Annotated in this window: 52 protein-coding genes and 1 pseudogene (1 of these 53 running past the window's edge); 24 read left to right on the forward strand and 29 right to left on the reverse strand. The window is 59.2% G+C overall.

The window, feature by feature from the left end; translation table 11 throughout:
* Nucleotides 1-695 precede the first annotated feature (695 nt).
* From ACZYSM_RS17620 to ACZYSM_RS17630, 3 genes are all read right to left on the reverse strand, one after another.
* Nucleotides 696-1,292: a superoxide dismutase gene (locus ACZYSM_RS17620; protein ID WP_489072958.1), complete on the reverse strand. Its 597-nt coding sequence runs from the start codon at nt 1,290-1,292 to the stop codon at nt 696-698.
* 228 nt (nt 1,293-1,520) lie between these two features.
* Nucleotides 1,521-2,123, reverse strand: a complete 603-nt coding sequence (locus ACZYSM_RS17625) for a LysE/ArgO family amino acid transporter (RefSeq protein ID WP_489072960.1) — start codon at nt 2,121-2,123, stop codon at nt 1,521-1,523.
* A 5-nt stretch (nt 2,124-2,128) separates the two neighbouring features.
* Entirely contained in the window at nt 2,129-2,530 is a 402-nt protein-coding gene (locus tag ACZYSM_RS17630) for an ACT domain-containing protein (RefSeq protein ID WP_489072962.1), read from the reverse strand.
* Between the two features lie 96 nt (nt 2,531-2,626).
* Between ACZYSM_RS17630 and ACZYSM_RS17635 the strand changes: the two genes are divergently transcribed.
* From ACZYSM_RS17635 to ACZYSM_RS17645, 3 genes are all read left to right on the forward strand, one after another.
* Nucleotides 2,627-3,520 (forward strand): LysR family transcriptional regulator ArgP, encoded by an 894-nt coding sequence (locus ACZYSM_RS17635; RefSeq protein WP_489072964.1) that lies wholly within the window; start codon nt 2,627-2,629, stop codon nt 3,518-3,520.
* A gap of 71 nt (nt 3,521-3,591) precedes the next feature.
* Nucleotides 3,592-4,584, forward strand: a complete 993-nt coding sequence (locus ACZYSM_RS17640; protein WP_489072966.1) for an NAD-dependent epimerase/dehydratase family protein — start codon at nt 3,592-3,594, stop codon at nt 4,582-4,584.
* Between the two features lie 111 nt (nt 4,585-4,695).
* Nucleotides 4,696-5,535: an ATPase gene (locus ACZYSM_RS17645; protein WP_489073115.1), complete on the forward strand. Its 840-nt coding sequence runs from the start codon at nt 4,696-4,698 to the stop codon at nt 5,533-5,535.
* Nucleotides 5,536-5,716: 181 nt separating this feature from the next.
* Here the strand turns inward: ACZYSM_RS17645 and ACZYSM_RS17650 are convergent, their stop codons facing one another.
* Nucleotides 5,717-7,228: an MDR family MFS transporter gene (locus ACZYSM_RS17650; protein ID WP_489072968.1), complete on the reverse strand. Its 1,512-nt coding sequence runs from the start codon at nt 7,226-7,228 to the stop codon at nt 5,717-5,719.
* 76 nt (nt 7,229-7,304) lie between these two features.
* Complete coding sequence (pobA, locus tag ACZYSM_RS17655) at nt 7,305-8,489, reverse strand: 4-hydroxybenzoate 3-monooxygenase (RefSeq protein WP_489073117.1); 1,185 nt, start codon at nt 8,487-8,489, stop codon at nt 7,305-7,307.
* A 178-nt stretch (nt 8,490-8,667) separates the two neighbouring features.
* Between pobA and ACZYSM_RS17660 the strand changes: the two genes are divergently transcribed.
* Nucleotides 8,668-9,564 carry a helix-turn-helix domain-containing protein gene (locus tag ACZYSM_RS17660; protein ID WP_489072970.1) on the forward strand — a complete coding sequence of 299 codons (897 nt, stop codon included), beginning with the start codon at nt 8,668-8,670 and terminating at the stop codon, nt 9,562-9,564.
* 8 nt (nt 9,565-9,572) lie between these two features.
* Here ACZYSM_RS17660 and ACZYSM_RS17665 read toward each other — a convergent pair whose 3' ends face one another.
* Nucleotides 9,573-9,752, reverse strand: coding sequence for a hypothetical protein (locus ACZYSM_RS17665; protein WP_489072972.1), 180 nt, complete (start codon nt 9,750-9,752; stop codon nt 9,573-9,575).
* Nucleotides 9,753-9,883: 131 nt separating this feature from the next.
* Nucleotides 9,884-10,789, reverse strand: a complete 906-nt coding sequence (locus ACZYSM_RS17670) for a LysR family transcriptional regulator (protein ID WP_489072974.1) — start codon at nt 10,787-10,789, stop codon at nt 9,884-9,886.
* 114 nt (nt 10,790-10,903) lie between these two features.
* On the opposite strand from ACZYSM_RS17670, the gene ACZYSM_RS17675 reads away from it, so the two are divergent.
* Together ACZYSM_RS17675 and ACZYSM_RS17680 are read left to right on the forward strand one after the other, a co-directional pair.
* Nucleotides 10,904-11,788, forward strand: a complete 885-nt coding sequence (locus tag ACZYSM_RS17675) for an MBL fold metallo-hydrolase (RefSeq protein ID WP_489072976.1) — start codon at nt 10,904-10,906, stop codon at nt 11,786-11,788.
* A 68-nt stretch (nt 11,789-11,856) separates the two neighbouring features.
* A complete protein-coding gene (locus ACZYSM_RS17680) occupies nt 11,857-12,471 on the forward strand; it encodes an NAD(P)-dependent oxidoreductase (RefSeq protein ID WP_489072978.1) in 615 nt (204 codons plus the stop codon).
* A gap of 242 nt (nt 12,472-12,713) precedes the next feature.
* Here ACZYSM_RS17680 and ACZYSM_RS17685 read toward each other — a convergent pair whose 3' ends face one another.
* Nucleotides 12,714-13,592 (reverse strand): LysR substrate-binding domain-containing protein, encoded by an 879-nt coding sequence (locus ACZYSM_RS17685; RefSeq protein ID WP_489072980.1) that lies wholly within the window; start codon nt 13,590-13,592, stop codon nt 12,714-12,716.
* Nucleotides 13,593-13,749: 157 nt separating this feature from the next.
* Between ACZYSM_RS17685 and ACZYSM_RS17690 the strand changes: the two genes are divergently transcribed.
* The 6 genes from ACZYSM_RS17690 to ACZYSM_RS17715 all read left to right on the forward strand — a co-directional run bounded on the left by ACZYSM_RS17690 (nt 13,750) and on the right by ACZYSM_RS17715 (nt 21,181).
* Complete coding sequence (locus ACZYSM_RS17690) at nt 13,750-15,387, forward strand: 5-guanidino-2-oxopentanoate decarboxylase (protein WP_489073119.1); 1,638 nt, start codon at nt 13,750-13,752, stop codon at nt 15,385-15,387.
* On the forward strand, nt 15,384-16,832 hold the full coding sequence (locus tag ACZYSM_RS17695) for an aldehyde dehydrogenase family protein (protein ID WP_489072982.1): 1,449 nt from the start codon (nt 15,384-15,386) through the stop codon (nt 16,830-16,832). Before ACZYSM_RS17690 ends, ACZYSM_RS17695 begins: the two co-directional genes overlap by 4 nt.
* 227 nt (nt 16,833-17,059) lie before the next feature.
* The gene (locus ACZYSM_RS17700; protein WP_489072984.1) at nt 17,060-18,163 is read left to right on the forward strand and encodes an ABC transporter substrate-binding protein; all 1,104 of its coding nucleotides are present in this window, start codon (nt 17,060-17,062) and stop codon (nt 18,161-18,163) included.
* A gap of 195 nt (nt 18,164-18,358) precedes the next feature.
* Complete coding sequence (locus ACZYSM_RS17705) at nt 18,359-19,267, forward strand: ABC transporter permease (RefSeq protein WP_489072986.1); 909 nt, start codon at nt 18,359-18,361, stop codon at nt 19,265-19,267.
* Nucleotides 19,264-20,112 (forward strand): ABC transporter permease, encoded by an 849-nt coding sequence (locus ACZYSM_RS17710; RefSeq protein WP_489072988.1) that lies wholly within the window; start codon nt 19,264-19,266, stop codon nt 20,110-20,112. Before ACZYSM_RS17705 ends, ACZYSM_RS17710 begins: the two co-directional genes overlap by 4 nt.
* Before the next feature lie 13 nt (nt 20,113-20,125).
* Complete coding sequence (locus ACZYSM_RS17715) at nt 20,126-21,181, forward strand: ABC transporter ATP-binding protein (protein WP_489072990.1); 1,056 nt, start codon at nt 20,126-20,128, stop codon at nt 21,179-21,181.
* A 154-nt stretch (nt 21,182-21,335) separates the two neighbouring features.
* On the opposite strand, the gene ACZYSM_RS17720 is transcribed toward ACZYSM_RS17715, so the two are convergent.
* Nucleotides 21,336-22,265 (reverse strand): AraC family transcriptional regulator, encoded by a 930-nt coding sequence (locus ACZYSM_RS17720; protein WP_489072992.1) that lies wholly within the window; start codon nt 22,263-22,265, stop codon nt 21,336-21,338.
* 337 nt (nt 22,266-22,602) lie between these two features.
* On the opposite strand from ACZYSM_RS17720, the gene ACZYSM_RS17725 reads away from it, so the two are divergent.
* Both ACZYSM_RS17725 and ACZYSM_RS17730 read left to right on the forward strand, forming a co-directional pair.
* Nucleotides 22,603-22,968 (forward strand): putative quinol monooxygenase, encoded by a 366-nt coding sequence (locus ACZYSM_RS17725; RefSeq protein WP_489072994.1) that lies wholly within the window; start codon nt 22,603-22,605, stop codon nt 22,966-22,968.
* Nucleotides 22,969-22,977: 9 nt separating this feature from the next.
* Nucleotides 22,978-23,250: a hypothetical protein gene (locus ACZYSM_RS17730; RefSeq protein WP_489072996.1), complete on the forward strand. Its 273-nt coding sequence runs from the start codon at nt 22,978-22,980 to the stop codon at nt 23,248-23,250.
* Here the strand turns inward: ACZYSM_RS17730 and ACZYSM_RS17735 are convergent.
* Both ACZYSM_RS17735 and ACZYSM_RS17740 read right to left on the reverse strand, forming a co-directional pair.
* Nucleotides 23,243-23,872: a flavin reductase family protein gene (locus ACZYSM_RS17735; protein ID WP_489072998.1), complete on the reverse strand. Its 630-nt coding sequence runs from the start codon at nt 23,870-23,872 to the stop codon at nt 23,243-23,245. The genes ACZYSM_RS17730 and ACZYSM_RS17735 overlap by 8 nt on opposite strands.
* A gap of 281 nt (nt 23,873-24,153) precedes the next feature.
* Complete coding sequence (locus ACZYSM_RS17740) at nt 24,154-24,489, reverse strand: heme utilization protein (protein WP_489073000.1); 336 nt, start codon at nt 24,487-24,489, stop codon at nt 24,154-24,156.
* A 376-nt stretch (nt 24,490-24,865) separates the two neighbouring features.
* On the opposite strand from ACZYSM_RS17740, the gene ACZYSM_RS17745 reads away from it, so the two are divergent.
* Nucleotides 24,866-25,621, forward strand: coding sequence for a COG4705 family protein (locus ACZYSM_RS17745; protein WP_489073002.1), 756 nt, complete (start codon nt 24,866-24,868; stop codon nt 25,619-25,621).
* 137 nt (nt 25,622-25,758) lie between these two features.
* Here the strand turns inward: ACZYSM_RS17745 and ACZYSM_RS17750 are convergent, their stop codons facing one another.
* The 4 genes from ACZYSM_RS17750 to ACZYSM_RS17765 form a co-directional block, all read right to left on the reverse strand.
* Nucleotides 25,759-27,078, reverse strand: coding sequence for an MFS transporter (locus ACZYSM_RS17750; RefSeq protein WP_489073004.1), 1,320 nt, complete (start codon nt 27,076-27,078; stop codon nt 25,759-25,761).
* A gap of 312 nt (nt 27,079-27,390) precedes the next feature.
* On the reverse strand, nt 27,391-28,725 hold the full coding sequence (locus ACZYSM_RS17755; RefSeq protein WP_489073006.1) for a sigma-54-dependent transcriptional regulator: 1,335 nt from the start codon (nt 28,723-28,725) through the stop codon (nt 27,391-27,393).
* Between the two features lie 4 nt (nt 28,726-28,729).
* Nucleotides 28,730-30,484 (reverse strand): sensor histidine kinase, encoded by a 1,755-nt coding sequence (locus ACZYSM_RS17760; RefSeq protein ID WP_489073008.1) that lies wholly within the window; start codon nt 30,482-30,484, stop codon nt 28,730-28,732.
* A gap of 311 nt (nt 30,485-30,795) precedes the next feature.
* Nucleotides 30,796-32,319: a fumarate hydratase gene (locus ACZYSM_RS17765; RefSeq protein ID WP_489073010.1), complete on the reverse strand. Its 1,524-nt coding sequence runs from the start codon at nt 32,317-32,319 to the stop codon at nt 30,796-30,798.
* A 386-nt stretch (nt 32,320-32,705) separates the two neighbouring features.
* Between ACZYSM_RS17765 and ACZYSM_RS17770 the strand changes: the two genes are divergently transcribed.
* Nucleotides 32,706-33,812: a GGDEF domain-containing protein gene (locus ACZYSM_RS17770; protein ID WP_489073012.1), complete on the forward strand. Its 1,107-nt coding sequence runs from the start codon at nt 32,706-32,708 to the stop codon at nt 33,810-33,812.
* On the forward strand, nt 33,805-34,743 hold the full coding sequence (locus ACZYSM_RS17775) for an iron-sulfur-binding ferredoxin reductase (RefSeq protein WP_489073014.1): 939 nt from the start codon (nt 33,805-33,807) through the stop codon (nt 34,741-34,743). The genes ACZYSM_RS17770 and ACZYSM_RS17775 overlap by 8 nt, the downstream gene beginning before the upstream one ends.
* 253 nt (nt 34,744-34,996) lie before the next feature.
* On the opposite strand, the gene pyk is transcribed toward ACZYSM_RS17775, so the two are convergent.
* Nucleotides 34,997-36,448, reverse strand: a complete 1,452-nt coding sequence (gene pyk, locus ACZYSM_RS17780) for a pyruvate kinase (RefSeq protein WP_489073016.1) — start codon at nt 36,446-36,448, stop codon at nt 34,997-34,999.
* A gap of 165 nt (nt 36,449-36,613) precedes the next feature.
* Between pyk and ACZYSM_RS17785 the strand changes: the two genes are divergently transcribed.
* The gene (locus ACZYSM_RS17785) at nt 36,614-36,988 is read left to right on the forward strand and encodes a tetratricopeptide repeat protein (protein ID WP_489073018.1); all 375 of its coding nucleotides are present in this window, start codon (nt 36,614-36,616) and stop codon (nt 36,986-36,988) included.
* A 240-nt stretch (nt 36,989-37,228) separates the two neighbouring features.
* On the forward strand, nt 37,229-37,588 hold the full coding sequence (locus ACZYSM_RS17790) for a PilZ domain-containing protein (RefSeq protein WP_489073020.1): 360 nt from the start codon (nt 37,229-37,231) through the stop codon (nt 37,586-37,588).
* An 86-nt stretch (nt 37,589-37,674) separates the two neighbouring features.
* Here ACZYSM_RS17790 and ACZYSM_RS17795 read toward each other — a convergent pair whose 3' ends face one another.
* The 6 genes from ACZYSM_RS17795 to ACZYSM_RS17820 form a co-directional block, all read right to left on the reverse strand.
* Nucleotides 37,675-39,006, reverse strand: a complete 1,332-nt coding sequence (locus ACZYSM_RS17795; RefSeq protein WP_489073022.1) for a DUF58 domain-containing protein — start codon at nt 39,004-39,006, stop codon at nt 37,675-37,677.
* Nucleotides 39,007-39,166: 160 nt separating this feature from the next.
* Nucleotides 39,167-40,189 (reverse strand): AAA family ATPase, encoded by a 1,023-nt coding sequence (locus ACZYSM_RS17800; protein WP_489073024.1) that lies wholly within the window; start codon nt 40,187-40,189, stop codon nt 39,167-39,169.
* Complete coding sequence (locus ACZYSM_RS17805; RefSeq protein WP_489073026.1) at nt 40,186-41,349, reverse strand: DUF4350 domain-containing protein; 1,164 nt, start codon at nt 41,347-41,349, stop codon at nt 40,186-40,188. The genes ACZYSM_RS17800 and ACZYSM_RS17805 overlap by 4 nt, the downstream gene beginning before the upstream one ends.
* Complete coding sequence (locus tag ACZYSM_RS17810) at nt 41,346-42,884, reverse strand: DUF4129 domain-containing protein (protein ID WP_489073028.1); 1,539 nt, start codon at nt 42,882-42,884, stop codon at nt 41,346-41,348. The genes ACZYSM_RS17805 and ACZYSM_RS17810 overlap by 4 nt, the downstream gene beginning before the upstream one ends.
* Nucleotides 42,871-43,851: a stage II sporulation protein M gene (locus tag ACZYSM_RS17815; protein WP_489073030.1), complete on the reverse strand. Its 981-nt coding sequence runs from the start codon at nt 43,849-43,851 to the stop codon at nt 42,871-42,873. The genes ACZYSM_RS17810 and ACZYSM_RS17815 overlap by 14 nt, the downstream gene beginning before the upstream one ends.
* Entirely contained in the window at nt 43,848-44,573 is a 726-nt protein-coding gene (locus ACZYSM_RS17820) for an RDD family protein (protein ID WP_489073032.1), read from the reverse strand. Before ACZYSM_RS17820 ends, ACZYSM_RS17815 begins: the two co-directional genes overlap by 4 nt.
* A gap of 180 nt (nt 44,574-44,753) precedes the next feature.
* Between ACZYSM_RS17820 and sbcB the strand changes: the two genes are divergently transcribed.
* A complete protein-coding gene (gene sbcB / locus ACZYSM_RS17825) occupies nt 44,754-46,181 on the forward strand; it encodes an exodeoxyribonuclease I (RefSeq protein WP_489073034.1) in 1,428 nt (475 codons plus the stop codon).
* 97 nt (nt 46,182-46,278) lie between these two features.
* Here the strand turns inward: sbcB and mvaT are convergent, their stop codons facing one another.
* Entirely contained in the window at nt 46,279-46,656 is a 378-nt protein-coding gene (gene mvaT, locus ACZYSM_RS17830; RefSeq protein WP_150805129.1) for a histone-like nucleoid-structuring protein MvaT, read from the reverse strand.
* Between the two features lie 348 nt (nt 46,657-47,004).
* On the opposite strand from mvaT, the gene purU reads away from it, so the two are divergent.
* Together purU and ACZYSM_RS17840 are read left to right on the forward strand one after the other, a co-directional pair.
* Entirely contained in the window at nt 47,005-47,853 is an 849-nt protein-coding gene (gene purU / locus ACZYSM_RS17835; RefSeq protein WP_489073036.1) for a formyltetrahydrofolate deformylase, read from the forward strand.
* Between the two features lie 83 nt (nt 47,854-47,936).
* Entirely contained in the window at nt 47,937-48,119 is a 183-nt protein-coding gene (locus tag ACZYSM_RS17840) for a hypothetical protein (protein WP_489073038.1), read from the forward strand.
* On the opposite strand, the gene gpgF is transcribed toward ACZYSM_RS17840, so the two are convergent.
* The 5 genes and pseudogenes from gpgF to ACZYSM_RS17865 form a co-directional block, all read right to left on the reverse strand.
* Complete coding sequence (gene gpgF / locus ACZYSM_RS17845) at nt 48,106-49,101, reverse strand: glucosaminyl phosphatidylglycerol flippase (RefSeq protein WP_489073040.1); 996 nt, start codon at nt 49,099-49,101, stop codon at nt 48,106-48,108. The two genes, ACZYSM_RS17840 and gpgF, sit on opposite strands and share 14 nt — an antisense overlap.
* Nucleotides 49,098-49,874 (reverse strand): N-acetylglucosaminyl phosphatidylglycerol deacetylase, encoded by a 777-nt coding sequence (gpgD, locus tag ACZYSM_RS17850; RefSeq protein ID WP_489073042.1) that lies wholly within the window; start codon nt 49,872-49,874, stop codon nt 49,098-49,100. The genes gpgF and gpgD overlap by 4 nt, the downstream gene beginning before the upstream one ends.
* Nucleotides 49,867-50,988, reverse strand: a complete 1,122-nt coding sequence (gpgS, locus tag ACZYSM_RS17855) for an N-acetylglucosaminyl phosphatidylglycerol synthase (protein WP_489073044.1) — start codon at nt 50,986-50,988, stop codon at nt 49,867-49,869. The genes gpgD and gpgS overlap by 8 nt, the downstream gene beginning before the upstream one ends.
* Before the next feature lie 134 nt (nt 50,989-51,122).
* Nucleotides 51,123-51,887 (reverse strand): methyl-accepting chemotaxis protein, encoded by a 765-nt coding sequence (locus ACZYSM_RS17860; RefSeq protein WP_489073121.1) that lies wholly within the window; start codon nt 51,885-51,887, stop codon nt 51,123-51,125.
* A 93-nt stretch (nt 51,888-51,980) separates the two neighbouring features.
* Nucleotides 51,981-53,012: pseudogene (locus ACZYSM_RS17865) on the reverse strand (HAMP domain-containing protein); the annotation flags it as partial.
* Nucleotides 53,013-53,206: 194 nt separating this feature from the next.
* Between ACZYSM_RS17865 and ACZYSM_RS17870 the strand changes: the two are divergent.
* On the forward strand, nt 53,207-54,694 hold the full coding sequence (locus ACZYSM_RS17870; RefSeq protein WP_489073123.1) for a helicase HerA-like domain-containing protein: 1,488 nt from the start codon (nt 53,207-53,209) through the stop codon (nt 54,692-54,694).
* Between the two features lie 105 nt (nt 54,695-54,799).
* Here the strand turns inward: ACZYSM_RS17870 and ACZYSM_RS17875 are convergent, their stop codons facing one another.
* A complete protein-coding gene (locus ACZYSM_RS17875) occupies nt 54,800-55,258 on the reverse strand; it encodes a DUF721 domain-containing protein (protein ID WP_489073046.1) in 459 nt (152 codons plus the stop codon).
* Nucleotides 55,259-55,566: 308 nt separating this feature from the next.
* Between ACZYSM_RS17875 and secA the strand changes: the two genes are divergently transcribed.
* Nucleotides 55,567-56,123, forward strand: the start of a protein-coding gene (secA, locus tag ACZYSM_RS17880; RefSeq protein ID WP_489073048.1) for a preprotein translocase subunit SecA. The gene runs 2,185 nt beyond the window's last position; 557 of the gene's 2,742 nt are visible here — the first part of the coding sequence; it begins with the start codon at nt 55,567-55,569; its stop codon lies beyond the right edge, outside the window.

The following is a 56,123-nucleotide window of genomic DNA, read 5'->3' on the forward strand; positions in this document are numbered from 1 at the left end:
TCGGTTGAAGACAGGGACTGTTTAACCGTCGTATTCTTTTTCATGGATTCGCCCTCGCTGTCGGTGGCTTCTTAGACTGCCCCCGTGGCGCATTGACGCCTCGGCGCGGGCGAGTCCATCCAATTACGGCAGGTCACTTTGGCAAACGCCCCAAAGTAACCAAAGGTCTTCGCCCCGAGCGTACGGCACGTCGCTAAGGCTCCGTGTTCCCTCGCGTTGGAGTCCATCAGGGGGCATCGCCCTCCGGTCTGCTTCGCTACGACCTCCATGCGATGTCCTCGGCTGCGCCGAGGGCGCTACGCGCAATCCCCTGATGAACGCCACCACTCGGCCTGCCGAAGGGGCGGGTAGATCAAAATCAAAATCAAAAGCCAAAGCCTGAGAAATGCACAGTACCTCGACGTAAATCAGAGACTTTCGGCACGTGCCAGATGGTCAAAATCGCAGCCTGCGGCAGCTCCTGCCCCGACTCCATACCCCCGTAAACTATCAGGTGTCCGCAAAATCTGTAGGAGCTGCCGCAGGTTCGGGCCGCGTTCGGACGATCTTTTGATCTTGGCTTTTGGTCGGTGTACACATCCGTTTCTGCGGTAATGGATATGTACTCCGACAAAGAAGCCAGTCGCCGCCATCCAGCATTCCAAAAACCCATAAAAAAACCCGGCAATGCCGGGTTTTTTGTACTGCAAACGGACTTAAGCGACGAATTTCTTGCCTTCGAATTGCTCAGCCACGAATTTCCAGTTGACCAGGTTCCAGAACGCTTCGACATACTTCGGACGAAGGTTGCGGTAGTCGATGTAGTAAGCGTGTTCCCAGACATCGCAGGTCAGCAGCGGGAGATCGCCGCTGGTCAGCGGGTTGCCGGCGCCGATGGTGCTGGCCAGACCCAGGGAACCGTCAGCCTTTTTCACCAGCCAGCCCCAGCCGGAACCGAAGGTGCCGATAGAGGTTTTGCTGAATTCTTCTTTGAACTTGTCGAACGAACCGAAAGCCGCGTTGATGGCTTCAGCCAGTGCGCCGGTTGGTTGACCGCCGGCGTTTGGCGCCAGGCAGTTCCAGTAGAACGTGTGGTTCCAGACCTGAGCGGCGTTGTTGAAGATACCGCCCGAGGAAGTCTTGACGATTTCTTCCAGGGTCTTGCCTTCGAACTCGGTGCCTGGCACCAGGTTGTTCAGGTTCACGACATAGGTGTTGTGGTGCTTGTCGTGGTGGTATTCCAGCGTTTCCTTGGAAATGTGCGGCTGCAGGGCATCGTGTGCGTAAGGCAGCGGCGGCAATTCGAAAGCCATGATGATTCTCCTAATCAGGTCAGTTGCGGTGAGCGCAAGGCCGATCACGGGCGGCCAGACAAGCGCCGGGGAGTTTGTACTCTTTGCGGCGCAGGTGTCGGATCATAGCACCGGGGGTGCGGCATAACCACGCAACAACTGTGTGGAATAGAGGTTTGAAGGGGGGAGCCCTCACTAAATGACGGATTGTCATTTAGTGAGGGCTCCCCCATAAGCCTTTTGGAAAAATCAGGCCGCCATGATTAATTGAATGGCAACAGTGAACATCATTATGGCCACCAGCAGGTCGAGGATTCGCCAGGTGCTGGGGCGTGCCAGCCACGGTGCGAGCCATGCGGCGCCCAGGGCCAGAGTGAAGAACCACAGCAATGAGGCACTGGCCGCGCCGACCACGTAGGCGCCGGGTACGGTCTGTTGAGCCCCGAGTGAGCCGATCAGCAGCACGGTGTCCAGATACACATGGGGGTTGAGCAGGGTCACTGCCAGCGCGCTGAGCATCACCGCCCGGAGTGAGCGCACGGTCTGGTTTTCGGCCTGCTGCAGACTTTGCCGGGAACACGCCCGGCGCAACGCCAGGCTGCCGTACCACAGCAGGAAGGCCGCGCCGCCCCAACGGGCGATCGCCAGCAGCAACGGATTCTGCGCCAGAAGGGTCGCCAGCCCGAAGACTCCGGCGGCGACCAACAAGGCATCGCAGGTCACGCACAATGCGGCCACTGGCAGGTGATGCTCGCGTCGCAGGCTTTGCGCCAGCACGAAAGCGTTTTGCGTGCCGATCGCCATGATCAGTCCCGCGGCGACCAACAGGCCGTTCACATAGCTTTGCCACATAGGGTTTACTCCGCGCCCGCCGCCAATTGCCGCAGCACCGTCATGGCGCGTTCGGCATCGGCCTGGCCGACAAACAAATGATCGTGGTAGTAACCGGCAATCACGTTGCAGCTGATCCCGGCCTGGCCCAAGGCGCTGGCGAACGCAGCGGTGAGGCCGACGGCTTCCAGTGCCGAGTGCACGTTCAAGGTGATCCAGGCCGCCACATAATCGAAACTGAAACCGGCCGTTTCGGCTTGCCCGCGCTCAAGAATGACCGTCAAACCTTCCTGCTCGCGGAAGCTGCCGATGACCTCACAGTCCTTGGGCAGATGGCCGTCGCGGAGTGTGCAGAACACGTACTCGCCGTCATTCAGTTGCGGGCTCATGCTGCGCAGCAGGGTTGCCAGAGTGGTTTCACCAGCCATGAAAAATGTCCTTGATCGAAGAAGCGTGCTGTTCATTCTCCAGTCAGAAGCTGTATAAGAAAAACCAATATTGCTGATCGCCCATTAGGAAAACTGATGTTCGACTATAAATTGCTGTCAGCGCTCGCCGCGGTGGTTGAGCAGGCCGGCTTCGAACGTGCCGCTCAGGTACTGGGCTTATCGCAATCGGCCATCTCACAGCGGATCAAACTGCTGGAGGCGCGGGTCGGCCAACCGGTGCTGGTGCGGGTCACGCCGCCTGCGCCAACTGAGATTGGCCGGCGTCTGCTTAACCATGTGCAACAAGTGCGTTTGCTTGAGCGTGATCTGCAAACGCTGGTGCCAGCGCTGGATGAAGAAGGCTTGCCGGAACGTCTGCGTATTGCCCTTAACGCCGACAGCCTGGCGACCTGGTGGGCAGAGGCGGTGGGTGACTTTTGCGCCGAACAGCATCTATTGCTCGACCTGGTGGTGGAAGACCAGACCGTCGGCCTCAAACGCATGCGCGCGGGTGAAGTGGCGGCTTGCGTGTGTGCCAGTGAGCGGCCGGTGGCCGGGGCGCGGAGCCTGTTGCTGGGCGCCATGCGTTATCGGGCCTTGGCCAGCCCGGCTTTCATCGCCCGACATTTTCCTCAGGGTGTACGGGCTGAACAGTTGGCGCGCACACCGGCTCTGGTATTCGGCCCGGATGACTTTCTCCAGCATCGCTACCTGGCTTCATTGGGCGTTGACGGCGGTTTTGAGCATCATTTGTGTCCGTCATCCGAAGGTTTTATTCGACTGACCGAGGCGGGACTCGGCTGGGGGTTGGTGCCCGAATTGCAGGTCCGCGAGCAGTTGGCACGCGGAATATTGGTGGAGCTTTTGCCAGATAAGCCGATCGATGTGCCGCTGTACTGGCATCATTGGCGCAACGGCGGGCAACTACTCGGGCAGTTGACCGAGCATCTGGCACGATCTTCAAAGCAATGGCTGGTGCCGTTGGAGTAATGGAAAGCGTCAGGGATTCAGGTAATACGCAGTGCGATACGCATGAAGAACGAAAGAAATCGGAGCAAGTCATGAAAATTCTGGTCACCGGCGCAAGCGGCTTCATTGGCGGGCGTTTTTCGCGTTTCGCCCTGGAGCAGGGCCTGGACGTGCGGGTCAACGGGCGTCGGGCCGAGGGTGTCGAGCATTTGGTGCGTCGTGGTGCCGAATTTGTTCAGGGTGACTTGAGTGATCCGGAGCTGGTTCGCGGCTTGTGCCGTGATGTCGACGCAGTGGTGCACTGCGCTGGCGCGGTGGGGCTGTGGGGGCGTTATCAGGATTTCCATCAGGGCAATGTGCTGGTCACCGAGAATGTGGTCGAAGCCTGCCTGAAACAGAACGTCAGGCGGCTGGTGCACCTGTCGTCACCGTCGATCTATTTCGATGGTCGTGATCATCTCGGGCTGACGGAAGAACAGGTCCCCAAGCGCTTCAAACATCCCTACGCAGCCACCAAATACCTGGCCGAGCAAAAAGTCTTCGGCGCCCAGGAGTTCGGCCTCGAAGTGTTGGCCCTGCGACCGCGGTTCGTCACCGGTGCCGGTGACATGAGTATCTTCCCGCGGCTGCTGAACATGCAGCGCAAAGGCCGCTTGGCCATTGTGGGTAACGGCCTGAACAAGGTCGACTTCACCAGCGTGCAGAACCTCAACGAAGCCTTGCTCAGCAGTTTACTGGCCACCGGCTCGGCGCTGGGCAAGGCCTACAACATCAGTAACGGTACGCCGGTGCCGTTGTGGGATGTGGTGAACTACGTGATGCGCCAGATGGAAGTCCCGCAAGTGACTCGTTACCGTTCCTACGGCTTGGCCTACAGCATCGCGGCGCTGAACGAAGGTTTCTGCAACCTCTGGCCGGGACGTCCAGAGCCGACGTTGTCGCGCCTGGGCATGCAGGTGATGAGCAAAAATTTCACCCTGGACATCACTCGCGCCCGCCATTATCTGGACTATGAGCCGAAGGTCAGCTTGTGGACGGCCCTCGATGAATTCTGTGGTTGGTGGAAGGCCCAGGACATCCGCTGAAAATAAACACTGAACCGAGTTTGGGGTTCGGGGTCGATCAATGCTGCGCGTAGCGGTTTATACTCGCGGCGTTAAGCCACCACTGCGGTTCAGAAAGGTTGACTCATGTCCATGCGTAATGATGCTAATGACGACTTCGATGATGTTCCAAGCCTGCGAGCCAACGCCGGGGACGATGATGACTTCCCGACCACCGCCGCTGCTCGTGAGCGCACCAGCGTACATTCGCGGCCCGCACCCGTGGTTAAGGTCAAAGGCCCGAGCACCGGTCCGTTGTGGGCATTGGTCGGGGCGTTGCTTTTTGCGTTCGCGGGTCTTGCCTGGTGGAGCTTCCAGCAGATCTCGTTGATGGAACAGCAACTGGTCGCGACCCAGGAAAGTTTCGCGCGTATCAGCGAGGAAGCAGCGGGGCGCTTGCAGGCTATTTCCGGCAAGGTGGTCGCCAGCGAGTCCAGCGTCAACAACGGCAGTGAAGCGCTGAAGTTGCAGATCAAGCAGCTTGAAAACAAATTGGTTGAGCAGAACAAGCAACAGCAAGGCGTCGCAGGCCAGGCCACTGACCTGGACAAGCGCCTGGCGCAAATGACTGCGCAGACCACCGAACAACAATCCGCCAATGCCCAGTTGCAAGCCCAGGTGAAATCCCTGAGCAGCGAACTGGCCGCCCTGAAAAGCGCACCGGCCGACACCAGTAAAGTCGAGGCGGAACTCAAAGGTCTCAGCGCTGACATCGCAGCGTTGAAAAGACAAGGCAACCCGAGTGTCGCCATCGAGCGCCTGGAGCAGGACATGATCGTCCTCAAAAGCCAACAGGACAACCGCCCTGCGGCACCTCAGGGAGGTAGCAGCACCGCCGAGTTCGACGCTTTCCGTGGCCAGGTCACGCGTAACATCAATACTCTGCAAAGCCAGATCCAGAATTTGCAGCAGCAAATCAACAGCCGTCCTTGAGGTGATTCGCTGAATATCTTGTGGGTGGGGGTATTACGGCTCTTGATCCAGCAGTGATTGACCGATTGCTATCGCGAGCAAGCCCGCTCCCACACCAGATCTGCTTTGGGCACAAATTGTGTGCACACCGAAGAATTAATGTGGGAGCGGGCTTGCTCGCGATGCAGGCGATGCGGTCTCTCTATCTGACCTTATCCTCCCGCCCCCGCAACACCCTATTCGGCATGGCGATCGCCGCAGCCAGCCCAAGCAGCGATACCGCCGCGCTGACCATCAGCAAATGCCGGAAGGTCAGCAGCAACTCCCCACGCAACGCATCCTGAGCCGGACCTGACGCAGCGTTCAAACCGTCAAGCAGGACATTTCCCGAGCTGCCCTCGGCAATCAGCGTCGAGCCGCTCAGGTGGGCGAAGCTTGCGTCTTGCAGCAAGGCCAGCAGCAACGCTGACATCAATGCCACACCCATTGCACCACCCAGAGAGCGAAACAGGTTGGTGGTGCTGGTCGCCACGCCGATGTCCCGTTGTTCCACCGAATTTTGCGTGCCCACCAGTGAGGTCGGGAACTGCATACCGCAGGCGATACCGCTCAGCAGCATAAACAGACTGCTGAGGATCAGCGCTTGCGGCGGGCTGAACGCCATGCCGAGAATCGCGATAGGGGTCAGCAGCGCACCGGTGAGAATCATCGGCTTGTAGCGACCGGTCACTGAGGTCCGGCGCCCGGCGAAATAGGCGCCGATCGGCAACCCGATAGCCAGAGGCAACAGGTGCAGCGCGGCACTGTCGGCACCCGCGCCGGTGACACTCTGAAAGCGCAACGGCATCAGTACTATCAGCGAGATGGCCTGGAAGCTGGTGAAGAAAATCGTGCACCAACAGAGGACTGCGTTGTGGTTGGCGAACAGGTGCATTGGCAATAAGGGTTCGCGCGTCCGCAGTTCATGCCAGACAAACAATGTCAGCGCCACTACCGCACCGGCTAGCAAACCAAGTACGTCGCTGTCGAGCCAATGATGGCCCTGACCAATTTCGGTGATGCCCAGCAGCAGCGAGGTCAGGCCGATGATCATCAGGATCGTGCCGAGGTAATCGATGACCGGTTTGCGCTGCGGCACCGGCAAACCGACCAACGTGCGATTGGCCACCAGCCAGGCGCCGAGGCCCAGTGGCAGGTTGATCAGAAACACCCAGCGCCAGGACAGGTACTCGGTCATGTAACCGCCGAGCACGGGCCCGGCGACACTGGCCACCGCATACATGCTGCTGAAATAACCTTGATAGCGTCCACGCTCGCGGGGCGGAACGATGTCGCCAATGATCGCCTGACTCACCGAAATCATCCCGCCGGCACCGATGCCCTGGAGGATCCGCGCCAGCACCAACTGCTCCATGCTCTGGGCCATGCCGCACAACCCCGATGCCAGGGTGAACAAGCCCATGCCGAACAGCATCAGCCGACGACGGCCATAAAGGTCGCCGAGCTTGCCGTAAATCGGCACCGCAACGGTCATCGCCACCATATAGCCGGAGATGACCCAGGCCAGCAGGCTGACATCCTTGAACTGCGCCGAAATGGCCGGCATCGACACGGCGACGATGGTTTGGTCCAGCGCACCGAGGAAGATCGCCAGCATCAGGGCGATCAGCACGCTGCGAATGGCCAGTTTGGGGGGCTGATTGAGATTGGTCACGGTGAAACCTGCGGGCAGTGGTTGACCCGCAAGTAATGGGCAAGCGGGAATGTCCGCTAGTGTACTTGATAGGTTCCTACTCGATAGCCTCGTAAGGAAGCCCGACGTAATTTTCTGCAATGGTTTTTCGACCCGCCTCGGAGCCGACGAAATACTCCAGCTCGGTCTGCGCAATGCGTTGGCTGAAGGCATCAGAATCAGGAAAGTTGTGCAGGATCGAGGTCATCCACCAGGAGAAACGCTCGGCTTTCCAGACCCGTCGCAGACAGATCTCGGAGTACTTCTCCAGCAAGTCGACGCGGTCTTCGCGGTAAACCTTGAGGAAAATGTTGAACAAAGTGCTGACATCGCTGGCGGCCAGGTTTAACCCCTTGGCGCCGGTGGGCGGGACAATATGTGCCGCGTCTCCGAGCAGAAACATCCGCCCGTATTGCATGGGTTCGACCACGAAACTGCGCAGCGGCGCGATGCTTTTCTCGATGGATGGACCGGTCACCAGATCGTTGGCCAAGGCCTCCGGCAGGCGGGATTTCAACTCATCCCAGAAGCGTTGATCGGACCAATCCTCGACCTTCTCGTCGGCCGGTACTTGCAGGTAATAGCGGGTGCGGGTCGACGAACGCATGCTGCACAAGGCAAAACCGCGTTCGTGCCTGGCGTACACCAGTTCATCGTGGACCGGCGGCGTGTCGGCGAGGATGCCCAGCCAGCCGAAAGGGTAGACCCGCTCGAAAATCTTCAGCGACTCACTGGGGATCGACTGCCGTGCGATGCCATGAAAACCGTCGCAACCGGCGATGTAATCGCAGTCCAGGTGCCAGGTTTCTCCGTCCTTTTCAAACGTCAGGTAAGGCCGATCGGTTTTCATGTCATGGGGCTGAACGTTGCTCGTCTCATACAGTGTCATTGCCCCCGCGGCTTGCCGTGCGGCCATCAGGTCGCGGGTGACCTCGGTCTGGCCGTAGATCATGACGGTCTTGCCACCGGTAAGTGCTTGCAGATCGATGTGCACCTGGCGCCCGTCGAAGGCCAGTTCGAAACCGCCATGGACCAGACCTTCTGCGTCCATCCGCTGGCCGACCCCGGCCTGGCGCAGCAGATCGACCATGCCTTGTTCCAGGACCCCGGCGCGGATCCGGTTCAATACATAGTCCGGGCATTGGCGTTCGAGAATGACGGTGTCGATACCGGCGTTATGCAGCAATTGGCCGAGCAACAAGCCGGACGGACCGGCACCGATAATGGCAACTTGGGTCTTCAGCATTTTCATTGTTTTTATGGCTCGCAAGCTTCACACGAACAAATCGGTGAATGGGTTCTGAGTACTTGCATTGTTCGCTTGAGAACCCGTCAAATGAAGGTGAAAACTGAGCCGATAGCTGTACATTTCGCCAATCGGTGCGATTATCGCCCAACTCTCCGAGGCCTGGATTGCAGTTATGAACAAGCCTGCCCTTCCTTCTATTCCGGTGTTCAAGCTCTATGGCGAAAGCCTGGACTGGCCGACGCCGGATTTACTGCACTGTGAAACCATCTCCAAACGCAGCCGTGAGCACCAATGGGAAATCAAACCGCACCGGCATGCCGATCTGTGTCAGTTGCTGTTTGTCCACAAGGGCCACGCGGAACTTGAGATAGAGGGCAAGCGCACTCGGCTCGACGAGTCGGCGATCCAGATTCTTCCGCCATTGTCAGTGCATGGTTTTCGTTTTTCGGAAGACATCGAGGGCTATGTCGTCACCCTGGCCGCGCCGCTGGTGGCCCACCTTCAGGTGCAGCTTGGAAACTCGGTGAATGCCCTGGCGGTGGCCGAAAGCTATCCAGCAGGTGACGATAGCCACTACCTGAACAGTTTGTTTTGCGCATTGCAAAGCGAGTACGTGGGCCACCAACCCGCGCGGGAAATGCTCATGCACTCGCTGGTCAGCGTGATCATGGTGTGGGTCAGCCGGCAGGTGATCCAGCGCCGTACCGCGAGCCTGCGACCACAACGTGCGCGGGAATACCTCAATGGGTTTATCCAGTTGGTCGAAGAACATTATCGCGAGCATGTGAAGGTCGAGGACCTGGCGCACAAGCTGGGGATTTCCGTCTCGCATCTCAACGGCACCTGCCGTGAGCTGGCCGGCCAGCCGGCCTTGCAGATCATGCATGAGCGTCAGTTGCTGGAGGCCAAGCGACTGCTGACCTACACCAGCATGACTATCTACGAGATGTCCGACGTCTTGGGGTTCTCCGATCCGACCAACTTCACACGCTTGTTTCGGCGGCGAGTCGGGATATCTCCCAAAGCGTTTCGGGACAGGTTGAAGGCCGATCAGGATAGCGAAGCGTAAAGCTCTGGTTATTTGAGCGCGTTCAGGGTCGCGTTGTGCGGTATGCAGCGCTCGAAGTTGCAGCTTGCCGATGCGGCCTGTGGCTGCTGACGGGCCTGTTCGACACGGTAGGCAGCGGTTCCGTACAGCACGAGCGAGGCGGCGCAGGTGATGAAGATCGCGAGGTATCTTCGGGTTTTGATGTTCATGGCGTTGACCTCTGAACGAGTACCCCTTGGTTAGAGGGTACTACTATCAGCATAGGTCAGAGAGGTGCAGCTGCAAGCTCCAATCTTCAAGCAGGGCGCTTTGAGCTTGCGGCTTATAGCTTGCCGCTGCTTCAAAGCCCCACATCCCACTCCGGTTCCTGCGGAAACCTCAGCACCAGAAAATCCAGCATGCTGCGCAACGCCGCCGGCATGTGTTTGCGTGAGGCGTAAACGGCGTACATGTTCATTTGCCGTGGCTCGGCACCGGGCAGCAGGCGCACCAACTCACCGCTGTGGATATGCACACCCGCCTGATAGCTCGGTAGCATCGAAATTCCGGCGCCGGCCATGGTCGCGCGCAGCAGGGTGCTGGCCTCGTTGGCGCTGATGTTGCCTTGCACCGGTACCGAAACCTGTTCCCCATCCTGCTCGAAATGCCAAAGGCTTTTGCCGAAATAGGAGTGGGTCAGGCAATTGTGCTGGCTAAGCTCTTCCACCCGCTGCGGCGTCGGGTGCTGACGCAGGTACTCGGGGGAGGCGCAGATTACCGAGCGGCATACGGTTAGCTTGCGGGCAATCAGGTTCGGGTCCAGGTCGTTGCTGGTGCGAATCGCCAGGTCGATGCGCTCATCCACCAGGTTCACCGTGCGGTCGAGCATCTGCAGGTCGATGCTGACACCGGGGTAGCGTTTGACGTACTCGGCCACGGCGTCGGCCAGTTGTGCCTGACCGAATGACGTGCTGACGCTGATCCGCAGCAAGCCTCGCGGCGCGTCGTCCGGCTCGCTCACAGCAGCCTGCATATCGTTCGACAAATCGAGCATCTGCCGACAGCGCGGCAGGGTTTCGCTACCGGCGGCGGTCAGGCTCAGTTTGCGGGTGGTGCGGTGCATCAGTCGCGCACCGACCCAATCTTCCAGTTCCGCCAGATACCGCGAAACAACCGGCCGCGAGAGGTCCAGATGATCGGCGGCTGCCGACTGACTGCCGAGGTCGACTACGGTGACGAAGACCCGCATTGCTTGAAGACGATCCATGATTTGCCCGCTTTCAGAAACAAACTATGTTCAAGCATCGCATTTTTTGTAGCGAGTGAGGCAACTAAGCTCTGTCCATCGTCACCCACGGCGAACAGATCTCAGGAGCGACATATGATCGGATTTTCTTCACTCAAGCGTGTTTTGCTGGCCACCGCGACCTTGGGTTTCGTCGCTCACGCAGCGGCGGCAGAACCGACGCTGACCCTGGACGTCTACAACCCGGGCGCGGCGGCGATCTTCCCGGTCACTTCGGTGCTGGTCAGTGGGCAGAAAGAAGCGATTCTGGTGGACGCGCAGTTCGGCAAATCCCAGGCCGAGCAAGTGGTGGAGAAAATCCGCGCCAGCGGCAAGCAACTGACCACCATCTACATCAGCCACGGTGACCCGGATTACTACTTCGGCCTCGACACCCTGACCGCTGCATTCCCGAACGCCAAGGTCCTCGCTTCCAAGCCGACCGTTGACCATATCAAGGCCACCGTTGAAGGGAAATTGGCGTTCTGGGGCCCGAAAATGGGTGCCGACATTCCTCAGAAAACCATCGTGCCGCAAGTGCTCAAGGGCCACAGCCTGACCCTGGAAGGGCAGAAGCTCGAGATCATCGGCCTCGACGGCAAGCAGCCGGATCGCACGTTTGTCTGGATCCCGTCGATCAAGGCAGTGGTCGGCGGTGTAGTGGTGGCAGAAAACATTCATGTGTGGATGGCCGACACCCAGACCGCACAGTCCCACACTGATTGGCTCGGCACATTGAAAACCATTGATGGCCTGAAACCCAAGACCCTCATCCCGGGTCACTACTTGGGTGAGAGTGCCCGCTCCGTGGCTGCCGTGCACTTCACCGCCGACTACATCAAAGCCTTCGATGAAGAAACCGCCAAGGCCAAGAACTCGGCCGAGCTGATTGCCTCGATGAAAAAACGTTACCCGGACCTCGGCGAAGAAAGCTCCCTGGAGCTGAGCGCCAAAGTCGCCAAAGGCGAAATGAAGTGGTGAGCTGACTCACCGTCTACTTGATCGATCCCGTGGCGTGCTGCGCCACATCTACCGTACTGGAGAGCGTCATGAGCAAGATCGCAATCATTGGTGCCACCGGCCGTGCCGGTAGCCAACTGCTGGAAGAAGCCCTGCGTCGCGGTCACAGCGTCACCGCCATCGCCCGCAATACTGCAAAACTCGGCAAGCGTGCCGGTGTGGTAGCCAAGGATGTCGACGTCACCGACGCCGCTGCATTGCAAGCAGCCGTGGCGGGGCACGATGTGGTGATTAGCGCTGCGCACTTCTCGACGATCCCGGTCAGCGCCATTCTCGGGCCGGTGAAAAAGGCCGGGGTCAAACGTCTGCTGGTGGTCGGTGGTGCTGGTTCGCTGCTGTTGCCAACCGGCGGCAAAGTCATCGACAGTCCGGGCTTTCCCGACGAGTACAAGGCTGAGGCCAGCGCCGGTGGCGTGTACCTCGACACTTTGCGTCAGGAGCAGGATCTGGACTGGAGCTTCCTTTCGCCGTCAGCGGAATTTGTCGAAGGTGAGCGCACCGGGACATTCCGTCTGGGCAAGGATAATTTGCTGGTGAGTGCACAAGGCAGGAGCTGGATCACCTTTGCCGACTACGCGATAGCGATGATCGATGAGATTGAAACCCCCGCGCATTCCCGCCAGCGGTTTACGGTTGGGTATTGATTAGAATGTAAAGGGTTGGGGGTGTTACTCAAAACGGTGTCTGGTTCGAAAACCACCCCTCACCCTAACCCTCTCCCCAGAGGGGCGAGGGAACTGACCGAGTTGTTTGGTCGAGTTACTGCGACATGCGATTACGAGTCGAACTCGGGTTCTGAAAACGACATAGATCTGCTCCCTTCCCCCTCTCCCCTTTGGGGAGAGGGCTGGGGAGAGGGGTGGATTTTACTGACACCCCAAATCACTCACCTTTCTTGCGCCTGTTCCACCAACCAATCCATCAATTCGCGTAACTGCGCCGACGGCTCCGGTCGTTCCGGGTAGACCAGGTAATAGGCCTGCCCGGTGCGCACTTTCAGTTCAAATGGCATGACCAGCCGTCCGGCACTCAGGTCTTCGCCGATCAACGACCAATCACCAATCGCCACGCCCGTCCCTTGAGAGGCGACGGACATCGCCAGGTCCAATGTATCGAAATGCTGCCCTTTGCCGATATTGCTGACTTTTGCTTCAGCGGCTTTGAGCCAGGCTTCCCAATCCCGTTCATCGCGAGTCGGGTGCAGCAGCATGTGCTGTTCCAGATCAGCGTGAGTCTTGAGCGGTACCGCTCCGTTGAGCAACTGCTGCGAGCAGACCGGCGTCAGCTGTTCATCGAACAGGTGATGGAAGGCCCCGTTGCTCGGTGGCGTGCCATACACCACCGCCGCATCGAACTCTTCGCGACGAAAATCCACGGCGTGTTGCACGGTAGTGGTCAGCTCCACCGGCACGTCCGGGCGTTCCTTTTGCCACTGCAACAGACGTGGCAGCAGCCAGCGCATCATGCAGGTCGGCGCCTTGAGTTGCAGAGCTTCGCGCTTGGCGCCGACGTGTTCGACGGCTTCGTCGATCAGGTTGAAGACCTGTTGAATGCGCGGATACAACTCACGTCCTTGTGCGGTCAGGCTCAGGCCTCGGGCCTGGCGCTGGAACAACGCGTAACCGAGATGGCTCTCCAGCCCGGCGATCTGTCGGCTCACCGCTCCTTGAGTAATGTGCAGCAAGTCCGCCGCCCGAGTGAAGTTGCAGCACTGGGCGGTGATCATAAAGGTATGCAGAGCGGGCAAGGGCGGAAGACGTTTCATGGGTGCTCAGGCATGAGTGGAGGACATGCCTAGTATGACTATTTTTGGTTTGTCACCGCTATACGCCGACGGGTCCAATTGCGTCACCTTTGTGCCCCGGCGCGTGCCTGAAAACGCCATCGGGGTGCAGTTTCAACAAATAAGAAGGGCAGCGAAAATGGCGACGTGCGGCGAAGTATTGGTCAAGTTACTCGAAGGTTATGGGGTCGAGCAGGTGTTCGGCATCCCGGGTGTACACACCGTTGAGCTGTATCGCGGGTTGGCCCGCTCGAGCATCAACCACGTCACGCCACGCCACGAACAGGGCGCCGGTTTCATGGCCGACGGCTACGCCCGCACCAGCGGCAAGCCGGGCGTGTGCTTCATCATCACCGGCCCTGGCATGACCAACATCACCACCGCCATGGGCCAGGCCTATGCGGACTCGATCCCGATGCTGGTGATCTCCAGCGTGCAGTCGCGCAGCCAGTTGGGTGGTGGACGCGGCAAGTTGCATGAGCTGCCGAACCAGAGCGCGCTGGTCGGTGGGGTGGCGGCGTTTTCCCATACGCTGATGTCCGCCGCCGAACTGCCGGGGGTGCTGGCCCGGGCGTTCGCCCTGTTCCAGGCCGGGCGTCCGCGTCCGGTGCATATCGAAATCCCCCTCGACGTGTTGGTCGAAAACGCCGATGCCTTGCTCGCCAGTACGCCGGTGAGCATCACCCGTGCCGGTGCCGCGCCGTCAGCCATCGCGCAAATGAGCCAATGGCTGGCCACCGCCAAACGTCCGTTGATCCTCGCAGGTGGCGGTGCCATTGAGGCGGCAGCCGAACTCACTCGGCTGGCCGAACTGCTCGACGCACCAGTGGCGTTGACCATTAATGCCAAGGGCATGCTGCCCTCGCGTCATCCACTGTTGATCGGTTCGACTCAATCGCTGGTCGCCACCCGAGCGCTGGTGGCGGATGCCGACGTGGTGCTGGCGATCGGCACCGAATTGGCCGAGACCGATTACGACGTCACCTTTGCCGGTGGCTTTGAGATTCCCGGCGCTTTGTTGCGCGTCGACATCGACCCGGATCAGACCGTACGCAACTACCCGCCTCAGGTAGCATTGGTGTCCGACGCGCAAACGGCGGCGCAAGCGTTGCTGGCGGAGCTTGCCGGACACACCCTCGCCGAGCGTCGCTCCGACTGGGGCCATGCCCGCGCAGCCACGTTGCGTGCGGAGCTTGAGACCACTTGGGATGCACCGACCCGCGCCCAGACCCTGTTCCTTGAGACCGTTCTACACGAGTTGCCGGAAGCGGTATTTGTCGGCGATTCGACTCAACCGGTGTACACCGGCAACCTGACGTTCAACCCTGAGCAACCGCGCCGCTGGTTCAACTCGTCCACCGGTTACGGGACCCTCGGTTATGCCCTGCCGGCAGCCATTGGCGCCTGGCTCGGTGGTGGCTCCGAGCGCGCTGCGCGGGGCCCGGTGGTGTGTCTGATCGGTGATGGCGGGCTGCAATTCACCTTGTCGGAACTGGCCAGCGCGGTGGAAGCGCAAACGCCGATCATCGTGCTGCTGTGGAACAACCAGGGCTACGAAGAGATTAAAAAATACATGGTCAACCGCGCCATCGAGCCGGTAGGCGTGGATATCTACACCCCGGATTTCATCGGTGTGGCCAAGGCGCTGGGTTGCGCTGCCGAAGCCATCAACGGTGTCGACCAACTGCGCACCGCATTGCGGGCAGCCAGTGATCGTCAAGGTCCGACCCTGATCGAAATCGACCAGACCACCTGGATGAAGGCGGTGCAGGCATGAGCATTTCTTCGACCTTGAATGGCCTGTACATCGACGGCCAATGGTGCGCCGGTAGCGAACGTTTGCAGGTGATCAATCCGGCCACGGAAGAACCCTTGGCCACGGTGAGCGGCGGCGATGAACAGGCGGTCAATCAAGCGGTAGATGCCGCCAGCGCTGCGTTTTTGCAGTGGGCCGAAACCAGCGGTGCCGAGCGTGGTGCAGTGCTGCGCAAGATCGCCAGCGGTGTGCAGGCGCGCCGTGAACGCTTGATGCAGTTGCAGTCGAGCAACAACGGCAAACCACTGTTTGAAGCGGGCATCGATGTCGATGACGTGATTGCCACCTTCGAGTACTACGCAGGGCTGGCCGAAACCCTGGATGCCCAGCAGGACCGCGCCGTGGATTTGCCGAGCGAAGACTTCGCCGCCCGTGTGCGCCGTGAGCCTTGTGGCGTTGTTGGTTTGATCGTGCCGTGGAACTTCCCGATGGTCACCACCGCCTGGAAACTCGCTCCGGCGTTGGCGGCTGGTTGCTGCGTGGTACTCAAACCGTCGGAAGTCACGCCGCTGCCAGAGCTGGAGTTGGCCGCGATCATCGCCGAGAGTGGCTTGCCCAACGGTGTGTTCAACCTGGTCTGCGGTACTGGCCTGGCGGTCGGCGCACCGCTGGCGGCCGATCCGCGTGTGGCGAAGATTTCCTTCACCGGCAGCAATGCGGTGGGCGTTCAGGTCATGCAACGGGCGGCGGAAACCGTCAAGGGTGTGAGCCTGGAGCTGGGCGGCAAGTCCTCGCTATTGGTGCTGGCCGATGCCGATATCGAGCTGGCGGTGGAGTTGGCCAGTGGCGGCGGCTTCTTCAACGCCGGGCAGATGTGCTCAGCGACCAGCCGGGTGTTGGTTGCCGATGAACTGGCGGCCGAATTTTTGCTGCGCCTCAAGGCGCGCGCCGAATCAATTCGCGTGGCTGACCCGTTTGACCCGGAGGTCGAGATGGGCGCACTGGTCAATCAGGCGCAATACCAACGGGTGCTTGGCCACATTGATCGCGGGCTGAGTGCTGGCGCCAAGTTGATGTGCGGCGGTGAGCGGCCAGCGAATCTGCCGAAAGGTTATTTTTTGCGGCCAACCATCTTCACCGAAGTGCCCCTCGACAGTGCGTTGTGGTGTGAAGAAATCTTTGGTCCGGTGCTTTGTGTGCGCAGTTTCTCGACCGAAGAAGAGGCGATCGACCTGGCCAATGACAGCGAGTTCGGTCTGGTGGCCAGCGTGGTCAGCCGCGATAGCGAGGCCGCCGAGCGGGTCGCCAACGCCTTGCAGGCCGGGCTGGTGTGGATCAACGCGCCACAAGTGATTTTCCCGCAGACGGCTTGGGGAGGTTACAAGCAGAGCAGTATCGGCCGCGAGTTAGGACCGTGGGGCATGCAAGCGTTTCAGGAAATCAAACACGTGATTCGCGCCGTCTGACAGCCCGAAAACGGTCCAGGCATGCCTCCTTTCGAGGCATGCGTTTGACACATGGCTTCAATGACAAACTTTCGATTGTTGCGCGTTCTGCGCGACCTCAGGATGAAACTGCTGACTCAGCCACGGCCCTTTATAAATGGGGTCTGGCGCTAGATCGATCACCGGCCGCTTTGAGGCGACCAACCTCATACCTACAACTCATACCTACAAGAACAAGGGAGTCCGTAATGGGCGAGCATGATCTGAACAGAAGACAATTCATCAAAACCGTAGGAGTGGCTTCGGTTGCCGTGGCAGCCATGAGCATGCCGTTTATCCGGGCCAATGCCAGCGACACGCGCTTTCAGGGCAAGACCCTGCGCCTGCTGACCTGGTCGGATGACACCGGGCTGGCAGCGCTGCGCAACATTGCCGCGACCTTCGAAGCCAAGACTGGCGCCAAGGTCATCGCTGACCGTACCGGCAGCACCTCGGAAATGGTCGCCAAACTCAAGGCCGGTGGTGATCGCCCGCAATACGACATCATCACCCTGGCTGGTGTCGGCGCTGAAGGCCTGGCGGCCGCCGGTCTGCTGGAAAAACCCGATCTGAACCGCATTCCCAACCTGGTCGATGTGCCGGAGAAATACCGCACCGGTGCCAATGGTCACGGCATCGGTTACCTGCTCTGGTGCAACAGCCTGGTCTACAGCACCCGTACTGTGAAGGAAGCCCCGGACAGCTACGCCGCGTTGTGGGACAAGGACATGGCGCCGAACATTTTCCTGCCGCCACCGAACTGGACCGAGGCCATGGACCTGATCATCATCGCCGCCAAACTGGCCGGTGGTGACGAACACAACATTGAGCCTGGGTTCAAGAAACTCGCAGAACTCAAGGACCGTGTGGTGACTCTGGGTGAAAACCCTAACCAGATCGCTGAGTTGTTCCGCACTGGCTCGCTGGATATGGGCGGTCTTTACGCCCCGGCGTTTTTCCCTAAACAGATTCGGGATCCGGCCTACGGTCTGGGCGCCACCTTCGGCATGAAGGAAGGCTTCTACACCGACCTGATGCTCTCGGTAATGCCAAAAAATCGTCCTGGCGATACCGATCTGGCCTACGCCTTTATCGACCACTCTCTGGACCCGGTAGTGCAGGGCAAGATGGCCGAAGACATCTACAACGGTCCGGTCAACGCCAAGGCCATCATCTCCGCCGAAGCGCGCAAGAGCCCGTACATCCTGACGCCGGAGCAGATTGCCGAGAAAGCGATCATGCACGACAACGCGTTCCTGGCCACGGTGCATGACCAGTGGATTCGTCGTTACACGGAAATCTTTTCTTCCTGACCGAGTGTCGAACACAGGATCTTCAACCACTGAAGATCCCCTGTGGGAGCGAGCCTGCTCGCGATTGCGGACTGACATTCACCATTGATGTTGACTGACAGATCGCTATCGCGAGCAGGCTCGCTCCCACAAGGGGCCAATGTGGTTTCAAAGCCCGTGTTCACTCAGCTGCTTTCCATTGACGAGACCATTGCTATGGAACACCAACCCCTGACCCACCCGGTTGGCGCAGTCGTGCCGCGCCCGACCTCCGGTATTTCTCCCACGGCGCGCGCCTGGTTTTTCCTTTCGCCGTCGATGCTGTTTCTCGGTGTGCTGATTGCTGCCAGCCTGCTGGTGCTGCGCATGAGCGTGGGTACCAAGGGCGCGGAATGGACCGGCTTCAGCCTGGCCAGTTACGCCCAACTGCTGGAGCCCTATTACCTGAAGTCATTGCTGCTGACCTTGCGTCTGGCCTTGTTCAGCGCGGTGATCGCGGTGCTGCTGGCGATCCCGGTGGCCTACACCATGTCGCGACTGACTTCACCTTTTGTGCGCCGGATATTTCTCGCCGCGGTGCTGTTGCCATTGCTGGTCAACCTGCTGCTGCAAAGCTACGGCTGGCTGGTGATTCTCGGGCCGGGCGGGATGCTCAATCAGGCACTGATGGGCCTGGGCCTGATCAAGCGCCCAATCATGATGTTGTACAACCAGAACGGCGTGTTGATGGGCCTGGTGCAGACTGCGTTCCCGTTGGCGGTGCTGCCGATTGCCAGCGCCATGCGCGGCGTTGCCCGCACTTACGAAGAAGCCGCCGCGACCCTGGGTGCCAGCCGCTTGCAGGTGTTCCGCCAAGTGGTATTGCCCATGAGCCTGCCGGGGATTATCACCGGCGCGACTCTGGTGTTTGCCTACAACGCCAGCAGCTTCGTGGTGCCTTTGCTGCTCGGCGGTCGACGAGTGCCGATGCTCGCGGTGATGGTCCATGACCAGATCGCGCCGCTGATGAACTGGCCTGCTGCATCCGCCGCTGGGGTGGTGCTGATCGTCACCACGCTGGCCATCATGACCCTCTCCGAATACATCACTGGCCGTCGTCGGCGCATGCTGGAGGCTTCGCAATGAGCACGCTAATCAAAAAGCGCCAGTCGCTGCTGCCCGGTGACACCGGGCGGTTCGCCGGGGTCCTTTCAGGCTTCATTCTGCTGCTGGCAGTGTTGCCAATCCTGACCATGATCGTCATGTCCTTCAGCGGCGCGTCGAACCTGGACTTCCCGCCCAGCAGCTACAGCCTGCAATGGTACAGAGCCGCTTGGCACACCTTCGTTTCGCCGGACGCCAGCGATGTGCTGAGCCTTGGCAAAGCCATGACCACCAGCTTGATGGTGGCGTGTTTGACCATGGTGTTTGCGACCGTGATCGCGGTGCCGGCGGCCTATGCGCTGACCCGTTGCGAGTTCCGCGGCAAGGCCGTGGCGCTGCAGCTGATGTCTTTGCCCTTGGTGTTCCCAATGGTGGTGTTGGGGCTGGCGTTGCTGCTGGTATTCGACAGCTTGCCGTTCCAGATGAACACCTCACGGCTGGTGATTGCCCACGTCATCCTGGCGTTGCCGTTCGTGGTAAAAAACTGCACGGCGGCGATGCTTTCCATCGGCAGCGAAGTCGAAGAGGCCGCGCAAATGCTCGGTGCTTCACCACTACGGGCGATTGTCGATGTGGTGGTGCCGTTGATGAAATCCGGGATTCTTGCCGGGATGCTGCTGGCCTTCATCGTCTCGTTCAACGAATTCACCGTGACCTATTTCCTCTACACCATCGACGTAATGACCGTGCCGATCTGGATGTACAGCCGTACTGTCTCGTCGCTCGACCCGACCGTTTTCTCGTTTGCCGTGCTGATAGTGCTTATCGACTTCGTCCTGATCTGGGCGTTGGAGAAGTTAGTCGGCGAAGGTGGCGTTTCCTTTTGATTTGAGGTGCAACATGACTGGACTTATTCTGGAAAACGTCGAGAAACGCTACGGCTCGGCCTGCGCGGTAAAGGACGTCAATCTGCATTTGCCCGAGGGCAAACTGGTGTGTTTCCTCGGCCCTTCGGGCTGCGGCAAAACCACCTTGCTGCGGATGATCGCCGGGCTGGAAACCCTGTCTGGCGGCGAGATTCGTCTGGACGGTGAAGACATTGGCCACACCCCGGCGCACCAGCGCAACTTCGGGATGGTCTTCCAGTCCCTGGCGTTGTTCCCGCACATGACTGTCGGCGAGAACATTGCCTATCCGCTGAAACTGCGCGGGGTCAGCAAGGCTGATCAGCAGGCGCGGGTAACCGAGTTGCTGCAACTGATTCAGTTGCAGGAAATGGTTGATCGGCCGGTGTCGAAACTCTCCGGTGGTCAGCGCCAGCGCGTGGCGATTGCCCGGGCGATTGCCTCGCGTCCGAAAATCCTTCTGCTCGACGAACCGCTGTCGGCGCTGGACGCCAAGTTGCGCGAATCGATGCAGGTGGAAATCCGCCAACTGCAGCAACGCCTGAACATCACCACCATCATGGTTACCCATGACCAGCGCGAAGCCATGACCATGGCCGATATCGTGGTGGTCTTGGGTGAGCATCGGGTGCAGCAGGTCGGTACGCCGATCGAAATCTATCGGCATCCGGCCAACGAGTTCGTTGCCGACTTTATCGGCTCAGGAAATATTTTCCCTGCGACGGCGTTGGGCAATGGGCAGATAAGTTTGCCGGGCGGGGATGCGCTTCACGTACCGATTTGCAGCAGTATCGTGGTCGGCGAGAAGATCAAAATGTTGGTGCGCCCCGAGGATCTGCAACTCTCACAACCCCAGGCAGCAGTGGGCAATCGCCTGCTCGGCAAGGTGACGTTCGTTCGCGATATTGGTGCGACGATTGAAACCACGGTCGAGTGTTCCGGAGTCTCGCTGACGGCGCTGAGTACGCCGTGTCAGGGGTTCGGCTTGAGTATTGGCAACCCGGTGTCAGTGACGATTCCGGCCGAGGCGTGTCGGGTGTTGGGGGTGTAGCTGAGTGTTGTGTATGGGGCTGCTGCGCAGCCCATCGCGAGCAAGCTCGCTCCTACATGGGGTCTGCGGCGTGCAGACAATCTGTGCATGACACAGATCCACTGTAGGAGCGAGCTTGCTCGCGATGGCGTCGGGGCAGGCGACACAAGGCCCGTCAGACAGTCAGCCGCAACCGCGCCAAATCCCGCAACGGCGGGGCACCAAACAATCGGCTGTACTCACGGCTGAATTGTGACGGGCTTTCATAGCCCACCCGGTAGCCCGCCGCCGACGCATCCAGCCCTTCAGCCAGCATCAAGCGCCGCGCCTCTTGCAGGCGCAGTTGCTTCTGGTATTGCAGCGGACTCATGGCGGTCATTGCCTTGAAGCGATGATGCAGGGTCGACACGCTGAGGTTCACTTCCCGTGCCAGATCATCAATGCGCAACGGCTGCTCATAATTGCCGTTGAGCCATTTGATCGCCTGGCTGATCCGATGGCTCTGGCTGTTGGTTATGGCGATTTCATACAGGCGATGGCCCTGATGGCTACGCAATAGCCGATAGAGAATTTCCCGACGAATCAGCGGCGCGAGCATGGCGATGTCTTTCGGGCTGTCGAGCAGACGGGTCAGGCGCAGTACTGCATCGAGCATCGGCTGATCGAGTCGCTCTACATAGAGGCCGCGCCCGGTTGGCCGGGTGGGCACGCCCAAGGGACCTGCATCGGCAATCAGCGCGGTGATTTCTGCCGGGTCGATATCCAGGCGCAGGGCCAGTATCGGATGCTCTGGCGAAACATCGACCACCCGGCCGCTCACTGGCATCGAGACCGAGACCACCAGGTAATTGAGCGGGTCATAGTTGAAGTATTCGTCAGCCAGCCGCACTTCCTTGCGCCCTTGGGCGAGGATGCACAGCGCCGGTTGCGCAAGTCCCGGTGCGAAATCGTGTGGGCAGCCATGCCGCGATAAAAACAACGAGCCGATGGCCGTCGCATAGTTGCCGTCCTCACCGGTATTGCGACTGATAATAGTGGCCAGTTCCGCGCGCTGCTTTTCCATGTCGGCATCCAGCGGGGCTTGGGTGTGATCGAGCGACGACATGAGTTGCATCCTCTGCGAGGCTTTTCGGATGGGCACAGCTTAAGTTTGTGTAAGGCAGGGTGGTAGGCAATTGCTGCATGAAACTTGCCTGATTCTGCTTGGGGTTAAAAATCAGAATAGATACAACGGGTTTGGCGTGGAAAAACTTGCTTGAAACATGACTGTCACGCTCATGCCATGAGCGCCCTCATCAATCGAAGCCACTGGAGCGCTGCCGCAGGATTGTGCAAGAAGCCGGCAGGAATCGACTAACGGCCAATGCACCGGGGGCTTAATCTTTGATCCTGTCGCAGCCCGTCTCAAGGCTGCTGATTGAGCTATCTTGGGAGAGTCGAATATGTCCACGCAAATCCCCGCCAGTCATATGGCCTTCGTTCGGGCCCGCGCCGGACGCTCGATGGAGTTGGGTGCGCGTTTGAGCAGCCTGATCGAGCCGACCCGTCAGGCACCCGGTTGCCTGCATTTTGCCCTGCAGCATTCACTGTGCGATCCAGAGTTGTGGCTGGTGTCCGGTTTTTGGGTCAACCAGCAGGCCATGAACGCCTACTTCAGCACCCCAACCATGGATATTTTCGCTGAGCTGGTGCAGGACCTTGTGGTCAACAGCCTGGACTTTCACACCTTCAGTGACGTCACCGCGGTTCAGGCCCACGGCGAATATGCGCAACTGAACGTACCGGCGATGCACCAGCTGGCCAGTTGAAGGTTTAGAATGGCCGACTTTCAATTGGCCAGGATCCGCGACATGGCACGTAAAGAGTTTGCGCAGTTCGAAGCAGTTTCCGCTGTTGTACCGGGCGAGGGTGGTTACAGCGCTGCAATCGCCGTCAAGGCCCTGGGTGGCTCAGGCGCCCCGCGTTTTCATAAAGTGCTCGAAGACCAGACATTCAAGACCGCCCATGACGCCGATCAGGCTGCCGCGCAACAGCTTGAGCAATTGATCGACGTGAGTGAAGACGGCGAATTGTCCTGGGGCACTATTTAACCGCCCCCGGGCGGAACATCTTGAACAAGGCCTCAGGCCCCAACTGGAAATAATCCGCCGGCCCGCCGCCGCGCAGAATCGGCTCTGCCGCGGCGGTATCGTAGACCCCATCCTTGAGCAGCCATTTGGCGATATGCACGGCGACCACTTCGCCGAGAATCAGCCAACTGGGCACCAACCCTTTGTCTGCCCGTTGCAGTTGAATGATCTGCGTGACCTTGCATTCGAAGGACACCGGGCTTTCGGCTACCCGTGGTACCGCGATGACTTTTGAGGCGGCCGGTGTCAGCCCGGCCAGTTCGAACTCGTTAATCCCTGGCGGCACCATGGCACTACTCTGGTTCATCCGCTCGGCCAGTGGGCGGGTCGCCAGGTTCCAGGCGAACTCGCCGGTCTGCTCGATATTGTTCAGGCTGTCTTTGCGCCCAACGCTGGAAAATCCAATGATCGGCGGAATGTAGTTGAACGCGTTGAAGAAGCTGTAAGGCGCCAGGTTCAGGCGTCCTTCGGCATCCTGCGAGGAAATCCAGCCGATAGGGCGCGGGCCGACGATGGCATTGAACGGGTCATGGGGCAGGCCGTGGCCCTGGGCGGGTTCGTAATAATGGATATCGTCAGGCATGGCGCGGGGGTTCCTGAGGTGGTGGGCAATGGGAGGCGGCAATAGTGCAGGGCGTCGGAGGTTATTTCCAGTCAGGAGAGAAACAAGTGGGTGATGCGTCGCGGTCGTTGTGGGAGCGTGGCTTGCCCGCGAAGAACGATAACGCGTAGTTTCAGACAGACTGCAGTGCTTGCTTCGCGGGCAAGCCCGCTCCCACAGGGACGGTGCGGATCTATGATTTTCCTTCTCTCAAAAAACGACTAAGCCCGGCCGAAGCCGGGCTGTGATGTCGCGATTGAGTGTTAGCTGATAGTGGCGGAGCCAGTGCGGTCGTAGCCGTCAGCAGCAACGGTGGCCGAGCCAGTACGGTCGTAGCCGTCAGCAGCAACGGTGGCGGAGCCGGTGCGGTCGTAGCCGTCAGCAGCGACGGTGGCGGAACCGGTGCGGTCGTAGCCGTCAGCAGCAACGGTGGCGGAGCCGGTGCGGTCGTAGCCGTCAGCAGCGACGGTGGCGGAGCCGGTGCGGTCGTAGCCGTCAGCAGCGACGGTAGCCGAGCCAGTACGGTCGTAGCCGTCGGCGGCGAAGGTGTTGGCAGCCAACACGGAGAGGGTCAGGGCGATGATCAGTTTGATTTTCATGGCGGTTACTCCGGTTCGTTTACGCGTAGTGCGTTGGGTATGGAGTTCATGCTACGCCTGTAAATTTGTTTAAAAAGTGCAAATAAATGCTTAAAAGAATCGATTTAATAGATGTATTAGGCGTCGCAAATCGCTGCTTTCCGGTGTGGTTTGAGCAGGTAGCGTTTGACGCTCTACGGTCGATCCAGTCCGATGAAGAGTGAAACTCGAGCATTAACTGATCATTAATTTTATAAAAATCCTTAAAACCGGCGACCCCATGGTTTTTTTCATACGGCACTTACCTAATTTTCACCGCCTCCCATTCAGTCTCCACCCTGGCCATAACCATAAGAAACCGGCCGTATTGAAGTAGAGCTCTGGAGTACCGCACCAAATGAATAAGCTTCCTCAGATCACCCTGGCGTTCTGGGTCATGAAAATCTGCGCGACGACCTTGGGGGAAACCGCGGGGGATTTGCTGTCGATGACCTTGAATGTCGGCTACGCCATCAGCTCGATGATCCTGATCAGCGTGTTCCTGCTGACGCTGGTGACGCAGTTGTTTTCGAAAACCTACAACCCGGTGCTGTACTGGGTCGTGATCCTCTCGACCAGCACAGCCGGCACCACCATGTCGGACTTCATGGACCGCACTTTGGGTCTGGGCTATGCCACGGGCTCGATGATCCTGATCGCGATTCTGGTGACGATATTCGCCCTTTGGCGCCTGAGCGGCGACTCGCTGAACGTGAACAAAATCCAGACTTTTCGTGGCGAAATGTTCTATTGGATGGCGATTCTGTTTTCCAACACATTGGGCACGGCGCTGGGTGATTATCTGGCCGACGACTCGGGATTGGGTTTTGCCGGTGGCGCGCTGTTCATCGGTTCGACCATCGCGTTGGTAGTGCTGGCGCGTTACTTCACCAAAATTTCGTCGGTACTGTTGTTCTGGATTGCTTTCGTGTTGACGCGTCCGTTCGGCGCAACCCTTGGCGACTTCCTGACCAAACCCCATGAAAAGGGTGGTCTGGACTTCGGCACCATTGGTTCGTCGCTGGTGTTGGCGGGGATTCTGGTGGTGTTGATCGCGGGCGCTTCGTACGTTCAGAACAAGTACGTGCGTCAGGGCGCTGCCGAGTTGTCTTGATACCTCTCAAGACCGAGTCGTGGCCATCCTTGTAGGAGCGAGCTTGCTCGCGATAGCGGTCTGACAGCCACCATAAGCGGTGGCTGTTGTGGCCTCATCGCGAGCAAACTCGCTCCTACAAGGGCGTTTTTTGCCTGTCAGTCCGTCTCGATCCGCGAGTGCGTGCGGGTGTCTTTCATGGTCACGTACACCAGCAGCGAAACGGCGATGCAGGCGGTGACGTACCAGTAATAACCGGTTTCCATGCCGATGCTCTTGAACCACAGTGCGATGTATTCAGCGGTGCCGCCGAAGATCGATACGGTCAGTGCGTACGGCAGCCCGACGCCCAGGGCGCGGATTTCGGTCGGGAACAGCTCGGCTTTGACCACCGCGTTGATCGAGGTGTAGCCGCTGACAATGATCAGCGCAGCCATGATCAGGAAGAACGCGCCCCACCAGGTCTGGACGGTGTGCAGAGTGGTGAGGATCGGTACGGTGAACAATGTGCCCAGAACGCCGAAGGCAATCAGGATCGGTCGCCGCCCGACCTTATCCGAGAGCCCGCCAACCAACGGTTGTATACACATGAAAAGGAACAGCGTCGCCGCCGAGATGGTGGTGGAGTCGGAGATACTCATGCCGACCGTGTTCACCAGGTATTTCTGCATGTAGGTGGTGTAGGTGTAGAAGGCCAGGGTGCCGCCCATGGTCAGGCCGACCACGGTCATCAGCTCTTTCGGATGGCGCATCAGAGTGCGCATCGCGCTTTCTTTCGACTTCTCTTTCTTGGTGAACGACTCGGTTTCCTCCATGCCACGACGCAGGTACAGCGCGACAACTGCGCACAGCGCGCCAATGGCAAACGGGATACGCCAGCCCCAGTCATACAGCTGTTCGGTGGTCAGGGTTTGTTGCAGCACGATCAAAACCGCCAGCGCGACGAGCTGACCGGAGATCAGCGTGACGTACTGGAAGCTGGAGAAGAAGCCACGACGTTCCTTGGTCGCCATCTCGCTCAGGTAGGTCGCTGAGGTGCCGTATTCGCCACCCACTGACAGGCCCTGGAGCAAGCGGGCGAACACCAGCAGAATCGGAGCGCCGACGCCGATGGTTTCATAACCGGGGGTCAAGGCGATGATCAGTGAGCCGAAGCACATCAGCAGCACCGAAGCCATCAATGCGGCTTTGCGGCCTTTGCGGTCGGCATACAGGCCCATCAGCCAGCCACCGATCGGGCGCATCAAAAAGCCCACGGCGAAGATTGCTGCGGTGTTCAGAAGCTGTGCAGTGGTGTCGCCTTTAGGGAAGAACGCTTTGGCGAAATACAGCGAGAAGGCAGCGTAGACGTACCAGTCGTACCACTCGACCATGTTGCCGACAGAGCCACTGAAAATCGACTTGATACGGCTAGAGGTGGTTCTTTCTTTTGCCGGCGCAGCCGCCGACCCAAGAGGCAGGGTGTTGGAATTATCCATAAAGGATCCTTCATTTAATTGTTTTTGTGGAGCGCGCGGAAACGCAGCCTGACAGGGCTATAGCAGGAGCTGTGCCAAGACGAAGAGGCCTGATTTAGAGGGGGTGTGGCGATTTGTTGAGCGGAAATCCGCTGAAGGATGACTGGGCGATGAGCGGAAATCCGCTTATCCGGCACAGATCTCTAAAGGTCGTAGCCTGCACGGGCCAATCGCGAGCAAGCTCGCTCTACAAGGGTACGCGATTACCTGTAGGAGCGAGCTTGCTCGCGATGAGGGCAGGACAGGCAACACAACATGAAGGCCAGAGAAAAATCACTCATCCTTCAAAAACATCTCGCGCGCCAACCCATGCCGCTGCATCTTTTCATTGAAGGTCCGCCGCGGCAGTTGCAACTCAGCGAGCAGGGCTTTGATATCACCTTTGTGCCGTGTCATGGCCGCCCTGAGGCAGTGTGCTTCGAAGGCTTCCTGCTGCGCAGCGAGAGACTGGCCGGGTTCTATGCCTTCTGGTTCCGGCTCACCAAGCCCCAGCACCTGACGTTCGGCGACGTTGGCCAGTTCGCGGACGTTGCCCGGCCAGTCGTGGCTGAGCAGGCGACTCAGTTGCGGACCGCTCAGTGGCGGGAAACTACGCCCCAATCGTTGCGCAGCGCTGTGGGCGAAATGCTCGAACAACAATGGGATGTCTTCGCGGCGTTCGCGCAACGGCGGAAGGCGCAATTCGGCGACGTTCAGACGATAGGCCAGGTCTTCGCGAAAACGCCCGGCGCGGGCTTCATCCAGCAGATCGGGTTTGGTCGCGGCAATGATTCGCAGGTCAACCCGGATGCTCTGGTTGGAGCCCAGTCGTTCCAGCTTCTGCTCCTGCAACACCCGCAGCAGCTTGACCTGTTGGGCCAACGGCATACTTTCAATTTCATCGAGAAACAGTGTGCCGCCGTCGGCATACTCGAGCTTGCCGATGCGCTTGCCTTGAGCGCCCGTGAAGGCGCCGCTTTCATGGCCGAACAGCTCGGCTTCGAACAACTGCTCGGGGATCGCCGCGCAGTTCAGTGCCACAAAAGGCTTGGCAGCCCTGGGGCCAAAATCGTGCAGGCAACGGGCGACCAGCTCTTTGCCGCTGCCGGTTTCGCCACGAATCAGCACGTTGACCGGCAACGCCGCCAGGTCCAGCACTTGTCGGCGCAAGGTCTGCAGACCACGGGAAACCCCGAGCAGGTTGGCGTCAAGTTTGGCGCGATTGTCGGCCTGCTCGTGCAGCGCGCGATTCTCCAGCACTAGCCGACGTTTATCCAGCGCCCGGCGCAGGCTGCTGAGCAGCGTTTCGGGGCTGAAGGGTTTTTCAAGAAAATCGTAGGCGCCATCGCGCATCGCCTCGACGGCCATCGGCACGTCGCCATGACCCGTGAGCAGGATCAGCGGTAGATCAGGGTCCAGCGCCTGGACCTTGCTCAGCAACTCCAGGCCGCCCATACCGGGCATACGCACGTCGCTGAGAATCACTCCGGGGAAATCCCCCGGTAGCTGCGCCAGACACTCTTCCGCGCGGCTGAACAGCTGCACCACAAAACCGGAGAGACTCAGCCATTGCTCCACGGCGCTGCGGATACTGGCTTCATCGTCGACCACAATCACCGAGTTCAACATGGGTTTACGTCTCCAGAGCGATAGGCAGCGTCAGGGTGAAGATCGCGCCGTTTGCGTGATTGCCAGCACTCAGGCGCCCGCCGTGTTCGTGGACAATGGCGTAAGACACCGCCAGTCCCAAACCGAGGCCGTCGCCCACCGGTTTGGTGGTGAAGAAGGGGTCGAACACATTTGCCAGGTTCTCTTCAGTAATACCACCACCGCTGTCGGCAACGGTCAGCCGCCACAGCTGTTGATCGGCTTCGATGCGGACTTCCAGACGTTTGAGCGGCTTGTCGCCCATCGCATCCAGCGCATTGCGCAGCAGGTTGATCAGCACCTGCTCCAGACGAATCGCATCGCCACGTACCCATGCCGGACGGGTCAGGTGCAGCACGCTGCTGACGTTTTCGTCGCGCATACGAGCGTCGAGCAGGTGCAAGGATTGATCGACCACCGCCGCCAGGTCCAGTCGCTCGCGCAAACCGCTGGGGCTCTTGCGGGCGAAGGTCTTGAGATGGCCGGTAAGGGCGGCCATGCGCGTCAACATGTCATCCAGCGGTGTGAGAGCTTTATAGGCGTCATCCACCCGGCCGTGGTCCAGCAGCAGGCGCAGCGTGGCCAGCTGCATGCGTTGAGCGGTCAGCGGTTGGTTGATTTCATGGGCCAGCGCGGCGGACATCTGCCCAAGGGCGGCAAGTTTTGCTGACTGCACCAGGCCGTCCTGAGCGGTGCGCAAATCACGGGTGCGCTCTTCCACCAGTTTTTCGAGTTCCTCGCGGGTGCGCTGACGCAGACGGGCCAGGCGCCAGCGCTGGTTGAGAAACAGCAAGAGGAACACCAGCGTCAGCCACAATCCAGCGGCTGCGAGACCAGCGTTACGGCCGTCTTCGATGGCGGCTTGGGGGCGACGCAGCAGGTGCAGCGTCCAGCCTTCGGCGGTCAGTGGCAGCGATTCCCACAGGTAATCTGCCGTACCGTCCGGACCCTCGACACGTGCCAGGTAACTGTTCTCGTCGAAGTGCCGTACGGCGCGGCGTTCGAGTGGGGTCAGCGGTTGCTTGTCGTATTGACGGGTGGCTTTGAGTTCGGCGCGGTCGCTGTCCGATAGCGGCTGCAATTGACGATAACGCCAGCCGGGCTGGTTAGCGATAAACACGATGCCGCGGGCATCGCTGACCAGCAGGATGTCGCTGCCCTGACGCCATTCGCGCTCAAGTTCGGGGAACTCCAGTTTCACCACCATCGCGCCGAGGAACTCGCCGCTGTTGCTGGTCACCGCGCTGGACAGAAAATAACCGGGAATACCGCTGGTCACGCCCACCGCATAAAAGCGCCCGGTGCCTTGGCTGCGGGTTTGGCTGAAGTACGGACGGAAACCATAGTTATGGCCAACATAGCTGCTCGGTAGCTGCCAGTTACTGGCGGCCACGGCCAGGCCAGTGCGGTCAAGCAGTTCCAGCGTGGACGACTGGGCGGCGTCGTTGATCTTTTCCAGTTTGCGGTTCAGTGCGTCCTGTCGCTCGGTGCTTACCGGGCCGTTAAGTGCCGAACTCAGTTCCGGATCCAGTGCCAACACGGAGGGCAGGGCGCGATAACGCTCGATCAGGGTGTGCAGGGAATTGGCGTACAGCGCCAGCTGTTCATTGGCACGTGCGGCATCGTCCACCAGCGCCTGGCGTTCGGTGTGACGCATGGCCAGACCGGCAGCGATCACCGCACCGGCGACGATCAGCAGGGTATACAGCGTCAGGCGCAGGGAGCGGGAAGTCGCAAGCATGTATAGGCAATAGGCAGAATTGGGGGTGGGCACCATACCATGGGCGCAGATGAAGGCCTCGCTTTGGAGCCTGTAGCAGCTGACGAGCTCAGCGAGGCTGCGTTCGGCCGCGAAGCGGTCGTAAATCAGGCGCTACGGTGCTTCAGATAAACCGCGTCTGCCGGGCTGCGACCGCTTCGCGGCCGAACGCAGCCTCGCAAGGCTCGTCAGCTGCTACGTAAGTTGTGTTGTTAAGGTGACAGGCAATAAAAAACGGCCGGGCTGTTGCTGACAACAGTCCGGCCGTTTTTTAGATCTGGAGGTTTAAGTGCTTACTGCACTTCTACCGCCAGGCTTTCACTGATTTTCTTCTGCCAGATGGCAGGACCAGTGATGTGTACCGACTCGCCCTTGCTGTCGACTGCAACGGTCACCGGCATGTCTTTGACCTCGAACTCGTAGATCGCTTCCATGCCCAGTTCGGCGAAGGCCACCACGCGGGATTTCTTGATCGCTTGCGCAACCAGATACGCGGCGCCGCCAACGGCCATCAAGTACACGGCTTTGTGGTCCTTGATCGCTTCGATCGCGGTTGGGCCGCGCTCGGATTTACCGATCATGCCCAACAGACCCGTCTGCTCAAGGATCTGACGAGTAAACTTGTCCATTCGCGTCGCGGTAGTCGGGCCTGCTGGGCCAACCACTTCATCGCGCACCGGATCAACCGGGCCGACGTAGTAGATGAAGCGACCCTTGAGGTCTACCGGCAAGGTTTCACCCTTGTTCAGCATCTCGACCATGCGCTTGTGCGCCGCATCGCGGCCGGTCAGCATTTTGCCGTTGAGCAGGACGGTTTCGCCTGGCTTCCAGCTCTGCACGTCTTCCGGGGTCAGGGTGTCGAGGTTGACGCGACGCGCTGACGGGCCGGCTTCCCAGACGATTTCCGGGTAGGCGTCCAGCGGTGGCGCTTCCAGCGATGCCGGGCCGGAACCGTCAAGCACGAAATGCGCGTGACGGGTGGCGGCGCAGTTCGGGATCATGCACACCGGCAGGGACGCGGCGTGGGTCGGATAATCCATGATTTTCACGTCGAGCACGGTGGTCAGGCCACCCAGGCCCTGGGCGCCGATGCCCAGTTGGTTGACCTTCTCGAACAGCTCCAGACGCATCTCTTCGATACGGTTGGACGGGCCGCGCTTTTTCAGCTCGTGAATGTCGATGGATTCCATCAACACTTCCTTGGCCATCACCGCAGCTTTTTCGGCGGTGCCGCCGATGCCGATGCCGAGCATGCCCGGTGGGCACCAGCCAGCACCCATGGTCGGGACAGTCTTGAGTACCCAGTCGACGATCGAGTCGGACGGGTTGAGCATGGCCATCTTCGATTTGTTCTCGGAGCCGCCGCCCTTGGCCGCCACGTCCACTTCCACGGTATTACCCGGGACGATGGAGTAGTGGATCACCGCCGGGGTGTTGTCCTTGGTGTTTTTACGAGCGCCCGCCGGGTCGGCGAGGATCGAGGCACGCAGGACGTTTTCCGGCAGGTTGTAGGCGCGACGCACGCCTTCGTTGATCATGTCGTCCAGGCCCATGGTCGCGCCATCCCAGCGCACATCCATGCCCACACGTACGAACACGGTCACGATGCCGGTGTCCTGACAGATCGGGCGGTGGCCAGTGGCACACATGCGCGAGTTGATCAGGATTTGCGCCATGGAGTCGCGGGCTGCCGGCGACTCTTCACGCAGATAGGCCTCGTGCATGGCCTGGATGAAATCCACGGGATGGTAATAGGAAATGAACTGCAGGGCGTCAGCAACGCTCTGAATCAGGTCGTCTTGCTTGATCACGGTCATGAGTCGCGCTCCTCTATAAGACGGGAACATTTAATAAGGTGCCTTCAGTCGGGTGGATCTGGTCACTGAAAACACCTTTTAAGGCACGCCGGGCATGCTGGCGCGACGCTAAAAAGGCGCGGCAGTATAACGCGCCCAACGCTTGGGCACACCCGCCGGTAGTCAAACGAAGGTCGCATACACTGATATATGCAAATCTCTGTAGGAGCTGCCGAAGCCTGCGATCTTTTGATCTTGGGGGCCCCGAAAAGATCGCAGTCTGGGGCAGACTCCTACCGGCCACCCAAAAATTGAATAGTTATTTTTGGGCCACGACACTAAAGTGGCACGTGGCCTGTTGGGTAGGAAACCCGGCTCAGCCCCCCTTTCGCACGGTGAGTCAAAGATTGACCGATAAAGCCATACAGAGTCTGTTGCTCAAGCGCTTTACCCTGGCGGCGGGCACCTATGGGCTGGCATTGCTGCTGCTTTGGCTGACCGTTCTCAGTGGTGACTATCGCGCCTCAGTGAGCAGCGCAGTGATTGCCACGGTGCTGGTGATACTCAGTCAAGCGGCCTTGCTCGGCGTATTTCTCAACGGGCGCAATCTGCGCTTTACCGACCCCAGTCTGACTGAGCTGCAAATAGTCCTGGGCCTCGCCTGGCAAACCTGGCTGCTCGCTCAACTTGATATGGCCCGGGGCGTGTTCCTGGTGTTCTACGTGTTGATCCTGCTGTTCGGTCTGTTTCATTTGCCGCGCAGGGCATTCGTGCGCTGTGCGGCGCTGGCTTTTTTCAGTTTTGCCGGGATCAATCTATGGGAAGGCTACCACTTCGAATTGGCCGATCCCCGGCTGGCGGTGCTGCAAGTCGGCGTGTTGTTTATCGTCCTGGTGTGGCTCACTCTTTATGCCAATTACGTCCGGGCTTCACGCCAGCGCATGCGCCAACGTCGCTTCGCGTTGCAGGCCCACCAGGACACCTTGCGCGGGATGATGCGTCAGCTCGAAGATCTGGTGGCCACCGACGAACTCACTGGCCTGTTCAACCGCCGGCATTTTTTGCGCCTGGCCACCCGTGAATTGCACAGCATGGACGCCGACGTGATTCACGGCCTTGCACTGATCGATCTGGATCATTTCAAACGAATCAATGATGTTCACGGGCATGCGGCAGGTGATCAGGTGTTGCAGGCATTTGCCGCCGTCGCCACGGCCTGCTTGCGCGACGGTGATGTGCTGGCCCGTTATGGTGGTGAGGAGTTTGTCGTGTTGTTGCCCGATTGTGATGCCGAACGCCTGACCTCGTGCTGCGAGCGTCTGCGCATCGCCTTCACCGATGTCGAGTTGGTTGGTCTGAGCGTGCACGACCTGAGCCTGTCGGCGGGGATGACCTTGCTTGAGCTAGGCGATGATCTGGATGAGGCCTTGCAACGTGCGGATCAGGCGCTTTATCGCGCCAAGCGCGACGGCCGCAATCGCTGCGCTGCGGCCTGGGAAAACATTGATGCCTGAATTACGGGTGGGTGAGCGACAGTGGTCGGTGGAGGCGGGGAGCAACCTGCTCGACGCCCTGAACCAGGCCGGTGTCCGTGTCCCTTATAGCTGTCGCGCCGGCAGTTGCCACGCGTGCCTGGTGCATTGCGTTCAAGGCAAACCCAGCGACAGCCGACCCGATGCGTTGACTGATGAGCAACGTCAGCGCGGCTGGCGGTTGGCCTGCCAATGTCAGGTCGTCGAGGATTTGCAGATCGAAACCTTCGACCCTGTGCGCGATGGCCTGCCGGCAGAGGTGGTGGGTGTCGATTGGTTGTCCATGACGGTGCTGCGCCTGCGGTTGAAACCCGAGAGACCGTTGCGCTATCGAGCCGGGCAGCATTTGGTCTTGTGGACAGCCAGTGGTGTGGCGCGGCCGTATTCGTTGGCCAGCTTGCCGGAGGAAGACCGCTTCCTCGAGTTCCATCTCGATTGCCGTCAATCCGGTGAGTTCAGTGACGTGGCCCGCCAGCTCAAGATCGGTGATCCGATCCGTCTCGGCGAACTGCGCGGCGGCGCCCTGCATTACGACCCGGATTGGCAATCCCGGCCCCTCTGGCTGCTGGCGGCAGGCACCGGTCTTGGGCCGTTGTTCGGCGTGCTGCGTGAGGCGTTGCGTCAGGATCATCAGGGCGCCATCCGTGTTATTCACCTGGCCCATGATGCCAGCGAGCATTATCTGACTAAACCCATGGCGGCGCTGGCTTCAAACCGTCAAAACCTGACGATTGAGCTGCTGACAGCGGCCGAGTTGCCTACGGCTTTGGCGCAACTGCGGTTAGTTTCCCGGCAAACCGTGGCCTTACTCTGCGGGAGCCCCGACAGCGTCGACGCCTTCGCCCGGCGCCTGTACCTGGCGGGTCTGCCGCGCAATCAACTACTGGCTGACGTCTTCGTGCCTCGTGGTTGAGCGCTGATTTTCGAGATTTTTCTACAGGGTTTGAATATTCGCTGACAGCCCCGCCGCTATCGCGAGCAAGCCCGCTCCCACGTTAGGTCTGCGTAGGCCGCGAATTTTGCGGCTGAACGCGGTCCAGTGTGGGAGCGGGCTTGCTCGCGATAGCGGTTTGGCAGCCAATAAAATGGCAGGACCAGAAACCCAAAACCAAAAAAAACCCCGCAGTTATTAGCTGCGGGGCTTTTTGGTTTCAGCGGTCTGAGTTTCAGACCATTGGGTCACCGACGTGCAGGATTTTCATGCCGTTGGTGCCACCAGTGGTGTGGTAGCTGTCGCCCTTGGTCAGGATGACCCAGTCGCCTTTCTCGACCACACCGAGTTTGAGCAACTCGTCGATCGCGGCCTGGCTGACTTGCTCAGGCGGCAGCGATGCCGGGTCGAACGGTACGGTGTAGACGCCACGGAACATGGCCGCGCGGGCCTGGGTTTCGCGGTGCGGGGAGAACGCGTAAATCGGGATGGAAGAGCGAATACGCGACATGATCAACGGTGTGTAACCACTCTCGGTCAAGGCGATGATCGCTTTCACGCCCGGGAAGTGGTTAGCCGTGTACATGGCCGCCAGCGCGATACTCTGGTCGCAGCTTTCGAACACCTTGCCGATGCGGTGGCTAGAGGTTTTGCTGGTCGGGTGCTTTTCAGCACCGATGCAAATCCGCGCCATCGCCTGGACTGCTTCGAGCGGGTAAGCGCCGGCAGCACTTTCGGCCGAGAGCATCACCGCGTCGGTGTAGTCGAGTACGGCGTTGGCTACGTCGGAGACTTCAGCGCGGGTCGGCATCGGGTTCTGGATCATCGACTCCATCATCTGGGTCGCGACGATCACCGCTTTGTTATGGCGGCGTGCGTGCAGAATGATCTTCTTCTGAATGCCCACCAACTCTGCGTCACCGATTTCCACGCCGAGGTCGCCACGGGCAACCATCACCGCATCGCTGGCTTTGATCAGGCCGTCGAGGGTTTCGTCGTCGGCCACGGCTTCAGCACGTTCGATCTTCGCCACCAGCCAGGCAGTACCGCCGGCTTCGTCGCGCAGTTTTCGGGCGTATTCCATGTCGGCGGCGTCACGTGGGAAGGATACCGCGAGGTAGTCGACTTCCATTTCTGCGGCGAGCTTGATGTCAGCCTTGTCTTTCTCGGTCAGGGCGGGTGCGGTCAGGCCGCCACCACGACGGTTGATGCCTTTGTGGTCCGACAGCGGGCCACCGATCAGCACGGTGCAATGCAGCGCATCGACGGTCGCAGTGTCGACGCGCATCACTACACGGCCATCATCGAGCAGCAGTTCGTCACCGACGCCGCAATCCTTGACCAGGTCCGGGTAGTCGATACCGACGACTTCCTGGGTGCCATCGGTCAGCGGATGGCTGGTAGAGAAGGTGAACGTGTCACCGACTTTCAGCTCAATGCGCTTGTTGGCGAATTTGGCGATACGGATTTTCGGGCCTTGCAGGTCACCCAGCAGCGCGACGAAGCGGCCGTGCTTGGCGGCGATAGCGCGCACCAGCTTGGCGCGAGCTTTATGCTCGTCGGGAGTACCGTGGGAGAAGTTCAGCCGGGCGACGTCCAGACCAGCCAGAATCAGCTGTTCGAGAACTTCCGGCGAGTTGCTGGCAGGGCCAAGGGTAGCGACGATTTTAGTACGACGAACGGACATGCAGAGACTCCTGAGTTCAAGCGCAACCAGAGGCTACTATGGCCGTGAGTTGTAGTCATTGTTCGTGTGCACTACTTATTCGTTTGTTTCTTGAACCTATCATCACAGGCAGCCTGAAGATTTTCGGGAGCGGGTCGATACACTGCACAAGACAGGAGAACCCCCATGCGATTCGTGCTCATTGCTGCTCTGGCCCTCAGTGTTGTCGGCTGTACCCGTTGGTCGATGGACCATCACTTGAACAATGCTTATCGCGATTATGATCGCGGTGATTGCGAGAGCGTAATGCTCGAGCTGTCCAAGGTCGACCGCGAGAGCCGCTCACGGCGTTATGTGCAGCCCGAAGTGTCGATGATGCGCGGGCAATGCCTTGAGCGTCAGAAAATGTTTGTCGATGCGGCGCAGACCTACCAGTTCATCATGACTCAGTACCCGTACAGCGAGTATGCGTTCCGCGCTCGCGCACGGCTGGAAACCTTGCAGTCGCTGGGTCGTTACCCAACCGGCAGCGCAGCGCAAGTGCGTCCCAGCACGTTGTAATGTCATCTGTCATCTGTCACCTAAGCACCTGGCCGGCAGTGAGCATTCAGCTACTATTCGGGTAGATAGGGCTAAACTCTTCTATCTACACGATTGCAATGCGTGGGGCCCCCGCAGTAAGGCGACAGGGCGCGAGCTGCTGTGGCACTGACATCCCGGGGAGAGCGAGCCTGCCGGGCAGGCTCGTTCCGAAGCATTAGTGCGGTCATGCTTAATGACCTTTCTATAGCGATACTCAGCATGTTCACTGACCGCCGGATCGAGCGGCATCAACTGCCGTATTTTTTAAGGGTGTTCAACAGCGTCACCGACAAACCGATTGGCTATCTGGGCAATGTCTCCGAAGACGGGCTGATGCTGATCAGCCAGTTACCGATGATGATCGGCGCGGACTTCGAACTGCGCCTGAAAATCCCCGCCAGCGACGGCTGCCAGCAGGTGATCGACTTCACCGCCTGTTGCCTGTGGTGCCATGAAGACGCGACCCCGCATCACTACGATGCGGGCTTTATCGTGCTCCGGGCACCGGCTGAATATGGGCAACTGGTCAGCGCCTTGCAGCAGTACTTCAGCTTTCATTCGTTGTCGGCTTCGGCGTAAGGGCTGACGCAAACCTCTAGCCCGGTGGATATGTGTGGCGAGAGGGCTTGCCCCGCTGGCCGGTCCGCGCTCGGGCGAAGCAGTCGTTAAAGCACTCCAGCCTTCTTCCAGCTTAAGTACCGCGTCACCAGTTCCGCGCCCAACTCACGGGGTCGCGCGTCCAGCACCGGAATACCATGAGCGGTCAATCGCTCATGAAGTTCGGCCCGCGCATTCAAATAATCGACCGTGCCGCAATAAACCAGCGCTTCAGGCAGAGTCTGCACAGGTGTTTGCCGCACACTGTCGAGTATTTCCTCGCGCAGGCTGGCGACCAACACTCGGTGTTGTCGGCTCATGCGTTTGACGGCTGTCAGTAATTCTTCGTCGTCTTCATCCCGCAGGTTGGTTACTAGCACCACCAACGCCCGGCGTTTTTGTCGGGCCAGCAGTTGGTTGGCGACGGCTTGGTAATCAGCGGGGCGTTGGCTGCTGTCGAGATCGTAGACGGCGTTTAGCAGGGCGTTGAGCTGATGACTGCCTTTGACCGGGGCGAGGTAACGCGGTTGCTCGCAGGCAAAAGTGCTCAGGCCCACCGCATCGCCCTGACGCAAGGCGACGTAACTGAGCAACAGGCAGGCATTGAGGGCGTGGTCGAAGTGCGCCAGCTCGCCGTCCTGGCTGCGCATACGTCGGCCGCAGTCGAGCAGGAAGATGATCTGCTGGTCACGTTCGTCCTGATACTCCCGGGCAATCGGGGTGCGTTGGCGTGCGGTGGCTTTCCAGTCAATCTGCCGAAGGCTGTCGCCCTCGCGAAACTCGCGCAATTGGTGAAACTCCAGGCCCAGCCCACGACGTTGACGCTGGCGTACGCCGAGCTGGCTGAGCCAGTTGTCCACGGCCAATAGCTGCGCGCCATACAACCGGGCAAAGTCCGGGTAGACGCGGGTGGTGTCGGCCACGGCCAGATAGCGTCGATCAGACCACAGGCCCAGAGGGCTTGGCAGGTTGATTTCGCAACGTTCGAAGCTGAAATGGCCGCGTTTGAGCGGGCGCAGGCGATAGCCGATCTGACTCTGCTGGCCAGGTAGCAGCTCGACCGTTTGCGGCAGGTTCTCGACGCTCAGGCCGTCTGGCGCATGGTCGAACAGTTGTACGCTCAGCGGTTGGTGATAGTCGTGCTGGATATCCAGGCGTACTTCGCCCCAGCGGCCAAGCGCCAGGCTGCCCGGCATCTGCCGTTGCAGGCGTGGCGACGGCAAGCGTTTGAGCCTGAACGCATCGAGCATTGCCAAGAGCAGCAGGGCCAGCAGCAGTCCCCAGTTGATGGACAGCAGGCTCGGCGCAACAGTGATTCCGAGTGCCCGAAGCGTGCCCAGCACAATGCCGATGCCCAACAGCACCGAAAGCCAGATCAGCAGCAGGCGCGAGGGTTTCATGGGTGTTGGGTTCCCACACAAGGTTTCAGAGCGTGTGTGGGCCGGTAAAGATCGCAGCCTGCGGCAGCTCCTACTCCGATGGTGTGCAACCGAAAATCCCGTAGGAGCTGCCGAAGGCTGCGATCTTTTTCACCACACCGCGGATCCATCATTAAGGCACTCACAATCGTGGCGCCGGGACTTGATCAAGCAGTTGCTTGAGCACTTGGTCGACCTCCAGCCCTTCGATATCCAGCTCCGGTGCGATTCGCACACGGTGGCGCAGCACAGCCAGTGCGCAGCCCTTTATGTCATCCGGGACCACGAACTCACCGCCACGCAACAACGCTCGGGCCCGTGCGCCGCGCACCAGTGCGATCGAGGCGCGCGGCCCGGCACCGAGGATCAGACCGGGCCAACTGCGGGTGGTGCGGGCTAAACGCACGGCGTAGTCGAGTACCTGTTCATCCAGAGGTAAATCGCTGGCAATGCGTTGCAAGGTCAGCACGTCTTTGGCTTGCAGCACGGTGCGCAGCGGTTGTACATCGAGCATGTCGGCCTTGGTCGAACGGCTGACCTGCCGGACCATGTTCAACTCCTGGTCGGCGTCCGGGTAATCCATGCGGACTTTGAGCATGAAGCGGTCGAGCTCGGCTTCGGGCAGCGGGTAGGTGCCTTCCTGCTCGATGGGGTTTTGTGTGGCGAGCACCATGAACGGTTGCCCGATCGGCAGAGCGCGGCCTTCGAGGGTGACCTGGCGTTCCTGCATGGCTTCGAGCAGCGCCGCCTGGGTTTTTGCCGGGGCGCGGTTGATCTCGTCCGCCAACAGCAGGTTGGTGAACAGCGGTCCCTTACGCAGTTTGAACTGTCCGGTTTGCATGTCGTAGACCGCGTGGCCGGTGACGTCGCTGGGCATCAGGTCCGGGGTGAACTGGATGCGCGCGAACTCACCGCCGAAGCAGCGGGCCAGGGCGCGGACCAACAAGGTCTTGCCCAAGCCCGGCACGCCTTCGAGTAGCACATGGCCACCGGCAATCAGTGCCGTGAGTACGTCATCGATCACCGCATCCTGGCCGATCACGGCTTTTCTCAGTTCATGGCGCACTGCCTGAGCCAGTTGGCTGGCCCGCTGACGCTGCTGGTTGGCGTGCGCCTGAGGGCTGGCAGGCTCGAAATGGCCCACATCCTTCGGTTGTTCACTCATAAGGCATTCCTGAGAGTTTGCAGCAGGGCGACCTGACGGCTGAAGTCAGCGCTGGAAAGCCGCTGCTTGGGCCGTGGGCTGAGAGCCTGGCTGATTGCACGGGTGGGTTGGCGGGTCAGGCGCGCGAGCACCTGCCATTGTTCGGCAACGCCGAGTCGTTCAAAACCTTGGTGACGGCGTCGGGCGCGGCGCAGGATGTCTTGCTGCAGCGCGTGTAACAGGCTGGCCTGGCCGCTACGTCGCAGCAGGAAATCGGCGCTGGCGCGCAGGTGTTCCTGGAGTTGCCGGCGGGCCTTGGGTGCTGGCGATTGCGCGGGGCCGCGGCGCATGGCGACGTGCCAGATCCCAAGACTGGCCAAGGCCGCAAGCGCGACCAATGCTTGAGGGAAATAACGCAGGAGCAAGGTCAGCAGGTTGTCGTGTTCAGTATTGAAGAGCAGGGTCACGCCGGTGTCCGAATACAGGTACCAGAGCAGCCAGGCATTGTCGTATTTGCCGATATTCGGGGTTTTCCAGAGTTCGGCGTCGGTGACCACGGTGATCGAGCCGAGGCCATAGCTCAGTTGCATCATGTGGGTGGCCTGGGCGCTGTTGGCCCAGGACTGGGCGAGGTTTTTTGGGTCTTCGAGATGAAAGTCGGTATCGAAACTGACGTAGGCAGGCGCCTCTTCGTCTTCCAGATAGAGTTTGGTCAGCTCGGGGTAGGGGTCGTCACTCGGTTTGGGGGCCGGGCCTTTAAAGTTTTTGCTCAGGGATTGGTGAATTTGCAGGCGGTCGAGCAGCAGATCGCCACTTTTGCCAGTCGCTTCATCCCACAATGCCTGGGCAACAAACAGCAGTCGCCCACCGGCCCTGGCCCAGTTCAGTACCTGATCGACCTGACGCGGGCTCATGTTCGACCTGTCTCCAAGCAATAGCAGGCTTTGCTGGTGTGGTTCCAGGGTCGGTAAGACAGTGAGGCTGTTGGCGTGAGTGACCTGCAAGCCTTGCTTGCGCAGAAAGTGCTCGGCGGCCAGGTAAGGATTGGCCCGGGCTTCGGGAGATGGGCCGTGATCAAGCACCTGCTGATAAGGCTCGACGTTCAGGTAGACAAAGACGCTCAGTGCTATCAGGCCACCACTTATGAGTAAGCCGATGAGCAAAAGCAGGCGACGATTCATCGTTTCGACCCTGAATCGAACAACTCACGCCAGCCATCACAGAGTTCCTGTTGCAGATGCGCAGGAGGCAGTTGATGACCGTAGGCCAGATTCTGCCAATGTAAGGTCAGGCGTGTGCTGAAGGTTTGCAGGGCCGGTTGTTGCAGGTGCTGGATGCGCTCCAGCACCTGACCTTCGGTGTCGGCGGCTTTCAGGGGGATTTGAAAGTCATGCAGTAAACGGCTGAGCAAGGCCCGATAAAGCAAACCAAGGGCTTCGCGAGGTTGGGTCTGCCAGAGGCTTTCGGCGCTGGTGGCGACATCGTCGGGCAGGGTTTCGAGGCTGACGTCCAGACCGAACAGTTGTTGAGGGGCAGGATGAGCGATCTTGCCGCGCAGCACCGGGCGGCGACTGACAAAGGTCCGAAACCATTCGCGGTAATGCCAGAGCAGTAAGGCAACGCCACTGATGATGCTGGCCCAGAGCAGGACTTCGATAATGGTGGCGAGGGTGCCGAAGCTGTGGCTATCGAACATCCCGAAAAGCGCTTTCAACCATTGGGGTGGTTCTGCGTTGTCGGTTTGTTCTGATGTGTCTTCGCCGAATCGATAACGGGTGACGGTTTGCGGATTCTTGAAGGGTGGTTTTTCGAGAATGGCGTTGATGCTGTCCCTGGAGGCTTGGCTGGTCAGCGGTTGTTCGAGCAAACGTGGGCTGTCCGGTGCGCTTGGCAATTCGCCGGCCCATGACGGCTGTGCCATGGGCGCTAGCATCAGTGCGGCCAGCATCAAGGTGACGGCGACGCTGCTCAAGCGTTGGCGCAGGCGACGGAAGATCAGTTCGATGTCCCAGGCTTCGAGCACGGTACGTCGGTTGAGGTACAGGCTGAAGCCGCAGGCGACGTATATGGGTTCCCAGACAATCAGCACCATCACGTAGAAGGCATTGATCAGGTGTTCCAGCCACAGCCAATCCTGTTCGGCAGCGGCGATCAGTGTTTGCCAGCCCCAGTCCAGTTCGATCTGTTGCGGCAGGAGCAAATAGAACAGCACCATCAGTCCGATCCACCAGGCTGTTTCCAGATGGACGCCGATCACTGTCAGCCAACGTGCCGCGCCGCTATTACGTTGCTGCAGTACAAGTAGTCGTTGCTGCCGTGCCTGGCCGGCTAACCCTTCCAATTGCACGACAGGCATCACGAAACTTCGACTCAAACTCAAGCGGCGCCAGGTCAGGCTGGCCAGCAGTTGCGGTTTGAGCAGGCGCGGCCACTCGCGTAATGCTTGCTTCAAATTTGGGGTTTCACCGAATAAGGCTTTGGAAAGGATATACAGCGGTAATCGCTCGAACGTCGGTTTCAGCCACCAAAACAGCAGCAAGGCAATGTTGGGTGAGTCCCATAGCAGCAGGCTGAGCAGGGCGAAGATCGGCAGGGTGATGAGTGCCCAGCTGGTCATCAGCAGGCGCCGGTGTTGCTGGCTCAGCAGTACACCCAGGTCCATGGCTTCCCAGGTTGTACGCGGGCGGATGACCACGCTGGCATCACTCAGACGCATGGGGTGTACGTCCGGCAAACATCAGGTAAGCCGCCATCAGCAGCCAAAGAAAGGCGCCTACCAGGTATTTGATCCAAGGTGCGGGCCAGGTCAGGGATGACCAATAAGCTTCTATAAAAGCAGCGATGACCAGAAACAGCATGACTCCACCGATCAATTGCACGCTTTTGCGCGACGCCTGAAACAGGGCTTCTGTCCGGGGCAAGTGCCCCGGGGCGATAAGCGCCCAGCCCAATTGCAGTCCGGCTGCACCAGCCAGCGCAATGGCGCTGAGTTCGAAGGCACTGTGGCCGATGACGAAAGGCCAGAAGGTGGGCCCGTAGCCGATTTCTGTCAGGTGTCCGGCGATGGCTCCAATCATCAGGCCATTGAAAAATAGAAAAAACACACTGCCTAGACCAAACAGCAACCCGCTGGCGAAAGTCTGAAAGGCGATGCCGACGTTATGCATGATGTAGTAACCGAACATTACCCAGTCTTCATTGGCTACGCGATCGGCGACACGGCCCAGGCGGCTGCTGTCAGGGTCATACATGGTTTGCATCTCGGCGACTTGTTGCGGGCTGACCACGTTGTAGATCAGCTCCGGGAACAGGTAGACCAAAGTACCGATGCTGATCAGACTGCCAAAAAACACCAGGCTTGCAGCCAGTACAAAACCCCATTGCTTGCGCACCAACCGGGGGAAGTCGGCAAGGATGAAACTCAACAGATTGGCGCTCAACCGACTGCGGTGACGGTAGAGCTGTTGATGGCCGCGCAACACAAGTTGTTGCAGCGGGTCGATCAGGAAACTGCTGTAGCCGCGCTCTTGGGCCAGGGCCAGATGCTGACAAAGTCGCCGGTAGTCCTTGGGGAAACTGGTGCATTTATTGGCTTGCGCTTTTCCGTGCTCAAGCTGTTCGAGCTGTTGGGCAAATCGCTCCCACTCGGGTTGATGGCGGCTTTCGAAAAGGCTTTGCTTCATGTCGGCCCCAACAAGCCGCGCGCGATGCCGTTGAGTTCAGCGACGGCGCGCGCGGGTGTTACTTGCAGCGGCTGGGCGAGGAGGGTGGCTAGCTCATTGACTCGCTCATCGGAGAGTTCGCCCTGGCGTTCGGCAAAGCTCAACACGGCGCGTTGTTCATTCAGGTTGAGGGCAAAGGGCGGCCGCAGTGGTTGAACGTGGGGGAGTTGCGGGCGGGTCACCGGTTGTTCGCAATAGATCACCAGCGTGCCGGCTGCCAGGTCGCCGAGACGCTTGAAGGTGGGATGTTGCAGGCAACTGACTGCCCCGAGGAAATACCCGAAGGGCAGCATATCGACAAAGCGCAGCAGGTTACGGATCAGGGAGGCAGTCCAGCCAATGGGCGTGCCGTCGTCATGGACAACCCGCAATCCCATCAGCTGTTTGCCCGGCGAGCGGCCCTGGTTGAGCACTTCGAACAGCACCATGTACCACCAGCTGATGACAAACAAAAGAATCGAGCCCAGTCCGATGCCGAGTTCTCCCAGAGAACCCAAGGCAATGAACAGCAGGGCAAGAATCGACCCGCGAATTCCCAGGTCGATGGAGAAGGCCAATGCTCGGGGGATCAGCCCGGCCGGCCGCAGTGACAGGTCGATGCCTTCCGGCGTCTCGACTTGATACCGAGTGTCCAGTGGCGGGTGCAGCAGCGCTTTGCGTGGCAGTGCTGAAGTCTGGATCATGGGCAACTTGGTTGGTGGCCTGAGGATCAATACTCACTCGATGCTAGCAGTGTCCGAGGGGCAAACGACATAACTATGTATGACAAACAATGCAGCCGGTAATGATTGAGTGCAGACATCGCTGGCCGGGCCAACCTATGAACGCCTAGACTTTGCCGGTCTTTAGATCAGGAATAGCCCGTGACCTCCATCTTCTGGTACGACTATGAAACCACCGGCATCAACCCGCGCTGCGACCGCCCGTTGCAAGTGGCGGGGATCCGCACCGATGCCGAGCTCAATGAGATAGGCGAGCCGGTCAATCTCTATTGCCAGCCGAGCGACGATATCCTGCCGCACCCGGCGGCCAGCATGATTACCGGCATTACCCCGAGCCGCCTGGCCGAGCTGGGCCTGAGCGAAGCAGACTTCATGACCCGGGTTCACGCTCAACTGGCGGCTCCCGGTACCTGTGGCGCTGGCTACAACACGCTGCGCTTTGACGATGAAGTGACCCGCTACGGCCTGTATCGGAATTTTTTCGACCCGTATGCCCGCGAGTGGCAGGGCGGTAACAGTCGCTGGGATCTGATTGATGTGGTTCGCACCGCCTATGCGCTGCGCCCGCAAGGCATTGTCTGGCCCGAAGAGGACGGTCGCGTCACGTTGAAACTTGAGCGCCTGACCGCTGCCAATGGCATCGACCATGGCCAGGCTCACGATGCTTTGTCCGATGTACGGGCGACGATTGCCCTGGCGCGGTTGATTCGCGACAAGCAACCGAAGTTGTATGACTGGCTGTTCCAGTTGCGCAGCAAGCAAAAAGTCATGGACCAGATAACGCTGTTGCAACCGATGGTGCATATATCGGGGCGGTTTTCCGCTGCCCGACATTATGTCGGCGTGGTTCTGCCGCTAGCCTGGCATCCGCGTAATCGTAATGCCTTGATCGTTTGCGATCTGCATCTCGATCCGCAGGGCCTGCTGGATCAGGACGCCGAAACCTTGCGCCAGCGACTGTATACTTGCCGCGACGATCTGGCAGAAGGCATGTTGCCAGTACCGCTCAAACTGATTCATATCAACCGTTGCCCGGTGGTGGCACCGCTGTCTGTATTGAGGGCCGAAGATCAGCAACGTCTGCAATTGGATATGAATGAGTATCAGGCCAGAGCGCTGCGGCTAACCGACACACAAGAAGTTTGGCGAGATAAAGTCCAGGCCATTTATTCCAGGGAGGACTTTGTCCCCAGCCCGGACCCTGAGCAACAGTTATACGATGGCTTTATTGGTGACCGGGATCGGCGCTTATGTGAGCAAGTCAGGACTGCTGACCCTGCTCAATTGGCGCAAGAGCAATGGCCGTTCGATGATGAACGCTTGCCGGAATTACTGTTCCGTTACCGTGCTCGTAACTTTCCAGACACCTTGAGTGGTCAGGAACAAGAACGCTGGCGATTATTTTGTCAGCAACGCTTGTCAGCACCTGAGTGGGGCGCACCCAATACGCTGAGCGCGTTTAATGAAGCCACCGTGGAATTATTGGCAAGTGCTACATCGGTTCAGCGTCAGGTGCTCAATGAATGGAGCGATTATGCTCAGTCGTTACGCAACCGTTTGAGCCTTTGAAATCAGTGAGTTCTTTTGCCTGAATCGCAGGCATAAAAAAACGCCAGCTAGCTGGCGTTATTTTTGGTCGCAAAATAGTCCGCGACAGGTGTTTCACTTAGCCCAACAGGGTAGCCCAGCCTTCAACCACGTCACCGCCCCACTTGGCTTTCCACTCTTTCAGAGTCTTGTGGTTGCCACCTTTGGTTTCAATGACTTCGCCATTGTGCGGGTTTTTGTATTGTTTAACCTTGCGAGCACGTTTGGTGCCGGTAGTTTTCACAGCGCCACGTGGAGTTTTGCTGGTTTTGGATTCTGGATCCAGCAGCGCAATGATGTCGCGCAGGGATTTGGAGTATTCGCCCATCAGGGTGCGCAGTTTGCCTTCGAATTCCAGCTCGGTTTGCAGTTTGTCGTCTTGGGACAGATTCTTCAAACGGGCTTGCAGCTCTTTGATAGCTTCTTCGGTGGCGCGGTATTCGTTGATCAAGGACATGAGGACTACCTTATGTTGGCGCTGGGTGACAAGGTTACAGTGCCGTAATAATAGGCAGACAGTTTCAGCAAGTAAACATATAAGCAGGCTTTTATTTAATTTAATTAGAGTGGTTAGCGAAAAAATCCGAGTTTCAGTTAAATGCCGTGATGACGATGTCACAGATGTTCACAATAGAAGCCTTGTGCAATTTTCAGGAAAGGTCTGCTCGGGTTTTGGATGCAGCAAAAGGGCCGCACAGACAGTCGGCGTCTGACGAACCTATAGAGCAAAGCGTCAGGAGTACTGCAGTTTTGCCGCACAATGGCTAGAATGGCCGCCTTTGCGAAGTTCTGGAGTTTCCCCCTCATGCGCACTTTTCGGCTGGTGATTGCTTGCCCGGACCGCGTCGGCATCGTTGCTAAAGTCAGTAACTTTCTGGCGTCCCATAACGGCTGGATCACCGAAGCGAGCCATCACTCGGACAATCTCAGTGGTTGGTTCTTTATGCGTCACGAGATTCGTGCCGATTCGCTGCCCTTTGGGCTTGAGGCCTTTCGCGAGGCGTTTGCGCCGATTGCCGAAGAGTTCTCCATGGACTGGCGTATCACTGACACCGAGCAGAAAAAGCGCGTGGTGCTGATGGCCAGCCGCGAGTCCCATTGCCTGGCTGACTTGCTGCACCGTTGGCACAGCGACGAGCTGGACTGCGAAATTTCCTGCGTTATTTCCAACCACAACGACCTGCGCAGCATGGTCGAGTGGCACGGCATTCCTTTTTATCACGTGCCGGTGAATCCGCAGGATAAAGAGCCAGCCTTTGCCGAGGTCTCGCGACTGGTCAAGCATCACGACGCTGAAGTCGTAGTACTTGCCCGTTACATGCAGATCCTGCCGCCCGAGTTGTGTCGTGAGTATGCGCACAAGGTCATCAATATTCACCACAGCTTCCTGCCGTCCTTTGTAGGCGCCAAGCCGTATCATCAAGCGTCCATGCGCGGCGTGAAGCTGATTGGCGCAACCTGCCATTATGTAACCGAAGAGCTGGATGCAGGCCCGATCATCGAGCAGGACGTGGTACGTGTCAGCCATAGCGACAGCATCGAAGACATGGTGCGTTTCGGCCGTGACGTCGAGAAAATGGTGCTGGCCCGCGGCCTGCGCTACCACCTGGAAGATCGGGTTCTGGTGCACGGCAACAAGACCGTGGTGTTCTGATTGCTGATGCCCTGATTGATGTCGAAGGGTCTGAGCGTTCAATCGCCACGGGCCCTTCGATTTTCTACAGTGAGGCTCGAAACATGGCTGATCCACTGGATAAAGCAACGTCCAAGGCTCCGGCGACATTAGGTGAGGGTTGCTTGAGCCGCTATGACCCGGATGACCTGAGTCCGGAAGACGGTACCGAGTTTCCCGGTGCTGCCCAATTGTGGGAACAATTACAGGAACAGCCGGCTACCGAGCCAGCCCCTAAGCCTGTTTAAGTTTCATCAGCTTGCTCAATAACGGTCGACCGACCATCAGCAAGAACACCGGCCCACCTGCCAGCAAGTAGAAGTAGTAGGTCACGGCCCGCCAGATCAGAATCGCTGCCGCCGCAGTCGACTTTCCTACCATCGGCGCCAATAGCGCTGCCGAGGTGAGCTCAGCCGCGCCTGCGCCGCCAGGGAGCAGGCTGAATTGCCCTGCACTGAGCGAAAGCATCTGGATCAGAAAACTCCAGGCCCACTGTACGTCCACGCCCAAACCACGCAAGGCCAGATACAGCACGCTGTAGCGTAAGGCCCAATGCAGGCAGGTCAGCGCAAACACGCGGGCCAGTGTTTGCCACGGCAACTTGAGGGTAGCGGTGAAGGCCGCCAGGAAGTGCAGCAACTTGCGCGCCCAGCGCCGTCGGGTGTATGCCCTGACGTTCAAGCGTTTGAGCACGCGGGCACTCAGGCGAATCAACCAGCGGTGGTAGCGCACCAGGATCAGGCAGCTACAGAGCCCACCAAACATCGAGATAGCGCTAAGGGTCAGCATCCATTCGAGGTTCTGACTCAGATGCTGAAACAGCGCGTAAAACATGATCCCGATCAACGCACACATAAAGAACAGCAAATCACTCAACTGATCCATGGCAAACACGGCACTGCCATGGGCCGGGCGCACGCCGTTGCGCGCCAGCAGAGCCATTAATGTCAATGGGCCTCCACTGCCTCCGGGTGTTGCGCACATGGCGAACTCTGTGGACATCACCACTCCAAGGCTTTTCAGGCGTCCGACCTGGCCGCGCAGCTCCCCCAGTAACAGGCGCAGGCGAAATGAGTTCAGCACCCAGCACAGCACAATCATGCCCAGCATCGTCAGTAACAGCGCGAGCGGGAAACGCTGCAGTCGCAGCCACATATCGCTACCGCCCAGCAGCAGGGGAACCAGCACTGCCAGTGATAAGGCGAGGACCAACCAGATGACCCTGCTCATGCGGCATACCTGGCGATCATGGTTTGAGCTGACAGCCAGTTGGCCTTGGTCATCGGCACGCGACCGTCTGCCAGCAAACGCTTGAGGGTTTGTAGCCAGTAGTTCCACGAGTACCTGTGACGCATGTCCACCGGATGCAAGCCGAGGCGAATTACCGGTGCTTGCCGCCAACGTTGTTCGCGTTGATCGCTGAGCAGCTTCGACAGGCCACGGCGCCAGGCATTGCGCGAGCTCCAGACCAGCCCCGGTGCATCGACCTGAGTGAAGTCCGGCAGACGATATAGATGCTGTGGATCGCTGGTGTAGCTCAGAGGCAGCTCGCGCAGCGCCAGGCGCGTACCTTGGCTCATCAGCCAGGCTGGCGCGATGAAGCCCTCCAGCGGCCAGTTGTAGCGCTGGAACAATTCGATTCCGGCGTGCAAGCGGGCGAGGGCGGCGTTTTTCGATAAACCGTAGAACTCACCCTCATGGGTGTAAATCCGTCGCATGAACCAATCCCGAGGGCTCACCGGGGCCGGGCTGTCGTCGCAATGAAAATAACCGTGCAGCGCCAGCTCATCGCCCCGGGCTATGCGGCTGCTCAGCAGGCGACGAAAATCCGGATGGGCATCCAGCGCGTTGTGCTTGTGGAAGTCGGGCACTACCAACCAGGTCATGGGCACATTGCCCAGCGCATCCACTGCTTCGACGAACGGCTGATAGTCCGCCCAGGTTTGCGGCGCGACGTCATGCAGGACCAGCAACACGCTGGGTAGGCTCATGGGCTCAACCATGGGCCAGCAGCGGCTGTTGGTTGCCGAGTACGGCGCGATAGTGCCTCAACAGGCTGCTGACCACCGTGTCCCAGGCGTAATGCTGCTCAACATGGCGTCTCGCCTGCTGGCCCAGAATAGCGCTGCCGTAGGCGAACAGATCATGCACGGCATTGGCCATTGCCAACGGGTTGTCCGGGATACAGAGCAGGCCGCAGGCTGGTGTGACGATTTCCTGGAATGCACCGGCGTCTACCGCAACCACCGGAATGCCGCAGGCCATGGCTTCGAGGATCACCAGACCGAAGGTTTCTTGATCACCGGCGTGGAGCAACGCATCAGAACTGGCCATCAACCGGGCAACTTGATGGGCGGGGTAGAACTCATCGATTACCGTGACGTTATCTGGCACCACGGCCGGCATGGAGGAGCCGACCAGCAGCAAGTGATAGCGTTCACCAAGGTGTTTCATGCAACTGAGCAGAACCGGCAGATTCTTTTCCTTGGAACCACGCCCGGCGAAGATCAGCAGCCGGGTGCTTTCGGCAATGCCCAGTTCAGCGCGTAAGCCTGGGTCTCGGGCGCTCGGGTTGAAGATTTGCAGGTCCACGCCCAAAGGCTGCACAAAAACATTTCTCACCCCCAGACCGATCAGCTTGTCTGCCATTATCTGGCTGGGTGCCAATACTCGATCGAAATTGCCATACAGCTTGCGGATATACGCTTCGACATTCGGTGTGCACCAGTTGCCCATGCGGTTGCTCGCCAGCAGTGGCAGGTCGGAGTGATAAAAACCGATCACCGGCACATCCAGCTGACGGCGAGCGTCAAGGGCGGCCCAAGCGGTGAGATAGGGATCGCCGACTTCAATCAAATTGGGTTGCAGATCGCGCAGAACATTGCGCCAGGGTGCCAGACGCCAAGGGAAACGGTAGCCTTTGCCGAAGGGCAGGGCGGGAGCGGGGACTGTGTAAATACCGTCCTGCTCACTCAGGTGCGCCCCAGGGATCAGCACGCTGTGACGGATACCTGGCTGACGTCCCAGGCGACGGTGTTTGGCATCCAGATAAGTGCGCACGCCACCGCTGGCAGGGGCGTAGAACATGGTTATGTCAGCGATATGCACGATGAGCATCCCTCCTATCGGTTGTTCTCCTTAGGGTTGACCTTTATGAAGAATAGATGTTCGGTGAGTTGTGGGAAGGGTCGCTAGTTACAAATAAAAACGCCCTCAAGTAGAGGGCGTTTTTGCTGATGGAGGGTTTCCGGTCAGATGCGGAAACTGCCCACTAGTTGTTTCAGGCGTGCAGCCTGTTGCTCAAGGTCGGAACACGCGCGCAGGGTCGACTGCAGATTCTCCACACCTTCCTGGTTGAGGGTGTTGATTTCAGTGATGTCGACATTGATTGACTCGACCACGGCGGTCTGTTCCTCGGTAGCGGTGGCCACCGACTGGTTCATGCCGTCGATCTCGCCGATGCGCTGGGTCACGCTGTTCAGGCGCTCACCGGCGAGGTTAGCGATTTCCACGCTGTCGTGGCTGTGGCGCTGGCTTTCGCCCATGGTGCTGACCGACTCACGAGCCCCGACCTGCAGCTCTTCGATCATGGTCTGCACCTGTTGCGCAGACTCTTGGGTGCGATGAGCCAGATTGCGCACTTCATCAGCCACCACCGCGAAACCGCGCCCGGCTTCACCGGCGCGCGCCGCTTCGATCGCTGCGTTGAGTGCCAGCAGGTTGGTCTGTTGGGAAATACTGGTGATCACTTCGAGAATCTGCCCGATGTTCACCGTCTTGCTATTGAGGGACTCAATGTTGGTGCTTGAAGCACTCAGCATTGTCGACAGCTGATTCATCGCCTTGATGCTTCTGTCGACCACTTGCTGACCGTCTTCCGCCAAGCTGCGGGCGTCGCTGGAATGCTGCGAGGCGAGGGCGGCGTTCTGGGCGATTTCCTGGGCGGCAGCGCCGAGCTGGTTGATTGCCGCGGCAACGCTGCTGGTGCGCGACGCCTGCTGGTCGGAGTTGAACATCGACGAATTGGAGGCGCTGACTACCCGCAAGGCCACTTCGTTGACGTGCTCGGTGGCCGAGGACACTTCGCGAATTGAGGTGTGAATCCGCTCGACGAAACGGTTGAAGGCGGTGCCGAGAATACCGAATTCGTCCTGACTCTCGATGGTCAGGCGTTTGGTGAGGTCACCCTCGCCGTCGGCAATGTCCTGCATCGCACGGGTCATTACATGCAGTGGCTGGAGCAAGATGCGAATCAGCATGCCGAGCAGGGCGATGATGATGACCACGGCAATAAGGGTGGCAACGATCGCTGACGCGCGAAACTCACTGAGCATCGAGAACGCTTTGTCCTTGTCCACGGACAGGCCGATGTACCAGTTGACCGAGGACAGTCCCTTGATCTGAGTGAAAGTGACGATACGGGTTTTACCATCGACCTCAATTTCGCTGAGGTCTGTGCTCAGGCGTGGAGTGTCTTGCGGGTAGACGTCTTTGAGCGTCTTCATCACCAACGCCTTGTCCGGATGCACGAGGATTTTGCCGTCGGCACTGACCAGAAAGGCATATCCCATGCCGCCGAAGTCCAGCGCGTTGAGGCTATCGGCAATCACCTGCAGGCTCAGATCGCCGCCAACCACGCCAAGGTTCTGGCCGCCCTTGAGCACGCTGTTGACGATGGAAATCACCAATTGGCCGGAAGCCAGATCGATGTAAGGTTCGGTCAAAGCCGAGCCGCTGCTGTTCTCTGCAGTCTTGTACCAAGGGCGGGCGCGCGGGTCGTAGCCGTCCGGCATTTTGCTGTCCGGGCGAATGAGGAAGCTGCCGTCCTTGTTCCCTAGATAGGCACCCATGAAGCTGGAAGTCACCGCCTTCTGTTCAAGCAGATTGGCGACGTTTCCCATATCCGGGTTGAGCGCAACGGACTGTGAAAGATTTTCGATCAACAAACTACGGCCGGCGAGCCAGGTCTGGATATTCTTCGCAGTAACGGTGCCCATTTCATGCAGGTAATTGTCCAGGTCCTGGCGAATCGCATTGCGCTGCAAATAGTCGTTGTACAGCGTGAAAGAGGCGAAGGCGGCAATAACGATCAGGGCAGCGGCAAGCAGGATTTTATGGCTGAAGCGCAGATTTTTGTTCATCACTTGTGGTGTCCGCTAAGGTCTTAATGTCCAGGGCGTGCTGTTTTAAACGCGCGCAAAATGGGCAAGGTTGAAAGTAGGCTGATATTTCCACCTCTCCTTAAGGGAATTATCCAACCTGGATTTCAATCTTTTCTGGTCTCTCACTTTCTATATCGACTGTGCAGGGCTAAAGATTAACCATGGGTGACAAAATGCCTGACTCATCGCAACTCGTTATCGGTGCTGACCTTGAGGGACAACCGATTGCCCAGGCCATGCGCCTGGCGAACCGTCACGGGCTGGTGGCCGGGGCTACCGGTACGGGGAAAACCGTCACCCTGCAACGCATGGCCGAAGCCTTCAGTGATGCCGGCGTTGCGGTGTTTGCTGCTGACATCAAAGGTGATTTGTGCGGCTTGGGTGCCGCCGGTAATCCTCAGGGCAAAGTGGCCGAGCGGATCGCCGGGATGCCTTGGCTCGATTACAAACCTCAGGCCTATCCCGTCACTCTGTGGGACATTCATGGTCAGTCTGGCCATCCCTTGCGCACCACATTGAGCGATATGGGGCCATTGCTGTTGGGCAGTCTGCTGGAACTCACCGACAGCCAGCAGTCCGCGCTATATGCCGCGTTCAAGGTGGCTGACCGTGAAGGTCTGTTGCTATTGGACCTCAAAGACCTAAAAGCGCTGCTCAACCACCTCCGGGACAACCCCGAGTCGCTGGGCGACGATGCGGCGCTGATGACCACCGGCTCCAGCCAGGCGCTGTTGCGGCGTTTGGCGACGCTGGAGCAGCAGGGCGCTGAAGCCTTGTTCGGTGAACCGGCGTTGCAACTGCAAGACATTCTTGCGCCTGCCAGTGACGGCCGCGGGCGCATTCACCTGCTCGACGCCAGCCGTCTGGTGCACGAGGCCCCCAAGGTCTACGCGACCTTCCTGCTGTGGTTGCTGGCCGAATTGTTCGAGCAACTGCCGGAGCGCGGCGATGCGGAAAAACCGCTGCTGGCGCTGTTCTTCGATGAAGCTCATTTGTTGTTCTCCGGTACGCCCAAGGCCTTACAGGATCGCTTGGAGCAGGTCGTACGCTTGATCCGCTCCAAAGGTGTCGGCGTGTATTTCGTCACCCAGTCACCGGGCGACTTGCCGGATGACGTGCTGGCGCAGTTGGGCTTACGCGTTCAGCATGGGTTACGGGCGTTCACTGCCAAAGAACAGAAATCCTTGCGGGCGGTGGCCGATGGTTTCCGTCCGAACCCGGCGTTCGATGCGTTGGCGGTGCTGACGGAACTGGGTATTGGTGAGGCCCTGGTCGGCACTTTGCAGGACAAGGGCACGCCAGCGATGGTCCAGCGTGTTTTGGTGGCACCGCCGCAATCTCGAATCGGGCCACTGAGCGACGTCGAGCGTGCAGCCCTGATTGCCAGCTCACCGTTGGTCGGACGTTATGACAAACCGATCGATCGTGAATCGGCCTATGAAGTGCTGATGAGCCGTAAAGGGCTGGCGCCAGAAATTGAAGCCGCACCGGGTAAATCGGTGGCCGAAGAGCCGAGCTTCACTGACAAAGCCGGTGAGTTTCTCGGCACGGCGGCCGGGCAGGCGTTGAAGTCAGCCATGCGTCAGGCAGCCAATCAGCTGGGCCGACAATTGGTCCGCGGTTTGATGGGGTCGTTGTTGGGCGGCAGCAAACGCCGCTAGGTGTGTACCCTGTAGGAGCGAGCTTGCTCGCGATGGATTCAAGGGCGGCGCGTCTATTCAGAAAACACGCGTTATCGTTAACGTCCATCGCGAGCAAGCTCGCTCCTACAGGGGCCGGGGTTTGGCGTGGCTGGCCAGACGCTCCAGAGCGGCGCGCAGGTTGGGGTCGCTGATGCCGTCGGCGGTGGCCTGAATGGTCTCGGCGGCGTTTGTCGACAGGTCCATGGTGTGGCCGACTGCGCCTTGTTGCACAGTGGGAGGCTGAACTTTGAACAGAATGCGCGTCAGGCTGTTGAATTCATCGAACACCTGCAACTGACGCTGCAGACGTTTTTGTTGATAGCGCAGCCGGGTCGCCCAATGACCGTCGGTGACAATCAACAGCAAACTGCCTTCACGCCAGGAAGCCACGTGGCAATGTTCACGGGCGGCGGGTTGCAGTTGGCTTTCAAGCAAACGCTGTAAATGGGCCAGGCGTTGAGCGTGGCTGAATATGGCTTTTAAAGGCTTGGCTTCGCGAAGCAGGACGGCGGGTGCTCTGGCCGTAAGAGGGCGAAATGCCATGATCAGACACCTGAAGTAACAGAGCCGCCATGGTAGCAGAAAGCACCGGACGCGCTTGCTCCCCATTGCTTTACAGCGGGTTTACCCATTAAATCAACGAGTAACTTCTGCCGAGAATGGGTTGAAGTTCAGCAAAAAGCCCTTATTTTAAATGAGCCCCGTCACAGCGCTGTGCCAGCATCGTGGAATAACGCCACTTTCCTCACAATCGTTTCCGGGTAGAATGCTCGTTCGCATGCGGCCATAAGGGCTGCACGGGCGACTCACGGGGCCGCCCTCCATCCCTATGTGTGGAAGAACCTGTCGATATGTTTGCGCCTTTGTTAAAGAAACTTTTTGGAAGCAAGAACGAGCGCGAAGTCAAACGCATGCTCAAGACGGTACAGGTCGTCAATGCCTTCGAAGAGCAAATGGTGGCCCTTTCGGACGAGCAATTGCGCGCCAAGACCGAAGAGTTCAAGGCCCGCATAGCCAAAGGTGAGACCCTCGACAAGCTCCTCCCTGAAGCCTTTGCGGTTGCCCGTGAAGCCGGTAAGCGTGTCATGGGCATGCGCCACTTCGACGTGCAATTGATCGGCGGCATGACCTTGCATGAAGGCCAGATCGCAGAAATGCGTACCGGTGAAGGCAAGACCCTGGTGGCGACGCTCGGCGTTTACCTGAACGCGCTGTCCGGCAAGGGCGTGCACGTTGTAACCGTGAACGACTACCTGGCTCGTCGTGACGCCAACTGGATGCGTCCGCTCTACGAATTCCTCGGCATGACAGTCGGTGTGGTTACGCCGTTCCAGCCGCCGGAAGAGAAGCGTGCTGCCTATGCCGCCGACATCACCTACGGCACCAACAACGAATTCGGTTTCGATTA

It is taken from the genome of Pseudomonas sp. F220 (assembly GCF_057813935.1).

What these genes read in the sequence shown, in the direction of transcription:
- ACZYSM_RS17620 (WP_489072958.1), bottom strand. Translation starts at nt 1,292, where the DNA reads ATGGCTTTCGAATTGCCGCCGCTGCCTTACGCACACGATGCCCTGCAG.
- ACZYSM_RS17625 (WP_489072960.1), bottom strand. Translation starts at nt 2,123, where the DNA reads ATGTGGCAAAGCTATGTGAACGGCCTGTTGGTCGCCGCGGGACTGATC.
- ACZYSM_RS17630 (WP_489072962.1), bottom strand. Translation starts at nt 2,530, where the DNA reads ATGGCTGGTGAAACCACTCTGGCAACCCTGCTGCGCAGCATGAGCCCG.
- ACZYSM_RS17635 (WP_489072964.1), top strand. Translation starts at nt 2,627, where the DNA reads ATGTTCGACTATAAATTGCTGTCAGCGCTCGCCGCGGTGGTTGAGCAG.
- ACZYSM_RS17640 (WP_489072966.1), top strand. Translation starts at nt 3,592, where the DNA reads ATGAAAATTCTGGTCACCGGCGCAAGCGGCTTCATTGGCGGGCGTTTT.
- ACZYSM_RS17645 (WP_489073115.1), top strand. Translation starts at nt 4,696, where the DNA reads ATGCGTAATGATGCTAATGACGACTTCGATGATGTTCCAAGCCTGCGA.
- ACZYSM_RS17660 (WP_489072970.1), top strand. Translation starts at nt 8,668, where the DNA reads ATGAACAAGCCTGCCCTTCCTTCTATTCCGGTGTTCAAGCTCTATGGC.
- ACZYSM_RS17665 (WP_489072972.1), bottom strand. Translation starts at nt 9,752, where the DNA reads ATGAACATCAAAACCCGAAGATACCTCGCGATCTTCATCACCTGCGCC.
- ACZYSM_RS17670 (WP_489072974.1), bottom strand. Translation starts at nt 10,789, where the DNA reads ATGGATCGTCTTCAAGCAATGCGGGTCTTCGTCACCGTAGTCGACCTC.
- ACZYSM_RS17675 (WP_489072976.1), top strand. Translation starts at nt 10,904, where the DNA reads ATGATCGGATTTTCTTCACTCAAGCGTGTTTTGCTGGCCACCGCGACC.
- ACZYSM_RS17680 (WP_489072978.1), top strand. Translation starts at nt 11,857, where the DNA reads ATGAGCAAGATCGCAATCATTGGTGCCACCGGCCGTGCCGGTAGCCAA.
- ACZYSM_RS17685 (WP_489072980.1), bottom strand. Translation starts at nt 13,592, where the DNA reads ATGAAACGTCTTCCGCCCTTGCCCGCTCTGCATACCTTTATGATCACC.
- ACZYSM_RS17690 (WP_489073119.1), top strand. Translation starts at nt 13,750, where the DNA reads ATGGCGACGTGCGGCGAAGTATTGGTCAAGTTACTCGAAGGTTATGGG.
- ACZYSM_RS17695 (WP_489072982.1), top strand. Translation starts at nt 15,384, where the DNA reads ATGAGCATTTCTTCGACCTTGAATGGCCTGTACATCGACGGCCAATGG.
- ACZYSM_RS17700 (WP_489072984.1), top strand. Translation starts at nt 17,060, where the DNA reads ATGGGCGAGCATGATCTGAACAGAAGACAATTCATCAAAACCGTAGGA.
- ACZYSM_RS17705 (WP_489072986.1), top strand. Translation starts at nt 18,359, where the DNA reads ATGGAACACCAACCCCTGACCCACCCGGTTGGCGCAGTCGTGCCGCGC.
- ACZYSM_RS17710 (WP_489072988.1), top strand. Translation starts at nt 19,264, where the DNA reads ATGAGCACGCTAATCAAAAAGCGCCAGTCGCTGCTGCCCGGTGACACC.
- ACZYSM_RS17715 (WP_489072990.1), top strand. Translation starts at nt 20,126, where the DNA reads ATGACTGGACTTATTCTGGAAAACGTCGAGAAACGCTACGGCTCGGCC.
- ACZYSM_RS17720 (WP_489072992.1), bottom strand. Translation starts at nt 22,265, where the DNA reads ATGTCGTCGCTCGATCACACCCAAGCCCCGCTGGATGCCGACATGGAA.
- ACZYSM_RS17725 (WP_489072994.1), top strand. Translation starts at nt 22,603, where the DNA reads ATGTCCACGCAAATCCCCGCCAGTCATATGGCCTTCGTTCGGGCCCGC.
- ACZYSM_RS17730 (WP_489072996.1), top strand. Translation starts at nt 22,978, where the DNA reads ATGGCCGACTTTCAATTGGCCAGGATCCGCGACATGGCACGTAAAGAG.
- ACZYSM_RS17735 (WP_489072998.1), bottom strand. Translation starts at nt 23,872, where the DNA reads ATGCCTGACGATATCCATTATTACGAACCCGCCCAGGGCCACGGCCTG.
- ACZYSM_RS17740 (WP_489073000.1), bottom strand. Translation starts at nt 24,489, where the DNA reads ATGAAAATCAAACTGATCATCGCCCTGACCCTCTCCGTGTTGGCTGCC.
- ACZYSM_RS17745 (WP_489073002.1), top strand. Translation starts at nt 24,866, where the DNA reads ATGAATAAGCTTCCTCAGATCACCCTGGCGTTCTGGGTCATGAAAATC.
- ACZYSM_RS17750 (WP_489073004.1), bottom strand. Translation starts at nt 27,078, where the DNA reads ATGGATAATTCCAACACCCTGCCTCTTGGGTCGGCGGCTGCGCCGGCA.
- ACZYSM_RS17755 (WP_489073006.1), bottom strand. Translation starts at nt 28,725, where the DNA reads ATGTTGAACTCGGTGATTGTGGTCGACGATGAAGCCAGTATCCGCAGC.
- ACZYSM_RS17760 (WP_489073008.1), bottom strand. Translation starts at nt 30,484, where the DNA reads ATGCTTGCGACTTCCCGCTCCCTGCGCCTGACGCTGTATACCCTGCTG.
- ACZYSM_RS17765 (WP_489073010.1), bottom strand. Translation starts at nt 32,319, where the DNA reads ATGACCGTGATCAAGCAAGACGACCTGATTCAGAGCGTTGCTGACGCC.
- ACZYSM_RS17775 (WP_489073014.1), top strand. Translation starts at nt 33,805, where the DNA reads ATGCCTGAATTACGGGTGGGTGAGCGACAGTGGTCGGTGGAGGCGGGG.
- pyk (WP_489073016.1), bottom strand. Translation starts at nt 36,448, where the DNA reads ATGTCCGTTCGTCGTACTAAAATCGTCGCTACCCTTGGCCCTGCCAGC.
- ACZYSM_RS17785 (WP_489073018.1), top strand. Translation starts at nt 36,614, where the DNA reads ATGCGATTCGTGCTCATTGCTGCTCTGGCCCTCAGTGTTGTCGGCTGT.
- ACZYSM_RS17790 (WP_489073020.1), top strand. Translation starts at nt 37,229, where the DNA reads ATGTTCACTGACCGCCGGATCGAGCGGCATCAACTGCCGTATTTTTTA.
- ACZYSM_RS17795 (WP_489073022.1), bottom strand. Translation starts at nt 39,006, where the DNA reads ATGAAACCCTCGCGCCTGCTGCTGATCTGGCTTTCGGTGCTGTTGGGC.
- ACZYSM_RS17800 (WP_489073024.1), bottom strand. Translation starts at nt 40,189, where the DNA reads ATGAGTGAACAACCGAAGGATGTGGGCCATTTCGAGCCTGCCAGCCCT.
- ACZYSM_RS17805 (WP_489073026.1), bottom strand. Translation starts at nt 41,349, where the DNA reads ATGAATCGTCGCCTGCTTTTGCTCATCGGCTTACTCATAAGTGGTGGC.
- ACZYSM_RS17810 (WP_489073028.1), bottom strand. Translation starts at nt 42,884, where the DNA reads ATGCGTCTGAGTGATGCCAGCGTGGTCATCCGCCCGCGTACAACCTGG.
- ACZYSM_RS17815 (WP_489073030.1), bottom strand. Translation starts at nt 43,851, where the DNA reads ATGAAGCAAAGCCTTTTCGAAAGCCGCCATCAACCCGAGTGGGAGCGA.
- ACZYSM_RS17820 (WP_489073032.1), bottom strand. Translation starts at nt 44,573, where the DNA reads ATGATCCAGACTTCAGCACTGCCACGCAAAGCGCTGCTGCACCCGCCA.
- mvaT (WP_150805129.1), bottom strand. Translation starts at nt 46,656, where the DNA reads ATGTCCTTGATCAACGAATACCGCGCCACCGAAGAAGCTATCAAAGAG.
- purU (WP_489073036.1), top strand. Translation starts at nt 47,005, where the DNA reads ATGCGCACTTTTCGGCTGGTGATTGCTTGCCCGGACCGCGTCGGCATC.
- ACZYSM_RS17840 (WP_489073038.1), top strand. Translation starts at nt 47,937, where the DNA reads ATGGCTGATCCACTGGATAAAGCAACGTCCAAGGCTCCGGCGACATTA.
- gpgF (WP_489073040.1), bottom strand. Translation starts at nt 49,101, where the DNA reads ATGAGCAGGGTCATCTGGTTGGTCCTCGCCTTATCACTGGCAGTGCTG.
- gpgD (WP_489073042.1), bottom strand. Translation starts at nt 49,874, where the DNA reads ATGGTTGAGCCCATGAGCCTACCCAGCGTGTTGCTGGTCCTGCATGAC.
- gpgS (WP_489073044.1), bottom strand. Translation starts at nt 50,988, where the DNA reads ATGCTCATCGTGCATATCGCTGACATAACCATGTTCTACGCCCCTGCC.
- ACZYSM_RS17860 (WP_489073121.1), bottom strand. Translation starts at nt 51,887, where the DNA reads ATGTTCAACTCCGACCAGCAGGCGTCGCGCACCAGCAGCGTTGCCGCG.
- ACZYSM_RS17870 (WP_489073123.1), top strand. Translation starts at nt 53,207, where the DNA reads ATGCCTGACTCATCGCAACTCGTTATCGGTGCTGACCTTGAGGGACAA.
- ACZYSM_RS17875 (WP_489073046.1), bottom strand. Translation starts at nt 55,258, where the DNA reads ATGGCATTTCGCCCTCTTACGGCCAGAGCACCCGCCGTCCTGCTTCGC.